This is a genomic window from Treponema saccharophilum DSM 2985 (assembly GCF_000255555.1).
Classification (GTDB): domain Bacteria; phylum Spirochaetota; class Spirochaetia; order Treponematales; family Treponemataceae; genus Treponema_D; species Treponema_D saccharophilum.
Genome location: NZ_AGRW01000031.1, coordinates 1 through 57,671 on the forward strand (window position 1 = coordinate 1; position 57,671 = coordinate 57,671).

Consider the following 57,671-nt stretch of genomic DNA (forward strand, 5'->3'; position numbering starts at 1 on the left):
TGCAAACCTTTTTCGCGTTCTGAGATTGAGTTCCCCGGAGCAAGCGTGCGACGGTGCGCGGGGGCGCGCACCTACCGTTACGGGATTGCGCTTGTTGTTTTTTCTGTGCGCGCGTTTTTTTCAACACGAAAAATCCCGTGTCGATGCTTTCGCTTGCGAACCTTTTTCGCGTTCTGAGTTTTAGTTTCTCGGAGCAAGCGTGCGACGGTGCACGCGCTTGCAAACATTCCCTCGTTCCGAGTTTGAGTTCCCCGAAACAAGCGTGCGACGGTGCGCGGGGCGCGCGCGCCTACCGTTGCGGGATTGCGCTTGTTGTTTTTTTCTGTGCGCGCGTTTTTTCAACACGAAAACCCCCGCGTCGGTAGGCCGCGGCGCACAGCGCCGCTGCCGGCGAGCGTTTGCTACAACCAGGCCGAACTGAGAACGCGCAAAAGACCAAGCAAACGCATGGACTAACACACGAATAAAAATTATAATCGGTCAATCGGATTGATTAGGCTTGTTCGGGAAGCTCTGTTTTCCGGGCGGGCGGCTTTGAAACGCGGGAATGAAAGGCGCTGGTTTGCGTTCTCGTTTCCGTCAGCCTGGGCGGCGTTGTTGCCGGACAGGCCTATGGAAAAAGGGACAGGACTTTTTCGGGTTCTGTCTTTTTTATTTTTGCTCTGACTGTTTTCAGCAGAGCCTTTATTTTATGGAAGCGGGGAAACGCGGCATTGCGGTTCCTTTGCGGCAATTCCCTTTTCGGGAATCACTATACGGCAATTTTTTTATCGGAGTTTTTCAAATGGCAAAGCAGACGAAGTACATCTTCATCACGGGAGGCGTCGTTTCCGGGCTTGGAAAGGGAATCGCGGCGGCATCAATCGGGCTGATTCTCAAAAGCAGGGGGCTTTCTGTCGTCAACCAGAAATTCGACCCGTACCTGAACATCGACCCGGGCACGATGAACCCAATCCAGCACGGCGAGGTTTTCGTCACGGATGACGGGGCGGAGACGGATTTGGATCTCGGGCACTACGAAAGATTCACCGACACGTCGCTGTCGCAGAGCTCGAACACGACGGCGGGACGCGTCTACATGACAGTCCTTCAGCGCGAGCGCGAGGGCGGATACAACGGCGGGACCGTCCAGGTCATCCCGAACGTGACCGAGGAAATTCTCAGGCGGATGCTTCTTTCCACCGAGGAGACGAACGCGGACGTAATCATCACGGAAATCGGCGGAACGATTGGCGACATCGAGTCGCTCCCGTTCATCGAGGCAATCAGGCAGATAAAATACAGGGTCGGCGAGGAGAACTGCTGCTACATTCATCTGACGCTCGTCCCGTACCTCAACAAGGCGAAGGACATCAAGACGAAGCCGACGCAGCATTCCGTGAAGGAGCTTCAGGAACTCGGAATCCAGCCGAACATTCTCATGCTCCGCTGCGACGAGACAATCGACAACGCGACCCGCGAGAAGCTCGCCCTCCTGTGCAACGTCGACAAGGACTGCGTCATTCAGAACACGACGGCGCGCTCGATTTATGCAGTTCCGCTCCAGCTCGAAAGCGAGCACATCGGCGATGCCGTCTGCAAGGTTCTCGGGCTCGAGACGCCTCCGACAGCGCTTTCCGAATGGTCGAAGATGGTGGACGTCTTCCACAACCCGAAGGACAAAGTGAAAATCGCGCTCGTCGGAAAATACGTCGCGCTCCATGACGCGTACCTTTCGGTCGTCGAGTCGCTCATCCACGGCGGAATCGCGAACGAGCTTGCGGTGGAAATCGACTGGGTCGACTCTGAGGAGCTTACGGACGACGAAACGGCAAGGAACAGGCTCAAGGACGCCGACGGAATAATCGTCCCCGGCGGATTCGGAACGCGCGGAATCGAGGGAATGATTCTGACTGCGAAATACTGCCGCGAGAACAACGTCCCGTATTTCGGAATCTGTCTCGGAATGCAGATTATCGTAATCGAATACGCGCGCGACGTTCTCGGCTGGAAGGACGCGCACTCGACGGAGATGGACAAGGAGACGAAGCATCCCGTCATCGACCTCATGCCCGACCAGAACGGAAAGATTCTCGGAGGAACGCTCCGCCTCGGAAAATTCGAGTGCGCGGTGAAAGACGGCACGAAGACGCTTGAGGCATACGGAACGAAAACTGTCTGGGAACGCCACCGCCACCGCTACGAGTTCAACAACGCATTCAGGAGCGACCTTGAGAACGCGGGTCTCGTCATTGCCGGCGTGAACCCGGAGCGCAATCTTGTCGAGGTTGTGGAAGTTCCGACGAACCCGTGGATGGTCGGCGGCCAGTTCCACCCGGAATTCAAGAGCCGCCCGAACAAGGCAGGACCTCTTTTCAGAGAATTTATAAAGGCCTCATACAAAAACAAAAAGTAGGCTGAATTTTTTAAGATTTTCAAAAACAGACCGAAAAAGCAAAATTCGGTCTGTTTTTTTTTGCGGAAGTTTATTTTTCAATATTGGAATCAGAGATAACTCCTATTCTGCTAAATATTTCTGCTGAATTTCCGTAATTTCCCTTGTATATCCTGATATTCACAATGCAAATCGTCACATTGCTTCTCGTAAGCATGAAATAATCTTATATCATTACATTCACCCATTTTGGATTCCAAACTCTCTATTTGCTCAGGAATTTCCTTCAATCGATTTTTTAATGCTGCTATTTGCTCTTGGGAATACTCAATTTTTACTTGTTTTTTAGGGAAAGAATCAGGTTTTCTATCTGTATTTTTTTTCTTAGGAATGCAATCATCAGAAAGTATTATGCTTTCCTTTTGCTTTTCAGAGGTTCTCAAAAAAGCTTGTGCTGGAAGGAAATCCCTTGGTTGCCACAATATTTTCTTTGATTTTTGAGTTTCAGTTTGATTTTTAAAATTACTTAAATCTGATTTTCGTCTTATTGAAGCAAGTTTATCTAAGTAGTTTGTCAAATCATTTTGAACATTACGATATTTCGTTGCGTCACTTTCAGGAACATTCTTTACCATCTGCAAAAAAGCTGTTCGCGCATTTGAGCATAATTTTGTATATAACTTTTGACCGAATGCTAAAACCCTATATAACCATTGCTCTCCAAATTCTTCATATTGCTGTTCTTCATCTTTTCTAATCTTTTCCACTTCAATCAATTGCTCCTCAGGCAGAAAATCGTATTCTTTTGTATTGACAATGCTTAAAGTTACTTTCCTGAGCTCTCCGGACAGGATTTTTATCTTGCCATAAAGCCTCGATTTGTTTATCACGCTCTCGTTTCTCAACAATTCTTCGATTTCCCCATACATTGGGAGACGATAGCCATTTTCGTCTATTTCTGAAACATCAAACACCAATTCATTATGGTCTATTTTCGGATTAAAAAATTCATAGCAAGGATTCAAGCCGTCCTGAATGCTTTTTTTATTGCATAAGTACATTGCTTCATAAAATGTAACAGCCTGCCTGACATTTAAATCAAGGAAAAATTCAGAGCCGTTATAAAGCTCCATTTTCTCACCATCTAAAATTTCATAACTTTCAATTCTTTCAGCAGCTTCTCTTATTTTGTTGTATTCATCTTCTGGTAAGTCTTTGAAAGAAGTAAAAGAAATTACATTTGATGTTTTCTCATCATTTTCTATTGGCGGATTTTCATCTGCGGTTGTTGCGACTGACTCTTGCGAAATATCCTTTTTGAAATATGAACAATCGCTTAAATCCTCTTCCTCCACACCATTGCAGTGAAGCAAATGCCAGAAATCTTCGACATCGACTTTTTCGTATACATCATGATAATTTCCTTTAACGGATATAGTAGGAATGTTTTCAAGCAATGATTTTTCAAGATTGAAATGTGACATACAAGAGCTTGCATCAAATTTATCCAATCCCGCAAACAAACGTTTCGGCGATAAACGATATTTCTCGGATATCGGCTCTTGAGTCAAAACTGAGATTATTTCATCAGAAGAAATTCCTTTTAAAATTTTTCCTACCTGCAGATAGAATTCATCTGTCTTCATTTTTGCAGCCTGTTCAAATAAGCCATTGAGATTGGACAGAGCTGTTTTTATTCTTCTTGATTGGGCATCCAAGTGAACCCAGGGGGTAATTGAAACTCCTGAATAATCATAATTTATTCTCGCATCTAATCTAGAAATACCAGCTTTGATATCAATCTTATTGAATTCTAATGGATGATAGCATAATTTGAATTTTTCCTGCTTATCAAGTTCAAAGACAAAAAGAACGTTAAATCTGACAGTTTTACGCAGGGCTCCTATCAGATTATTAAGCGAAACAGAATCCTCATCTTCATCTGTACTGTCGGAGCTGTCAAGAAATATAGATTCATTAGAAAATTTGACTAGAACAATTCGTAAATAATTTTCACTGTCCTTTGTTTCAACAGAACCATAATAATATATATCTAAAATGCCATACTTTTCTTTAGGACGCAGTTTTAAATTAAGTTTTCCCTCGTCCGCGAAAACCTTCTCATTATTACGCTTGAAAATACCATCCCATACTGATTTTTCTGATATCTTTAGCTTATTTACAGACAAAAATTTTTCAAACATCTTTTACCTCAATACAAAATACGAAACCAGTTCCAGTTTCTTTTGATTGTCTTCAGACATATTATTATCCAAGTCGGTGATTTTTCCATCTATAAAGTCAATCAGCATATCATCCTCTTCTTTTTCAATCAAAGACTCCTCTGCCCTTTTCAGGTATTCCTTTGCTTCGGTTAATGATTCAGAATAACTTTCGTTCACTTCATTATTTCCGTTGCAAGCCTCCCTGATTACGGAAAGCATCTGAACGGAATCCATGACTTTAGCTTCAGAGTCCGAAACATAAACAAAGTGGAACGGGAAAAAAGGATACTGCCGTCTTTTTTCTTCAATCTCATTCTCTGCTGCTCTTTCTTTTAATATGAAAATATCGCCTTTAGGGAAATTATCATTTTTTATAACCGTGCAAATTCCTTTCGGAAATGTTTCTATTGTATCAGGAGTTTTTTCGTTTCTGATTTTCGAAAGGTAATTTTTATACTCATTTTTAAAGCCCAAGCTGCTGAAATCGGTGATAGAAAAAGAATTGCTTGCTTCAAAATTGCCGTTTTTGATATTAGTGAATTCACGCAGCAGGACTTTTTCCTCGTCATCATCAAGAGCTGTCTGTTTTATATTCTTTTCAATTTGTTCTGCGCGGTAATCAAAATCATTGCCTGTTGAATCCGCAGAAAGAGGATTATCAAGGGCAGTTCCTGATAAATCCGTCGCAACCATTCTTCCTTCAACACGGCTTTTCAGCTGAATATACAAGTTCAAATCCTCGCAGGGCCAGAAGTTTACCATCTGAATTTCTTTGTTCACACTGCCGATTCGGTCGATTCGTCCGAACCTCTGGATTATTCTTGTCGGATTCCAGTGGATATCATAGTTTATGAGGAAATCGCAATCCTGAAGGTTCTGGCCTTCGCTGATACAATCAGTTGCAATAAGCAAATCTATTTCGCCCTGGATTTTTGGATATAGCTCATCCTTATGCTTGGATTTTGGCGAAAAACATGTAAGAATCTTATTGAAATCCATTTTTTCACCTGTCTGCAGGCTTGTTTCCTGATAAGTTCCTGTCACAAGTGCCGTTTCAATATTGAATTTTTCTTTCATAAAGCCTTTCAGCTTATTGTAAAGTTCATGGGCTGTATCAGAGTAGGCTGTAAAAATTATTATCTTTTTGTTGTTTCCGTTTTGCGGATTCGGACTATAAATCTTACTTTTTATTATTTTTTTGAGTTTTTTTATTTTTGCATCTGATACCAAAAAGCCATGTGCATAATCCCTAAGGCGAACAATAAATCTCAAATCAGTCTTCAATGCGTCATACCAGCGGTCCAAATCAAGATGCTCAAGCCGTATCTTGTATTTTTGATTTGTCAAAATGATATCGTCATCATCTTCTTCAAATATTTTGATGTCATCATTTATTTCGATAGTCTCTTCATTATGATTTTTTTTGAAGGCTTCTATTTTGCTGATTGCTTCCTGAGTTTTTTTCTCTATGTGCTCCAGGGTCTTGTCAAATGAATAAGCCGAACTTTCAAGTCTTTTCAATACATTCGAGCGAATGAGCTTTTTAAATTTTACCGGGTCGCTTTTGATACGGGAATTCGAGATGTCCTTTATAAACGAAGAATATTTTTCTGTATGTTCAGGTCTGATATAACTAGGAACAGAATAAACAGAAAGATTCCATTGCAAAAGCGTCATGGCGATTTTCTCATAAAGCTCGGACGCATTCATGCATTCGTCGTATTTTTCGATGGATACAGGCGGAAGCCTTTTTGGAAAATTCAATTGAGAATTACTGCCGTAGAATTTCTTTATATGGTCTCTTGAACGGGCAATCGAGATAGTTTCGAGGATTTTTATAAAAACTGGGTCCAGTACCTGAACAAGGCTTCTTGTTGTTTTTTCCTCATCAGGATTCTTCAGCCATTTTTCAAAATCCCTGTCAGCTTTATTGAAAACATTGCGGAGAGTTTTTCCTTTTGGCAGAATTGAAGAACAAATTCCATCCGTGCAGACAAGCTCCAGCTGATTTTTCATATCCGTAAATCTGTTGTTGACCGGAGTTGCCGAAAGCAGAAGGAGCTTTGACTTCACCTCACCTCTCACAACCTTTGACATCAAAAATGAATAACGGTTTTCAATGACGTGCTTGGTTTTGTCAGTTTTGAGTCCGGTTCGAAAATTATGAGATTCATCTATGACAACAAGTCCATAGGAATCCCAGTTGATATTCTCAAGATCCCTGTCGTCCCATGATTTTCCTTTACGTCCTAAATCCGTATGGAAAAGCAGGTCGTAATCAAATCTTTCTTTCAAGAAGTTATCTTTGTCTGCGTGCATAAATGCCCGCCAGTTGTTCTCAAGCTTTTTAGGACATAAGACAAGGACTCGGGTTCCTTCCAGAAGGTATTTTTTAATCACGCCAAGAGCAGTAAAAGTTTTTCCCAAACCAACGCTGTCAGAAAGAAAGCACACGCCAAGAGTTTCAAGGCGGTTGATGATGTCTTCTGCGGCGTGCTTCTGGAAATCGAACATCGCATTATAGATTTTTGAATTCTGAAAATTCTCGCTTACTGCATTTGCCGCCGTGTTTTTATCCACATCCTGATTGAACAGCTCTTTCAGCAAAAAATAATATGCGTCGTTCGGAGAAACAAACAGGCATTTCTTTAAGCCCTCAGCAATTTTTTCATTCACTTCAAGGGATTTACGGTCTTGCCATAATTCCGAGAATTCTTTCTTTATATCAGCATAATCTTCTTCGTCCGAGGAATATTTATGATTTCTGTCAGTGTAATTTTCGTCCGCAGAAAAACCAAAATTCTTTGCATTAAGAAAATCCTTTTTGAACTCATAAGCCCATTTTTTGGTGACGATAAAACATGAATCGATTCTTTCACATTTTTTTATTCTGATTTTTCTTTCTTTCAGAAGTTCGATAAGCTGCAATGCAATATTTGCAGATTCCAGTCTTTTGGAAGCAGGAATATCAAAATCTTCGTCAAAAAAGTCTTTTATGTTTTCATCGGAAATAAGAAGCTTTATTTCCTTTGCCTTCCCAATCTGTTCTTTTAATATATCAAATGCAAAAATTGAAAAAGATTCCGCCTGTATTAAAATACTGTCATCATCACAAATGCTTTCGCGCAAATCCTGAATAATCGAATGGTCGTCTGTGTTTTTTACTGAGCTCATATATTACAGAATACCATAGTTGATAACTTTATTTCAAAGCATAAATTCATCCTCCAAAACTGGGAGTTGAAACTAATACAAAAACCCGAACAGCCACAAAAAAGCCGGAAGACTACACTCTTCCAGCTCCAAAATGATTAGACAAATTCAAATTTCACAAGCCTGACGAAGCAGGAACTTCCCGTGGGCGAATCCAAATGTCGGCGTCGCATTCCTTGTTTATGCCGTTCACCTTCATCGTCGAAGTGTACTGCCAGAATTCGAAATCGTAAGGCAGCTGCGGAGAATCCTCATAGTCGGCGTACCAGAATTTGTAGTCGCGGAGCCTTCCCATGTCCAAAATGAAAGCCTCCCAAATGTGGTTGGCGTAAATCATCGGCTCGTATCCAGCCTCCCTTATCTTTTCGCAGAAGACGATTGTATTGTTGTTGAAGACACTTGGTTGAACATCGTCCGTGCGGGCGGTGTCCCAGCCAACACTCTCCGGGTCGTAGACAATCGGCAGGGTTATTTCGTAGTCCTTGATTTCATTGAGGACAAGCTCCGCCTCCTCAAGAGCCTCCTCCTCGTTTATGGCCTGAGAATAGACATACACACCAACGTCGAAGCCCGCCTCAATGGCATTCTTCACGTTCTCATGGAAATTCTCGTCGATTCCCGAGAAATTGACGATGAGAGAATGAATTGCCGGCTTGTTGATAGCGTCCAAACGCTTTGTCAATGAGGAAAAATCCATTTGACAGCTTCTATTCTGATAAACTGCCCGCCCGCCGCGAGGAAGTTCCACGCAAACGGGAGGGCAGTTTTTTAGGACGCGGGAAGCTAGACCTCGAACTGGTCTATCTGCGAGCCGATTTGGGTTATCGTCTCGCTGACCTTCGATGATATGTCGATAAGCTCGGAGCTGCTCTTGTCGATTTGCGCGGCTTTCTCGTCCATCGAATTGATGAAATCCTGCATTTTCGTCGAGCTTCTCTTCAGCCTGCTGACCTGCTCAAGGATTGAGTGGTTCCCGTTCGACATTTCCTTCGACGCGGAGTTGACCTCAACCGAGCTGTCGTTCATCGCGTGGAGGGCTTTGATTATCCGCGAAGAGCCCTGCTTCTGCTCTGACATCGCGTTCTGGATGAGCTGCACGAGCTCGTCGGTGCTCCTGATTCCGTTCGTGACGGCGGTGAACGCGGCGCTCGTCTGCTTCGAGGCGGAGACGACGTTCTCGATCGACATCCTGATGTGCCCGAGCTTCTCGCCTATCGTCTTCGACTGCAGCGACGAATTCTCGGAAAGCTTCCTGATTTCGTCGGCGACAACGCTGAACCCTTTTCCGGCATTTCCCGCGTGAGCCGCCTCGATTGCCGCGTTCATCGCGAGGAGGTTCGTCTGCCCCGCGATGTTCGCTATGACCTTGTTCGCCTCAAGAAGCAGCTTTGAGTCCGCCTCGATTTTCAGAATCATCTCGTTCACGTCGTTCTGCTTGTGGAATCCGTCCTGCGCGCTCAGCGAAAGTATGTTGAACGAGCTTACCATCTTCTCGACGGTGCTGTTCACGGAATCGATGCTGCCAATCATCTCCTCGACGGCACCCGTAGCCTGCGCCACGCCCTCCGCCTGCTCGGAAATCATCTTCTCAAGGGAATCGATGCTCGACGCGATTTGGTTCACGGTCGCCGAAGTGTCGTTTATGCCAACGGACTGCTCCTGAATCCCGGAAGTCGTCTCGATTATGCTGTTCTTGATGCTCTCGATTGCGTCCGCGGAATTTATCGTCGTGCGAGAGAGCGTATCGCCCGCATCGACGAGCGTCACCTGCGATTTTTTCAGCTCGGAGACAATCGACTGGAGCTTTTCCGTGAATTTGTTGAATCCCATGACAATCTCGCCGATTTCGTTGTTCGACGAGACGGAAATCCGCTTCGTGAGGTTCGCGTTTCCGGAGGCGATTTCGATAATCGTCTGCTCGACTTTCTTGAGCGGGCTCAGAAGGTTCACGAGGACGAATCCCGTAATCGACATGAGGACGAACGCAATCACGCCGAAGGAAATAATCATGATGTTCCGTATCGAATGTCCCGCAGAATAAATCTGGCTCTCGCCGATGTTGAACCCGAGGCTCCACGGCGTATTGTGGACGGGCGTATACGTCACGAATTCCTTTTTCTTCGTCATCGGATTCCGTATCCAGCCGGAGCCCGTCTTCCTTCCGACCATCTTCTCTGAAATCGCCTGCAAATCGGCGTTCTCAGAGGAAAGCCCTTTGAGGAAATTCCTTTTCATGGCGAACCCGTTCTCCGGGTACATAATAACCGTCCCGTCGCCGGCAAGCAGCCACGCGTTCCCCGTCTCGCCGAGCTGGATGTCGCTCACCATTTTCTGTATGGTGCTCAGCGGATAGACGCCCGCAAAAACGCCGAGCTTCTTCCCGTTCACGATTACGATATGCGCGACGTAGAAAATCGGCTTCTTTATGACGGCGTCCATCTTGGGGTTGCTGACGTACTCGTAGTTTCCCTCGTCGATGACCGCCTTGAAGAATTCCTCGTTCCTGCAGTCGGAGACGGTTCCGTCGTCGCGGTACGCCTTGCCGTCGGGCGTGCAGAAATACATGGCGTCGATGTTCGCGCTTTTCTTCTCGTTCCTCCCGCACATCCATTTTATGATTTTTTCCGTGTCGAGGCTCTGCACCACATCGGACTCGACGTAAAAGCGGATTTCGCGCAGGTACATGTTCAGGCGGTTAGTGAGCATCATCGAGTACGCCTGCGCGATTTCGCCGCAGTTCTCGCCGTAGCTCTCGCCCGTCGATTTGTTCGAGTAGCTCGTCACGAGGATAAGCTGGACGCTCGTAAGCACGAGGAACACGAGCGCGATTGTTATCGTAAGGACCGTAATAAGACTGATTTTTCTGCTGCGTTTCATAGTTCAAGCCCCTTATTTTCCGTTCGAATAGAAAGCGTCCAGCTGCCTCTGGAATTCCGCGATAATCTTCTCCATGCCCGCTTCCTTAAGCTCCGCCCTGAATTGCGCCACATACGCCTCCGGATCGGGGTCCTGGCCGTAGCAGATATTCCCCATGTACTGGCCGTATATGTCGGAAACGGCGTCAAGCTCCGAGCTGACCTTCGACAAATCCCATACAATCTGGCTGAACGGATAATCAATCTTGCATTTGTCGTACACCGCATTTATCTCGTCGAACACGTCCCATGCCGTCGCCGTGTCGCGCACCTCAAGGTCGTCGTTCCTCCCCCACCAGTAATTCGTGACGATTCCTTGCGAGCCGGGAACAGGCTCCCTGTATCCGGAAGAATTCCGCCTGAACTGGACGCCCTCGATTCCGTAATTGATGAGCTCGTAGCATTCCTTGTCGTTCCGCAGAAGGTCGTACACCATGAGCGCGCGCTCGGGATGCTTCGACGCGGCGGAAACTGCCATCGCGCCGTGCGTAATCGTCTGGTAGACGACGTTCTGCGATTCCTCGCCGAACCAGAAGAACCCGGAATCGGCGCCGGGGACCTGCTTCTTGAGCTTGTTGTAGACCTGCGTGTACCACGTCTGCGTGTGGTGCTGCTCGATTCCGGTAAGCCCCGCGCAGAATTCCTCGCGGTTGTCGTTGCTTCCGGTCATGTTGTTCGTCAGGATTTCCTCTTTCCAGAACCCGCGCAGGTTCCATTCGCGCATGAGCTTCGCGTAATCGACAAGCTCCCGTCCCTCCAAGAACGGGGAATAAATCTTCTTGAGGTTGCTTTTCCGCGTGCCGAACATGTTCGTCGACGTTATTCCGTCCGCGATTATGAAATCGGATTTCGAGCTTATATATCCCGTCGCCTGGAACGTGCTCGACGAGCCGTCGCTGTCCCACGGAATCACGCCCTTGTTTTCCTTGACGAACGAAAGATACTTGGTCAAATCCTCCCAGCTGTGAACGCCGTTCAGCCCCGCCTGCCGCGCCCAGTCGAGCCGGTACATGAAACCGTGGTTCGTCCACTGCGTGTAGTTGTCCTCCGGCATAAGGTAGATGCTTCCGTTCATGCGGCAGACATCCCAATGCTCCTTCGACACGGATTCCCACGTTTTGGGCGCGTACTTTTTGAGCATATCGTCGGAAAGCGGCATGAAATTCCCGAGGCTGGCGTTTTTCCACGCGTCGAGCCAGTCCGTCGCCGTTCCTATCAAATCGATGGAGCCGTCCTTTTCGGCAAGCTTGAGGTTGTAGTTCGTCTGGTAATTGTTCCAGGGAATATAGTAAATGACCAGCTCGGCGTTCACGAGTTTCGTAAGCCGCTCGTTCAGTTTCTCGAGCATTTCCGACGTTCCGCTGTCATGGGGTTTGTTTCCCGTCGTTAGGTAGGTGATTATGACGTGGTGGGAAGGAACATCTGTCTCATCAATGACTCTTTTTCCGGAACAGGAAAAAAGCAGAAGGGACGAAGCCGCCAAAATTGCTTTTACGAAAGCCCGTTTTCTCATAAAGAATGCTCCAAAGCGAAGTAATTGGGGTAAAATCAGCCTCGTTTTTTCAAAAACGAGACGAAATAATGCTAAGTCCAAATTTGAAGATTAGCAAGTTCTTATTTTTGAGTACGCCAGTCCGCAGAACCATGCTATAATTAGACTTAAATTTCACAATCACATGCTTACACAAGGAGACGCAAATGGGCATAAAAACCAGAATCGAGCTTGCACTGCTTGGGCTTATATTTCTTACAGCGTCAACGATAGCGACGTTCAGCTACCTGCAATCGAAATCAGAACTTACGAAAGCGGTCGAGGGCGGGAACCTCAACATGGCGCAGACCGTATCCGCGCGAATCCAGATGATTAACGGGCGCGAGTTCAAGATGCTCGAAACAATCGCGAAAGTCCCCGACATGCGCGACCCGGACATTGATTTGCACGACAAATGGGTGATTGCCCATGCGGTCGGCGAAGGGGACGACACCTATTACGGAATCGGCTGCTGGGACATCACGGGGAAAGGATACGGTTCTGCAGGAAAATACAATGATATGAGCAGCCGCGAATACCTTCAGATTTCGATGCAGGGAAAAAACGCCCTCATGGATCCAAACTGGTCCGCATCGAACGGCCATCTGTGCACGTTTTATGCCGTTCCATTCTATGATTGGTCCGGACGCCAGATAGGCGAAGTAAGCGCTGTCGTCGATGCGACAGCCCTGTGCCACACCGTCGCGAACATCACGGTCGGGAAAAGCTCGCATCCGTTCGTCATAAGCCGAAAAACAGGATTCTATGTCGCCCATCAGGACGAAAACTACGTCAAGGACACGGTCCACCTTTCCAATGGCGCTTCAGAGGGCTTCAAGCCCATCATCCAGAAAATACTTGCGGGCGAAAGCGATGCCGAAGTGTACTACGACGAAATCAAAAAAGAGAAATTCGCCATCGCCTACCAGCCGATTGACGGATGCGAATGGACGGCAGTGTGCCTCGCCCCCTACAGCGATTTCTACAGCGGGATTTCCGTCCTTCTCCGCGCGATGATAGGAATCTCAATCGTCGCGCTTATCGTCTCGTTCATAGTCGGCATGGTCGTCGTGAAACACTCGATAAAGCCGCTCAAGAACGTCAGCTCCGCAATCGGCGCCATCGCATCGGGGGACGCAGACCTGACGCGCAGGCTCAAATCGACGGCGAACGACGAAATAGGCGACGTCGTGAGGGGATTCAACAAATTCAGCGCGCACCTCCAGGAAATAATCGGCGACGTGAAGAATTCGAAGGACGATTTGGTCGTGACGGGCGACGACATGGCGAGCGTGTCGCAGGACACGGCAAGCTCAATCACGGAAATCATCGCGAACATCCAGAGCGTCCACCGCCAGATTGAGGACCAGAAAAGCAGCGTGGACCAGACGGCGGGCGCGGTTAACGAGATTGCGTCGAACATCGAGTCGCTCCAGAAGATGATTGAGAACCAGTCGAGCGGCGTCGCGCAGGCTTCGGCGGCAGTCGAGCAGATGATAGGGAACATCTCCTCGGTGAATTCGTCGATGGACAAGATGGCGACGTCGTTCGGCGAGCTGCGGACGGACTCGCGCTCGGGATTCGGGAAGCAGAAAATAGTGAACGACCGCGTGCGCGAGATTGAGAGCCAGTCGAAGATGCTCCAGGAGGCGAACGTCGCCATCGCGGCAATCGCCAGCCAGACGAACCTCCTCGCGATGAACGCCGCAATCGAGGCGGCGCATGCGGGCGAGGCGGGAAAGGGATTCGCCGTCGTCGCCGACGAAATACGGAAGCTCTCGGAAACGTCGTCAAACCAGTCGAAGACAATCGGGGCGCAGCTCAAGAACATCAAGAAATCAATCAACGACGTCGTCGTGGCCTCCACGGACGCAAGCTCGGCGTTCGACTCGGTCTCGAACAAGCTCGAGGAGACGGACGCGCTCGTCATGCAGATAAAAGCCGCGATGGAGGAGCAGAACGAAGGCTCGAAGCAGATTACCGAAACGCTCCACACGATGAACGACAGCACCGTCGAGGTCAGGAACGCGTCGACGGAAATGGAGAAGGGAAACAGGATGATTCTGGACGAGGTGCGGAACCTCCAGAACGCGACGATGGTAATGACGCAGAGCATGGAGGAGATGAAAATCGGCGCGCGGAAAATCAACGAGACGGGCGCGACGCTGAACACAATCTCGACAAAAGTGAACGAGTCAATCATCAAAATCGGGAAGCAGGTCGACCAGTTCAAGGTGTAGAGGTTCCGGAAAGGCGCATCCAAAAACGGATGCGTTTTTTTTGCCCCGCATTCTGCGGCAATAGCATTTGCGCATCAGAACGGCTAGAATGGGCGCATGAGCGGGAAAGGAAAATTGTTCAAGTACGAGACGCACCTGCACACGGCGGAGGCAAGCGCGTGCGCTGTCTCACGCGGGGCCGAGTACGTCCCCGTATACAAAAAACTCGGCTACGACGGGATTTTCGTGACCGACCATTTCTTCGGCGGGAACACGACGGTGCCGCGCGCGCTTGACTGGGAGGAACGAATCCGCCTCTACGCCAGGGGCTACGAGAACGCGCGGGCGGAGGCGGAGCGGCTGAACGGGGACGACGGCGGGAATTTCAAGGTCTTTTTCGGAATCGAGCAGACGTTTCAGGGCGACGACTACCTGATTTACGGGCTCTCGAAAGAATTCCTCATCGCGCATCCGGAAATCGAGGGAATGACGCACGCGGAATTGTTCCGCACTGTTGACGGCGCGGGCGGGCTGATGATTCAGGCGCACCCGTTCAGGCTGCGGCACTACAACGAGGCAATCCACCTCCATCCGCGGGAAGTCCACGGCGCGGAAGTGTACAACGCGGGGAACAGGGAAAGCGAGAACGCCCTTGCCGAATTCTACGCCGCCGAATACGGATTCATCGAGACGAGCGGCTCAGACATCCACTCGGCGGATTTCGCGGCGGAGGAAAAGACGGCGGGCAAAATGCGCGTGGGCGGGGTCGCGTTCGGAACGCCGGTCTTGAGCGGCGAGGATTTCATCGCGCGGGTAAAGAAACGCGAGCACGCGCTCATCAAATAACCGCGCCCGAAAAATCGAAGCCGGGCTTGGCATCGACGAATGATATTTTGCCGTTTGTGTGACAGAGCAAAAGATTGATGACAGAATGTCCCGTGCATGGACAGAAGCTGTTCTATCCATGCCTGTCTAAAAGGCGGCCCATAGAATCCGCTCTATCTAAGCGGGCTGCTCCACCCTAACTAGATTGAAAGCGCACTCTAGCTAGAGCATGCTCCACTCATAGTCGTGTATACGCTCCCCATTTCCGTGTATTGACGTACCGCGCTATGTGTTATACGGCACGTTTATAGCTAGTTCTCATACCGCAACACTACAGGTTAACGCCGGCCGGCACAGCAAGCCGCATTCCGGAACTTCACACGGACAAAGAAAAACAATTTGCGCGCGTCGTTTTTCGCTTTTATAATCGGCATTATGAAAAAAACGAACTGTTCCTCTCTTTCCAGCGCGCGTTTCTGCGCTCTCCTTGCATCTGCGTCCCTCCTCGCCTTTTTGACGGCCTCGTGCACGGAGGAGACGGGCGAATACATAAACGGCGAGACGCAGGAAAAATCATACGCCACGTTCACCGCGAACAAAAACGCGTGGAAAGAACCGCCCAACTACACGTTCTCCTATACATACAGCTTCGGCGACAGCGACGTGGGCGCGGAATTCCTGACGGTCGTCACCGACGGAACCGGCGCCTGCACCTCGAACTGCGCGGGCGACAGCAGAAAAGCCGATTTCCATTTCAGCTCGATACGCGCGCTCTACGATTATTTCGACGGCGTGTGGAAGAACTCGCTCTGCGCGGGAAAGAGAAGCGCCGGCGAATACGACTGCTGCTCCGCCGTGTACAAGGAAAAGGACGGTGTCCTGTACCCGCATTCACTATCGCGCGGAATCGGAACATCGGGCGCGGAAGGATACGGCGGCGACAGCTTTTTCATCAGGGACATCTCGTTCGAAAACCGCGCGACATTCCTTCGGAAAAAAGCCGGATGGAAGGATGAAACCGGCGCGCGCTCGTTCAGCTACTGGATTTCGTACGAAGAAGGAGACAGCTCGTCAGACACGGGGACGATAAAGGTCACGGCAAACGCGGACGGGACAATCTCATATGAGAAAGAGCGCCCCGACCGTTACGAGGAATTCAGCGGCACATTCGGCGGGAGCGGAATTTTTGAGGGAGGCGCGCTCTACCCTTCAATCGGCGCCGTCTACGACATGCTCGACAAGGCGTGGAAGGAAGAGGAACGGAAAACGGGCGAATTCGGAAACTACGCGGCAAGCGTTTTTCTGACGACGGAAGAAACGCCGTCAGGCTTCTGCCCAACATCGTTCGAGCTCAGAAGCTTCTTCACCGACGAATACCGCGGCTTTCCGAACGATGACGGCGGCAGCGGAAAGCCGAAAGCGGGAAAAGAATCCTCGGCGCACCTTTTTGTCGGCGTAAGGGCTGACTGACATTTCTCCGCCCGCGCACACGTTTCGATTTTTCTGTATAATAGGCGCGTCCGGCAAATTCGTTTCCGGAAGGCTCAATGCGGCAGAAAGAGAACGGAGCGGCACGGTATGCCGCCCGAAAAATGGAGAGAAATATGTCACGAGAGAAAATCGTCGTCCTCGACTTCGGTTCGCAGTACGCGCACCTCATCGCAAAAAGGTTCCGCGCGCTTGGCTATTATTCGGAGATTGCGCTTCCGTCGGCGGGTCTCGACGCGTTCGAGAACGCGAAGGGCGTCGTAATGTCGGGCGGTCCGTCGTCAGTCTACGAGGACGACGTTCCTGAATTCAACGAGAAAATCCTTTCGCTCCAGATTCCGATTCTCGGGCTCTGCTACGGACATCAGCTCATGGCGAAAAGCTACGGCGGAAAAGTCGGCAAGGCGGAAGTCGGGGAATTCGGCATCGCGCACCTGGAGAAAACCGGCGCGGGAAAAGAATCGCCGCTTTTCTCGGGGATTTCCGACACGACGCAGGTTTGGATGAGCCATCAGGACGGCGTCCTCTCGCTCGGGGACGGGTTCACGGTAATCGGAACGACGAAGGACTGTCCGTTCGCGGCGGTGGAGGATTCGAAGCGGAAACGCTATTCCCTCCAATGCCACTGCGAGGTCAAGGACACGCCGGAAGGGAACAGGATTTTCGAGAATTTCGCGGGAATCTGCGGGATGGAGAAAAACTGGGACGAGGATACCGTGCTTCAGGTAATCATCGAGAACATCAAGCGCGACGCGAATGACAAGAACGTGCTTCTGTTCCTCTCCGGCGGCGTCGATTCCACCGTCGCGTTCGCCCTCCTCAACAAGGCGCTCGGCCAGGAGCGCGTCCTCGGCCTCCACATCGACAACGGGTTCATGAGGAAGAACGAGTCGAAGAACGTCGAGAAAGCGTACAAGGCGCACGGGTTCAACAATTTCATCGTCGAGGACGCGTCGGAAAGCTTCCTTTCCGCGATAAAGGGGCTGACCGACCCGCAGAAAAAGCGGATGGCGGTGGGGGAGAATTTCATCGCGGTGAGGGACGCCGTCGTCAAGGCGCAGAACCTCGACGAGTCGAAGTGGATGCTCGCGCAGGGAACCCTTTATCCGGACATCATCGAGTCGGGCGGGACGAAGAATTCGAAAACGATAAAGACGCACCACAACCGCGTCGACGGAATCCAGAAGCTCATCGCCGCCGGAATGATAATCGAGCCGCTGAAGGATTTGTACAAGGACGAGGTCCGCTCGATAGGAAAGAAGCTCGGGCTTGAGGACGAGCTTGTCATGCGCCATCCGTTCCCCGGCCCGGGACTTTCCATAAACGTCCTCTGCTCGGACGGGATTTTCAGCGGAAAGGACGAGGAGGAGCTGAAGGCGGCGCAGGAGGAGCTGGACAAGGTTCCGATAACGCAATTCTGCGCGGACTGCACCTCATCGATGAAACGGAGCGTGCTTCCCGTTCGCTCTGTCGGCGTCCAGGGCGATTTCAGGACGTACCGGTTCCCGGCATGCCTCACGTTCGCGGAAAACGGCGGCGGATTCTACCACGTCCCGAAAGTGCGCGAAAAAGTCGAGGCAGCCTCAAGCGCGATAACGAACAGCGCGCGCTTCCTCAACAGGACTGTCATAACGATTTACAAGAATCCCGCCATAAAGGACGGCGACATGAAAATCCAGGAAGGATACTGCACGCGCGAAAGGCTCGACCAGCTGCGCGAAGTGGACAACATCGTTCTCACGGAGCTGCACGAGCGCGGGATGTACAACGACATCTTCCAGCACCTTACGATTGACCTTCCGTACGCCTCCGCAAAAGACCGCGCGAGCTTCGTCCTGCGCCCCGTCTGCTCGGAGGACGTCATGACGGCGCGGTTCGCGTGGTTCCCGCAGGACGTGCTCGAAAGCATCGCCAGGAAGATTGCCGCCCTCCCGTTCGTCGACGCGCTCTACTTCGACGCCACGAACAAGCCGCCGGCAACATTCGGGTGGGAATAAGGCGCCCGCATCAATTAACGCGCGTTATTCTTTGTTCTTTGGAGCGGGCGCACGAAGCCCCCTGCATTTTTTGCAGGGGGTGCGCCTTTTGGGGTGGGATGTGCGCACGCTTTGATTGACGCGCGTTAATCCCTGCTCTTGGGAGCGGGCGCACGAATCCCCCTGCTTTTTGCAGGGGGATTTTTCTGTATTGGCGCGGAGAAAAATGCGAATAAAAAAGGTATGAAGGATGATTCCATGTTATAATGCTTGACACTATTTGTTGCATAAGACACGGCAAAATGCGCATTCGGGTTGGGGAACCGGCCGGACGGGGCGCGTATCAAGGAGGAGCGCATGACGCAGGAAGAGAAAAGCAAGATTTTCGGAAAGAAGGTATTTTTCGTTACGCAGAGCCGCAAGCTGATAAATCTCATAAAAGACAGGCTTCTCACGCTCGAATACGAATTCTACATAATCGAGGACTACAAATTTCTCAAGAACATATTGTCCGAAAATCCTGATTCAATCTGCTTCATATCGCCGGATTTCCAGCTCAAGCGGGAAGGATGGCACAACCTCATAATATCGCTGAACAGCGACTCCGAGTACAGCTCGACAAAAATAGGCATAATCTCGGACGGGATGAGACAGAGCGAGCTCGACCAGTTCCAGGCGCGGCTTACGCTTGAGGCGGGGCTTATTCTGGTAGATGACGGGGATGACGAAGTCTTCCGGTTCATCATAAAGACGCTCGACAAATTCCAGGCAAAGGGAATGCGGCAGTACGTCCGCGCGAACTGCGGAAGCGACTCGTCGAGCGGGATTTTCTGGACGGAAGGAAACACGATGTACAAAATGCGCGTGCTCGACATCAGCTCGGTCGGAATCGCGATCGACATCCCGGAAAAATTCCACCATGTTTTCAACGGGAAGACGGGCATAGAGCACTGCACGCTCATCCTCAACAAAAAGGAATACCGCCTCGCGCTCGACATAAAGATGATAAAGCCCGGGCGGAACGGATACATCGGAATCGCAATGTTCCGCATGGGAATCCCCAAGAAACTGCTCGACACGATACGGGCGTACATCTCAAGCCAGCTGACGAACGACCTCTTCGAAATGATTGCAAAACGCCCGGCCGACCGCACCGACTACAACGAAATCGCGCTCTGACGGCTAGACGTCCCAATTCTGCTCGCACTGCTCCTTCCACACGCCGTCAATGAGAAGCTCGTGCGGAAGGAACCTTCCTTTATAGCTCATCGCCCTGCATTTCGATATGTAATACCCGAGATAATAAAAATCGTATCCGCTCGCGGCGCAGTACTCGATTTCCTTGAGGATCGAGTACGTCCCGAGCGAGCGCCTCATCATGTCGGCGGAGATGTCGTAGTAGAAGTAGCACGACGAAAGGGATGTCCGCCCCAAATCGATTATTCCGACGCCGACGAGCTTCCCGTCCAGCCGGTAATCGAAATTCACCGTCCCGGGGTAGAACGGCTTCTCGAACTTCTCGATTCCGTTCATGTCGAAAAGGACCTCAAGCGACTTGCTGCGGGAAAATGGCTCCGTCTTCTCGTGGCGCTCCATATACCGTGAAAAAAGGTCGGCCTTCTCCATCGTAATCATGTCCTCCGCGCCCGTGACGACGCGCATCTCAATGTCGGAATTCCGCCGCAAAAGATGGCGCTGGTTTTTCGAGAACGCGAATTTCCGGACGGGAATCCTAATCGGGACGCACTGCTTGCAGCCGGGGCAGACAGCGTTGTAGACGAATTTTCCCGAGCGGCGAAAACCGCCGGAAAGGAGGCTGTCGAAGAGAGAAGGCAGCCCGCCGGAGTATTTTTCGTCACCGTCCCCGCCTTCATCGGGAAGGGGAATGAAAAATTCAACAGAATTCCTGTCGTCAAAATAGCCGCACCTGCCCTCAAGCATACTGCCCTCAAACATGTTTCCGCTTCCGGAGAAATCATCTAAAGTCCGTTCTTCCATAGCAAAAAATTATATTCCCATACATCAGTTTTTCAAACAGCAAAAAAAAGGAACCCTGCCGCGCGCGGAGGATTCCCGAATTCCGCATCCCGAACGAGCGCCCGGGATGCCTCAAAGAAAAAAAATCAGAGATTTCCGGAAAGGAACGACGAGAGCGCCTCGCACGCCGCTTCCTCGTCCTCGCCCTCGACGGAAACGGAAAGGAGCGCGCCCTGCTTCGCGCCGAGCGACATGACGGAAATCATGCGCTTCGCGTCGACTTCCTTTCCGTTGCATCCGAGCGTAATCTTCGACGAAAATCCCTTCGCGACTTTAACGAGCTCGCCTGCGGGGCGGGCATGGATTCCGAGCGCGTCAGTTATTGTGTAATCGAACTTCTTCATGAACAAAATCCTCCAAACTCAAAAAAATATACGGAACGGCGCGAATGGAAACGGTTTCCCGGACGCGCCGGACAATCATGCGACTTTCTTCTTCAGGATGCCGAGCATGAGGCAGCTGGCAGCGGAACCGACAAGAAGCGCTATTATGTATGCGACGGGATTCCCGACGACGGGGAAGACGAACACGCCGCCGTGCGGTGCCATAAGCGTGCAGCCGAACAGCATGGAAAGGGCGCCCGCAACTGCGCTTCCGACGATACATGACGGAAGGACGTGCGCGGGGTCTGCGGCCGCATACGGAATCGCGCCCTCGGTGATGAACGCAAGCCCCATGATGAAGTTGACGGGACCCGCCTTGCGCTCCTCCGCCGTGAATTTGCTCTTGAACAGAATCGTAGCCGCCGCAATGGCAATCGGCGGGACCATTCCGCCAATCATTACCGCCGCCATGATGTTGTAGTGACCCTCCGCGAGCATTCCCGTCGCGAAGACGTAAGCAGCCTTGTTCACCGGGCCGCCCATATCGACAGCCATCATTCCGCCGAGGAGGAGGCCCAAGAGGACGGCGCTAGCTCCGCTAATGCGGTTAAGCCCCGCGTTGAGCCATCCGTTTATCGCGCCGACGACAGGCTCGACTATGAAATTCATCCCGAGACCGACGACGAGCATTCCGAGAAGCGGGTAAATCAGGACGGGCTTGAGGCCGTCGAGGCTCTTCGGAAGCGACGAGAAGAGCTTCTTGAAGCAGAGCACGGTGTATCCGGCGAAGAAACCGGCAACAAGCGCGCCGAGGAATCCCGACGTACCGTTCGCAGCCATGGCACCGCCGAGGAATCCGACAGCAAGGCCGGGGCGGTCGGCAATCGAGAACGCGATGAATCCCGCGAGGACGGGAAGCATGAAGCCGAACGCGACCCCGCCGACTTTTCCCTTGAGGAAGGCAGCGGCAGCCGTCATCGTGCCGAACGTCCCGTCAGGCGTGATTCCGTTCATCTTGCAGTAGATTCCGTCGATGAGGAACGCGAGCGCGATGAGGATTCCGCCGCCGACGACGAACGGGAGCATGTGGGAGACACCGGTCATGAGGTGCTTGTAGACCGTCCCGCCAGCGCTTTTCTTTTCCGCGCCGGAAGAAGAAACGTCGGACGCGGACGCGGAGAAGACGGGCGCGTCACCTTTTGCCGCACGCGAGACAAGCTCCGCGCTCCTGCTGATTCCGTCGGAGACGCGGCACTGTATGACCTTGCGCCCGTCGAACCTTCCCATCGGGACGTTGACGTCGACCGCGACGATTATCGCAGACGCGTGCGCGATTTCATCATCGGTAAGCTCGTTCTTCGTTCCAGAAGAGCCGCGCGTCTCGATTTTTATCGTCACGCCGGCAGCCGCGGCAGCCTTCTTGAGGTTCTCCTCCGCCATGTACGTGTGCGCGATTCCGGTCGGGCATGCCGTGACGGCAAGCACCTGCGGGAATCCGGATGATTTCTCCTGCGAAGCGTCCTTCTCGTCCTTCGCGGACTCAGCCTTGTCCACGACGGCGAGGAATTCCTCCACGGTTTTCGCCTTGAGGAGGTCCGCCGTAAAATTCTCGTCGAGAAGCAGCACCGAAAGCTTGCTCAGCACGTCAATATGGACGTTGTCCTTTGAATTCGGTGCGGCGATGAGGAATAGTATCCTGACAGGCTCTCCATCCGGGGCATCGTACTCGACACCGGCAGGAACGGTCATCGCGGCGAGAGCCGGAAATTTCACGCTGTCGCTCTTGCAGTGAGGAATGGCAACTCCCTCACCGACCGCAGTCGTGCTCTCCTCCTCGCGGACAAGCACGCCGCGCCGGTACGCCTCGACATCGGAAACTGCCCCGCTGTTCGCCATGAGCGCAACCATCTTGTTGATTGCGTCGTTCTTGTCCTTGGCTTCGCCATTGAGACAAATGCTCTTTGGATTGAGCAAATCTTTGATTCTCATAGTTCCTCCTTTCTCTTTCCCCACCATAAAGAGACGGCGCGCGCGAAGAAACGCAAGACGCGCCGTTTTTTTTAAATCAATCCGAAAGCCCGCCGTAGGACGAAATCATCGCGTCAACGTCGGATTTCGTCGCAAGCCATTCCTTAGACGCGCTCGCGCTTCCGGTGCACAGACCGGTGACGAGGGCATCCCTGTACGAAGACGATTTCGCGTAGCCGGCAATGAATCCCGCGACCATCGAATCGCCCGCGCCCACAGAATTGACGAGGCGGCACGCAGGCGCATCGCCCTGATAGACGTTTCCGTCCGCCGCAGCAAGAACGGCACCCTTCCCCGCCATCGACACGAGGACGTTCTGCGCGCCCATCTCGCGGAATTTCAGCGCGTAGGGAACGACATCGTCGCGCGACGAAAGCTCCACGCCGAAAATCTCCCCGAGCTCGTGGTTGTTCGGCTTGACGAGGAACGGCTTGTACTCGAGCGATTTCTTGAGGAGGTCGCCCGTCGCGTCAACGACGAACCGCACCCCGCGCCCCGAAAGGCGCGCCATCACGTCGCTGTAGAAGCTTTTCGGGAGCGACGCGGGAATGCTTCCCGCAAGGACGAGCGTGTCACCGTCGGAAAGCGCGCCGAGCCTGTCAAAAAGAGAGCCGACATCGGCCTCGGACAGCGCAGGCCCCTGCCCGTTTATCTCCGACTCCTCGTCAGAGCGGAGCTTCACGTTTATGCGGGAAAGCCCCGAGCCGACGCGGATGAAATCGCTGTCGACGCCCATGCGCGAAAGCATCGCCTCAATCTCCGAGCCGGTGAACCCCGCGACGAACCCGAGCGCGCGGTTCTCCACCCCGAGGTTTCTCAGGACGATAGAGACGTTGATTCCTTTTCCGCCGGGGTAGACGGTCTCATTCTTCGTCCTGTTGACGGTTCCCGTGCGGAACCCGTCCACATCGACAACATAATCCAACGACGGGTTTACCGTCACCGTGTAAATCATTCCGTTTCCTCCTTCCTTCTATTCTTTGACAACGTGAACGCCGTCAGAACCGACCTCGACGACATTTCCGCACGCGCGGTACGACGACATCTCCCCGGGGAGAGCGGACGTTATGACGGTGGCATCCGAAAAATCCGCGAACGTCACGCATGAAATGTTCGAGAATTTGCTCGCGTCCCCGAGAACGTACTTTTCCTGCGTCCTGTTCATCGACATCTGCTTGACGAGCGCCTCCCGCAAATCGGGCGTGCTGAACCCGCTCGTGCGGCTGATTCCGTTCGTCCCCCAAAAACCTTTCGTGAAGTGGTATCGGAACAGCGAAATCACCGCGTCCTCCCCCACAATCGCGTCGGTCGATGCCTTCATCTCACCACCGAGGACATACGTGAGGAACCCGCACTCGGAAAGCCTGCGCGCATGGGTGCATCCGTTCGTCACGAAAACGGCGCCTTTCGCCGTTATGAACGGAATCATCGCCTCCGTCGTCGTCCCCGCATCGAGATACACGAAATCGTCATCGCCGATGAGCGACGCGGCATACCGGGCAATTGCGGTCTTCTCCACGGAATTCAAGGCCTTGCGCTCGTTCACGAGGACATCGCGTCCGGAGAACACGACGTTCTTCGCCATCGCGCCGCCGTAAACCTTCTCCAGCCGCCCCTGCGACGAAAGCTCGCCGAGGTCGCGCCGTATGGTCGATTCCGAAGCGTCGAGAGCCTTCATGAGCATCTGCACCGTCATGCTCTTGTTCTCGTTCACGAGGCTTACAATCATGTTCTGACGTTCTTCCGATAACATAAAAGCAGTTTACGCTCACATTCTTTCAAAGTCAATCAAAAACTTTCATTTTTTTTAAAAAAACAGTCAAAGTCAGTTAAAAAAGTTTGACAACGTGTGTTTCGGAAGGCTAATATGGAAGGCATGAAAAGATACAACGGCAAAGCAATTTACAAAGGCATAGCGATAGGAACGATAAAGCTCATGGAGAAATCCAAGAACGACACGTCCCTACGGAAAATCGAGGACGCCGAGGCGGAAATCGCGCGGTACAACGAGGCGCGCGACGAGGCGGTAAGGCAGCTCCAGGACATCTACAAGAAGGCGGTCGAGGAAGTCGGCGCGGAGGCGGCGGCGATTTTCGACATGCAGTCGATGCTCATCGGGGACGACGATTTCACCGACAGCGTGTACTCGACGATTCGCGACAACATGGCGAACGCGGAGTACGCCGTCCACGAAAGCGGCGAGACGATAAGCAAGATTTTCTCTCAGATGGAAGACGAGTACATGAGGGCGCGCTCCGCCGACATCAAGGACATCGCAGACCGGATTGTCACCATACTCTGCTCGAACGGCTCCGGCAAGGAAAGCGCAGGCGCGGGCGGGAAAAGCATCCTCTGCGCCGACGACCTCACGCCGGCGGAGACGGTCGCGCTAGACAAATCGGCAGTCCTCGCGTTCGTCACGAAATACGGCTCGTCGCAGTCGCACACGGCGATTCTCGCGCGCACGATGAACATTCCCGCGCTCGCCGGAATCGCTGTCGACGCAGAATGGAACGGAAAGCTCGCGGTCGTCGACGGGTTCGCCGGGGAGCTTATTATCGAGCCTGACGCGGAGACGCTCGCGGAGAAGGAGAAGCTCATGAAGGCAAGCCTCGAAAAGCTCGCCATCCTCCAGCAGCTCAAGGGAAAGGAATCCGTGACGAGGGACGGAAGAAAAATCAACGTCTACGCGAACATCGGCTCCGTGGCAGACGCGGACGCGGCAATCGACAACGACGCGGAGGGAATCGGGCTTTTCAGGAGCGAATTCCTCTACCTCGGGCGCCACACCTATCCCACCGAGGAGGAGCAGTTCGTCGCCTACAAGAACGTCGCGCGGAAAATGAAGGGAAAGAAAGTCATCATCCGCACGCTCGACATCGGCGCGGACAAGCAGGCTGACTACTTCAACCTAGAGAAGGAGGACAACCCCGCGATGGGATTCCGCGCGATACGCATCTGCCTCGACCGCCCGGATTTGTTCCGCACGCAGCTCCGCGCAATCTACCGAGCCTCGGCGTTCGGCACAATCGCGATAATGTACCCGATGATAATCTCCGTTGACGAGGTGAGGAGAATCAAGAAGATTTCCGCCGACGTCTGCTACTCGCTCAACAAGGAGAACATCCCCTACGGCAACGTCGAGCAGGGAATCATGATAGAGACGCCGGCAGCCGTCATGATGAGCGAGGAGCTCGCGCAGGAAGTCGATTTCTTCTCAATCGGGACGAACGACCTCACGCAGTACACGCTCGCAATCGACAGGCAGAACGCGAAGCTCGAGCCGTTCTACGACGCGCACCATCCGGCAGTCCTCCGCGAGATAGAGATGACCGTGAAAAACGGGCACAAGCACGGATGCTGGGTCGGAATCTGCGGCGAGCTGGGCGGCGACATCGAGCTGACGGAGAAATTCGTCGAGATGGGCGTCGACGAGCTTTCCGTCTCCCCGTCGAGAATCCTCGCCATCCGCGACAAAATCCGCTCAATCTAAAATCGACCTGTCCGATAACTTTGTCGCTCAGGTCGACGAGCTCAAAAGCGCGCAAACAGCACGTTTTGAACATCGCATTTTAAGGCAACCTGCTCTGAAACTGAGGTTTCCGAACAGGTTCAATATAAACGGGACGGGGCGAATCCGAGTCCGGCTTCGCCCCGTCTTTCATCCACCGCCGTTCCCGCAGGGCGCCCCGAAAAATTATTATGGAAAGAACTCCGCCGTTTCATGTATAATCTATAATCTCAGAGGATTGTAAGAGGATATCAAAGGAGATACCGGACGAATGACGCAAAACGAGAACAAAGACGTGAACGGGAAGAAAGTTTTCTTCGTGACGCAGAACCAGCCCCTTATAAAAGCCATAAAAAGCCGCCTCCTTACGATGGAGTACGAGATGTACTTCATAAACGACTACAAGGTTCTCAAGAACCTTCTTTCCGAATTCCCCGACTCGATATGCTTCATAACGCCGGACTACCAGCTCTCGCACACAGGATGGAAAAACCTCATAAGGACGCTGAACGAGTCGCCTGAATTCAAGGGCGTGAAAGTCGGAATCGTCCACGCGACGCTCAAGCAGAACGAGATTGACCAGTTCAAGGGCGGGCTTGTCCTTGAGGCGGGGTTCGAAAGCATCGACGAGGAAAAGGAGGACGTACTCAAGCACATCGTCAGGACGCTCGACAAGCTCGACGCGAAGGGCATGAGGCAATACGTCCGCGCGAACTGCGAGGAGGACGACTCGAGCGAAATCTACTGGCTTGAGGGCGACAAGATGCACAAGCTCCGCATACTCGACATAAGCTCCGTCGGAATCGCGATAGAGCTTCCCGCACGAAATGTCGCCGCGCTCAGGGACAAGAACGAAATCAGGAACGCAAAAATCATACTGAACAGCAGGCAGATTCCCATCTCGCTCGACATAAAGATGATAAAGCCGATGAAGAACAGCTTCATCGCAATCGCCATGTTCAAGATGGACACAGGAAAAGCGGCGCTCGACTTAATCAGGACATACGTTTCCGACAGCCTTTTCCGCGACATATTCAACACGATACTGAACCGCCCCATCGACAGGACGGACTACGACTCGATGGTCTTCCAGGCCCCGCCGCCGCCCGAACCGGAAGCGAAGGCGCCCCCCGCCGCGGAGGACGCGTAGGAATAGAATAGATAAAGAAGGAAAGATGCTGAAAGCCGCGCGTATTTCACGGATGAAGGAAACACGCGCGGCTTTCTTTTTCGCGCGGGAGCATCACAGCTCGAATTTCTCCGCGGAACCGGCGCCGGAGACGACAACCCAGCGGATTTCGGCATCCTCGCGGGAAAGCGGCTCGATGTACTTCCTGTAGGCGGCCATGACGTCGGAAGGGGAAACCGCGCGCACCTGCGACGGGCGAAGGAGATACTCGGACGGGGACGAGCGGTACATCATGCTCGAAATTATGTTCGACGCAATCCCGCCCGCGCTCCTCGAATTCTCGAATATCGAGGTTATGTACTTGTTCTTGTACATGTCGAGCCGCGCCTTTATCTCCTTCTCGCTTTTCGGGAAAGCGGAAATTGCCTCGCGCACCATCCCGCCGAGCCCCTCCGCCTTCGTCGCCTTGTAGAGCGAAACCGCGCCCAAAAGGCGGCGCGCGCCGACGACGCCGCTCCCGACGGAATACACCGCGCCGTTCCTCTCGCGAACGACATCGAAAAGGCTGTCATCGAGGAACATGGTCGCGAGGACGTACGGAATGTAGTCGGGAGAATCGCGCTCCGGGCAGCGGAACATCCCCTCGATGTATCCCACCTCGCCGGCAGCCGCGCACGGAACGATTATGTTCCCGCCCTGAATTCCGACCTGCGGGATTTCGGGACGGACGTAGCCGCCGTTTTCTATAGAGCCGAAATATCCCTCGAGTTTTCCGGCAAGGTCATCAATCTCCCCGTCGGAAAGGTTCCCGACGACGACGATGCTCATCCTCGACGAGTCGAGAAGCTTCCTGTGATGGCTCTTCACGTCGTCGAGCTTGAGCCGGGAGACGGACTCGTCGTTGACGGAAACGGTGGACGAATACGGATGCCCGGCAAAGATTCCCTCAGAAACCGCGATTCCGAGCGCACCCTCGGGGCTTGCCTTCCTCGACTGGAGGGAATCCGCCGCGAGGGTCAGCGCCTGCGCGAAATCCTTCCCGGAAAAAAGCGGGTTCAGAATTCCGTCGGCGAGTATGTCGAGCGCGTCGGAGAGGTCGCGGTGGATGCATGTGAGCGAGACCGACGAGAAATCCTTCCCGCTCGACGACGTGACCGCGAAGCTCCTGTCGTAGCACATTTTCTGAATCTGCTGGTACGGGTATTTCGAGCTTCCGTGGACCATGAGGTCAACGGTAAGCTCCTCGACGCCCGACAGCGAGCGGGGAACGAGCGGGACGCCGCCCTCAAAGACGACGCGGACGACATCAATCCGGCTCCCGGCGTTCTTCTTCACGACGACGGGAATGCCGTTGCCCAAGACGCGCTCGGAAAAATCACCAACATTCCGCTCATAGAACGAATTCCCCAGCGGCTTCGTCGTGCCGCACGAAACGAACGCGAGGCACGAAAGAGCCGCCGCGACAAAAAACAACCTGCATCTCATATTCATTTCCCCTCGGAATTCCACCAGAACGCATTTTCTGCCGTCACGACCTCGAAGCCGCCGTCACGGAAGTCCTTCTCGTACCGCGCAAAGACGGAGGGGCTTACGGAGACGAACAGCACGCCGTTCTTTCCCGCGATGTACGAGGAGACGAACGAGCGTATATCGTCCTCCGTGACGCTCCTCATGCAGCTGTCGTAGCCGAAGAAATAATCGGCGCCGCAGCTCGCGAAACTGCCCGAAATACCCGAAAGCACGCCCTCCGCGCTCTCGAATTCGTAGACACGCGAGTCGGAAAGGCGCCTCTCAACGACATCAATTCCCGAAGTGAACCCTGACGACGGCTCCTGCATCGCGCCGACGGCATCGACGGTCACAGCGCGAAGGAATTCATCAGCCTTCTCAGCCGGATTCCCCTCGTTCTTCATGTATGCCGAAAACGAAATTCTCCCGCTCGCACGCGCCGTAAGATAGCCCGCACCGACGTAATCGGAATCGGCAATCGAAAGCTTCTCGTTCGACACCATCATGCGCTTGAAAAGTCCGTCCGGGCTTCTGGCAATCTCCGACCAGACGTCAGCGGCGTATGTATCCCCGGCATCGCACTGGCCGTCGGGACCGCGGAGCATGTACTGTGCAAGAACGAAAGAATCCGACGTAGTCTCGTTCGGGTAGACAAGCTTGACGACGGAATCCGACACGTTTTTCGGCGGGACGACGACGCCGGCCTGCGCGCGCGGCGAGCGTTTCCAGCTGCCGAAAATTTCTTCCGCGAAACGGAAAATCTCCTCGTGGGAGACATCCCCGCCGACAAAAACAGCCGAATTCTCCGGGACGTAGAATTCCTCCTGGATTTCCCTCATCTGCGCGACGGTCGCGTTCTCGACTGCATGCGGATTCCCGCCCGAATCGACCCGCCACGGGCACGACGGGAAAAGTTTGCTGCTCACGGCGGCATACGCTATTTCCGCGGGCGAAGTGTAATCCCCCCTTATCTCCGAAAGGACGACGCCTTTCTCCCGCTCAAGCTCGCCCTCGTCCATGTTCGGGCTGCGCACGGCAAGCGACCAGAATTCCATGCCGTCGCGCACCTTGTCGGACGGAACGGTGAAATAGTAGTTCACGCGGTCCACGCCGGTGGAGCCGTTCCATTCCCCGACCCCGAGCGAATTCATCGCCGCCATGAACGACTTCTGGTCCTTGTAGCGAGAATTTCCCTTGAACATCATGTGCTCGTAAAGATGGAACAACCCCGCGTTCTCCGGCACCTGCGAGACGCCGCCTGCCCTGACGGCAATCTCGACGTATGCGAGCGGGGCGGAATCGTTCTCCATGACGAAGACCTCAAGCCCGTTCGGCAGGGTCTTCCTGAACAGCCCGTCGATGCCCGTGCCCGATGAGGCGGCAGCCCCCGCGAGCGACAGCGCAAAAACGGCCGCGACTGCGAAAAAACCTTTTTTTGTCATGACGTCGATTCTAGAGGATTGCGGATTTTTTTCAAGGCTGAATGCGGGGGAAGCCCGCACGGCGGCGCCGTCACACGGTGAATTCGTTTATCTGGGATTCGATCGCGCCGATAGCGTTTTTCATCTGCTCGGCAATCGACTTCAACGATTTTCCGGTCTCGCTGATTTTGACGGCGCTCGCGCCCATCTCGCCCATGCAAACGTTCACCGAATCGGAAGAATCCTTGAGCTTGCGCACCTCGTCGAGAATCACCTTGTTGCCGTCGCCCATCTCTATCGAAGAATTTTTCACGTTCCGCGTGATGTCGTTCATTTTGTGGAGGGCCTCGATAATCATCTGCGAGCCTTCGTGCTGCTCCTCCATTGCGGATTTTATCTGGCGGACGAATCCGTCGGTGTCTCGGATTTTTGAGGAAACAGCGTTGAACGAGTCGCTAGACTCGACGGAGACGGAGACGACCTGCTCGATTGCGGTCCGGATACCCATAAGCTGCTCCCCGATTGTCCGCGACTGCTCGCTCGACGTCTCGGAAAGCTTCCTGATTTCGTCCGCGACGACGCTGAACCCCTTTCCCGCCTCGCCCGCATGTGCCGCCTCTATCGCGGCGTTCATCGCAAGGAGGTTCGTCTGCTCGGCAATCGCCGATATCGCCGCGTTCGCCTCCTGCAAAAGCTTCGACTGCGCCTCAATCTGCGTTATCCGCTCGTTGACGGTCTGCTGCTTCATCGTTCCCGCCTGCGCGTCGCCCTGCAGGACGTCGAACGAATCCGCCATTTTCTCGACGGTCGCGTTGACGGCAGAGATGCTGCCAATCATCTCCTCGACGGCGCTGCTCGCCTGCGTCACGCTTCCTGACTGCCCGATTATCATCGTCTCAAGCGCCTGAATGCTGTCCGCAATCCTGCTGACGGCTTCGGAAGTCTCGTTCACTCCGTCCGCCTGGTTCCCAATCTGAGCGTTCACGCTCTGTATGTTGCCGAGAATCTGCCCGATTGCGTCCGACGTCTCCGCAGTCCCGCCCTGGAGGCGCTCGCCCGCATCGGAAAGCAGCTCCTTAGACTTCTTCAGTTCGATGACAATCTGCTGCATTTTTTCGGCGAACGAATTGAAGCCACGCGCGATTTCGCCGATTTCGTTCTTGAAGTTGAATTCCAGCCGCTTCGTCAAATCCGCGTGCCCGCCGGAAATCTGCGTAAGCGCCTTCGCGACGCGCTTGAGCTGGGCGGTGATTCCGAACGAGACGACGAGCGACAGCACAATCGACACCACAAGCGCAAGCACGGAATCGGTGAGGATGATGCCGACGCTGCGGCTGATTTCCGCGTAGATTTCCGAGCGGGAGCCGAACGTGACGATTTTCCAGCCGCAGAGATTCGACATCTTCCGCGCGGCGAAATACCTTTTCCCATCCGAGAGGTTTATATACGGCTCGTCCGCCGGTATTTTCGAATCCAGCTCGGAAAACCCGTGCTCGGAATAGAAATTTTCCGACGCGACTTTCTTCACGTCGTCGTTCGTGACGTAAACGCCTTTCGAGTCAATCATGTACGACCGGGCGTTTTCCGTAAGGCGGACGTTCCCGACCATCGCGACGACTTTGTCGAGCTTCAGGTCGATTCCGACGACGCCGGCGAATTCCCCGTACCTGTTCCTGAACGACTTGGAAAGCGTGACGACGATTCCCTTCGACTGCTCGTCGACATAGGGATCGGAAAACACGATTGTCCCGAGGGAATTCTTCGCGTTCTTAAACCACGAGCGCGAGCTCTCGTCGAAATCGGACGGCGGAATCCAATGGTTGTCCGTGAAGGTGAACCCGCCCCGGCATGTCGGGACGGAGCTTGAGACATAGAGCATGGAGCAGTCGGAATTTCCGGCGACCTGCGCGGCAAGGAAATTCTCGACCGTATTCCTGTCGTACTCGTCGAGGCTCTGCATGTACGAGGCGACGACCTCAATCGTTTTCTGCGCCGTCAAAAGGAAGTTGTCGATATGGCCGTTCACATTCTCGACCTGAAGCTTTGAGATTTCCTCGATTTTGTCCTGAATCGTCTTCCGGTGCGAAATGATTGTGGAAAAAGCAAGGACCAAGACTACGCCGAACGTCAACGCCGTGTGACTTACAATAAGCTGGTGCCGAATTCTCATGTTTTCTCCGAAACTTTTTTTATGCAAAGAAACCATTATGGATGGCAGCGCAGGAAGCATGCCAGTACCAACCAAAAAAATATGCCGTTCCGGACGCATTCCGAAAAACCGGCAAAAACCGCGGTTCAGGACGCATCAGTCCCCGTTTCCGAACAAGTCTATTATAAGCCCTAATCAGCATATTTTCGGGCACCGCCGCATTTTTTCGAGGAAATTCATAAAAAAATGCGGAAAAACATGAAATTTCTTGTAACGGGCACTATATATATGTGTTTAGGTTTTTGATTGCAAGAGTTTTTCTTATCAATCACTGCAGTTTTTCACAGATGACCGACTCTTTTACAGGAGCATCTGTTTTCTGCATCCTCCTCTCCTTTGGGGCGGCGGCGTTCGTCGAATGCCGCCGCCTTTTTTTGTGCGGGCATAAAAAATGCGGCGGAAAGACCGCCGCACCATGATTCTGCCCGACGAGGGAAGATGTCAGCCGAGCTGGTTCATCGCCGAGACGACAGCCTCGATTCCGGCGCGACCGACGTTCGATGATTTCCCGACGCCCCAGAATTTCTCCCCGCTGCCCGTCTCAATCTGCACGTACGCAACCGCGCCCGCGCCGCTTCCCTGCCCCACCGAATGCTCGTGGAACGCCGTGATGTTGAACACGGGAAACACGACGCCGGAAACCGCCGACACGAACGAGTCGAGGGGGCCGTTTCCCCTGCCGCCGAACGCGACGTTCTCGCCGTCGACGCGTATGACGCCGCGGCACGAGACATGCTCCGCCGAGCCGCTCTCGCTGTTCGCGTCGAGCTGCGTCGAGGCGATGTCGACAATCTCGAAACGCGCCCGATTCCGAATCCATTTCTCCTCGAAGAACGAGAGAATCTCCTCGCCCTTGAGCTCGCGCTGCGCCTTGTCGGACTCCGCCTTGATGAGGTTCCCCACCGCCGGCTGCATCGCCTTGGGAATGCTGTACCCGTAATTGTGCTCGAGGATGAACGACGCGCCGCCCTTCCCGCTCTGGCTGTTTATCCTGATTATGCCCTCGTACTGCCTGCCGATGTCGTGCGGGTCGATGAGGATGTACGGGACATCCCAGACCGCGTCCGCCGGCATCGACGCGCGCGCCGCAAGCCCCTTCGCGATGGCGTCTTGATGCCCGCCGGAAAGCGCCGTGTACGCAAGCCCGCCGGCATACGGCGTCCGCGGGGGAATGTCCATCTTCGTGTATTCCTGGTACGCGTCGGCGACGGAGGGAAGGTCGGAGAAGTCGAGCTCGGGGTCGACGCCCTCGCTGAACATGTTGAGCGCGACGGTCACGATGTCGAGGTTCCCCGTCCGCTCGCCGTTGCCGAAAAGGCAGCCCTCGACCCGGTCCGCGCCCGCGAGAAGCCCGAGCTCGCACGAGGCGACGCCCGTCCCGCGGTCGTTGTGGCAGTGCGTCGAGATGATGACGCTCTCGCGGTTCGCAACCTTGGACGCGAAATACTCGATTCTGTCCGCGTAGACGTTCGGCGTGTAGCATTCGACGGTGGAAGGAAGGTTGTAGATAATCTTCCGCTCGGGCGAGATTCCCCACTCGCGCCCGACGGCGTCGCAAATCTCAATCGCGTAGTCAATCTCCGTCATGGAGAACGACTCCGGCGAATATTCGAGGCGGATTCGTTTTCTCTCGTCCTCGCTCAAGGACTTCATGCACTCCTTGATGCACCTCACGCCCTCGACGGCAATCTGCACAATCTCATCCTTCGTCTTCCCGAACGTGTACTTGCGCTGCGCCGGGGAGGTCGAGTTGTAGATGTGGAAGATGACGCTCGGCGCGCCCTTTATCGCCTCCATCGTGCGCCGGATGAGATGCTCGCGCGCCTGGCAGAGAACCTGAATCGTGACATCGGAGGGAATGTGGTTCTCCTCGATAAGCCTCCGGCAGAAATCGAATTCCGTGTCGGATGCGGAGGGAAAGCAGATTTCGATTTCCTTGAACCCGATTTTCACCAGAAGGTCGAAGAACTTGAGCTTCGTCTCGATTCCCATCGGGTCGATAAGCGCCTGGTTCCCGTCCCTCAAATCGACGGAACACCATATCGGCGCCTTCGTAATCCGCTTTGACGGCCACTGACGCCCCACAATCGGCGCCCCCTCGAACGGCTTGTATTTCGATGCGTTCATACAGATTCTCCTTTTTTGAATGCGAAAATAAAAAAGACCCGCCGCCGGAGGCAACAGGTCTTAATTTCTCAACGATTATGAATTGGAAAGCAGTGCCCGAGCCTTTCAGCCGATTTTGAGGAATTCGAGCTCTGATAGTAGCAATGCAAAACGATTCATGCGCAGCATGATAGACCATAAGGGCATTTTGTTCAATTGTCGGAGGCGGGGCTTTTTCCAGACGAAGAAGCCGCGGGCATCGTCACAGTCAGGACATGACGCCCCGGAGAATCATCACCGGAGCCCGCCGAATATCACCGTGAGCCGCGCGTCGAATTCGGCGGTGCGCCTCTTCATGTCGGCGAGGAATTCGTTGTCCTCGAGCGTGCCGAGGACGGCGCGCATCTCCTCGTCGTTCCTGAACGTGATTTTCCGGAAGAAGCACTCGTAGTCCTTCCGGCGCGACGCGTACGCGGAAGAGCACATCTCGTCGCTCACTGCGGTCACGTCGGCGGCTATGTCGTCGAAGACGGACGCGTCGAATTCGAGGAACGGGCGCGAGTAGAGGAATTCGAGGAGGTAAATCGCGTAGGCGACCTTGTACGTCAGGTATTTCGCCTCGCACTTGTCGTAGAACGCGTGGACAGCCTCCCACGAGTCGATTTCGCGCGACTTGACAAGGGAGAACAGCTCGCCGAGCTTCTCGCGCGGAACCACCTGCCCGCCGACGTTCACCCATTCAGTGTAGAGCGGGAATTCGGCGATGCGCTCAATCTCGCGCCAGTTCAAGGACGGGATGCGGCGGGCGGCGCAGTAGTCAATGAGCACGGAGACGGCGAAATACTTGACGATTTTGCGGTATTCCTTGTACGCCTTCACCGGCTTGAGTATGTTCGCCCCGAATTTTCTCTGGCAGTCCATATCCTGCAGGACGAACGACGCGGACGGGTTCTTGTGGAGGAAGTCCTTCGCGACCTGGAGCCGCCCGTCCTCGGTAATCGCGCCCGACGCCGCCCCGTCCCCGCGCGAGACGAGGTAGCGGGACGTCAGCTCTATTATGCGGCTTATCGACGAGACGACCTCCTGAATCGTGTCGGGAGCGAGCGGGTTCGTCTCGATGTGCTGCACCTTCACGAGCCGTCCATCGCGCTTCAGGAATTTCTGCCCGTTGCGCGCAATCGCGTACATGTTGTAGAGGAACCAGTACGCGGGGATTACCGAAACGGGCTTGTTCGAGCCGTTCGACGCGACGAGGGAGAACGGGTACGGTATGTTCAGCTCGTTCTGGTAGCTTCCCTTCGACACGAGGACGAACGAGGCGAAGCGCGAGTTGTGCTTGAAGTCGGAGCAGAGCCCCGGCCAGAAGCCGCGCCCGGCAAAAAGCTCCCCGTCAGGCGAGCGCGAGTTGTGGTTCGAGCCGACCGTCGCCCCGGAGGCGATGTTCGACTGCCCGCAGACCGTGGAGGCGATGAGGAACGACGAGTTGTGGTGCTGCTCGTGGAACGGGAAAATCAGGTTGTTCAGAATCTCGCAGCACGAGACCGTGGAATTGTCTCCGAGGACGGAATTCAGGAGGCGCGCGCCGTACTTGAGCTGGCAGTTCCGCCCGATGACGAAGCGCACCGCGACCGCCTGGTAGAAAATACGGGCGCGGTAGCCGACGATGCCGTTCACCAGCTCGACGCCCTCGCCCACCTGGCTCGGCTCGTCCTCGCTCGACAGTATCGTTATGTTCTTCAGCTTGAACGCGCCCTTTATGTACGCGTTCTCCCCGACCTTGACGTCCTTGAGGAGCGTGGTGTTCTTTATGACGGTGTTCGATCCGACGAAGCCCTTCGTGTCGGCGGTGCGCAGGAACATGTCCTCCGTCATCTCCTTGAAGCGCGCCATCAGCGCGGAATCCTCCCGGTAGCGCGACCAGATGAACGCGTCGGCGGGAATCATCGACTCGAAGGGAAGGACGGCGCGCGCGTCGTTCTCGTTGCCGACGCCTATCCAGATTCTGTTCGACTCCGGCTCGCCCTCCTTGAGGATTCCGTTGCCGAATTTGGAGTGGTTCGTGCAGCTCATCTCCTGTATGTTGAAGAGGATTACCTTGTCGTCGATTATGTAGTTCGAGAAGTAGGCGACGTTCCGCACGCACACGTCCGAGCCGAGCACGACGTTCTCCACGTTCGAGCCGTAGAGCCCCGCGCAGAGGCACAGGTCGTGGTAGCGGAGGTTCACGCGCCGGAGCACGCCGAGCACGAGATACCCGCGTATCTCGTTGTTCCGCACGAGCGAGCAGTCGAAGCCGCGCTCGTCGACCCATACGTTCATCCATGTATCGTCGGAATTGGTGTTCGTCGCGCTCAGTATATCTATCTCATCGGGAGTCAGGTGCCTTTTTCCGGAAAGGAGCCTCGCGTCGAGCGGCGGAAGCTGGCCTGACTGCAAATCAGTCGAAATCGTTATCATACTGTTCTAGTTTCGGAACATTGCGCGCGTTTGTTGAAAAAACGGAAGGCGGAAAATGCGCGTTCTGCTACAATGTCGCGCGATGAGAAAATTTGTTTTGGCTATAGTTGCCGCCGTCGCGGCGGAGATGTCCGCGGCGGCGTTCGGGGCGGACGACATACGGTTCATGACGTTCGAGAACGGGATGAGGATGTACCTCATAGAGGACACGTCGAGCGCGCTCGTCAGGATGGAGGCGAGGGTCGACGCGGGATACAGCGCGCAGACGGAGAAGGACGCGGGATATTTCCAGCTTTACGCACGGCTTAAGGGCGCGGAAATCACAGCGGACGGCGTCTCCGTGTCGGCGACGTGCGCGCCGGGGGACGCGGAGCGGACGATGAAGGAGCTTTCCTCCGTGCTCGAGCCGCTCTCGCTCACCGACAGGAAGCTCCGCGCGGAAATCGGCAAGGAAAGGGCATCCCTCGCAGAGTACGCGGAGGACGGCGCGGGGTTCATCAACGCCGCGATAGAGGCGAGAGTCTTCAGGTCGTCCCCATGGAAGCACGAGTCGAGCGCGGACGCGGCGGTCTTCACGCGGAACTCCCTTTCAGAATCGCGCTCGGTACTCGACGGAATCGCGCGGGACTTCTACGTGCCGGAGCGCACGGTGCTGTTCGTGAGCGGGAACATAACGGCGGCGAGCGCGGAGACGTTCGCCAGGAGGAGCTTCGGCAGGTTCAGGAACGGGGAAAGGAGAGAGGAAACCTCCCCGCTCGAAAAAAAGGCTGCGGAAACGAAGGACGACGGCGCGCGGCTGTTCGTCCTCGCGGACGACGAATTCTCGTCAGACATGACGCAGCTCGTCATCCAGCACGCGGGAATCCCGCAGACGGAATGCGACATGGCGGCGGTGACGCTCGAGGACCCGTTCACGAGCTTGCTGAAGGCGGAGCTTGTCGCGAACGAGAAGCTCGGGATACGCGGCGGGGAATACGTGAACGCGTCGTCGGTGCAGCGTCGCGGCTCGTCGCGGCTCGTCATCCAGGCGCTTCTCGAATCGGTTCCGGGCACGACTCCGCCCGAGCAGGTCGCGGAGATGCTCAGGCTTTGCGGGAGGAAGGACGCGTATTTCTCCGCCGAGGCGCTCGAATATCAGGTCAGGCAGTACACGTCGTCGTTCGTCACGATGTGCGACTCGTCCTCCGAGCTCATGGGGACGCTCGCCGACTGGGACTCGCTCATGAAGGACGGGATGCCGGAGCAGACGCTTTTCAGGAGGCTTTCGTCGCTGGAATCGCTCGCGGCGGAAAAACTGGCGGAGACGATTTCGTCGTCGAAGCCGTTCGTCTTCGCCATCGTCGGCACGAAATCACTCGCGAAGAACAGGAAGGCGTTCGAGAAGATGGGGTTCCGCGTCGTGACGAAAAAGGACGGCGCGTGGTTCAGGCAGGCTTTCTACCGGAAGCTCGCGGCGTCGCTGTCGAAATCGAAAAAATCGGACGCGAACGAGATGCGCGAGGAAGGCGGAATCGGGCAGCCGGAGGAGGAGACGTTCCTCTCCGCAAGGCGGTTCGTCGAGCAGAACACGCGCGACTTCAGGACGTTCACGCTGCCGAACGGGATTCCCGTCGTCGTGAAGAAGACGGGGACGAACACGGCGTGCCTGTCGCTGACGATATTCGGCGGCGAGCTGATGTTCGCGCATGATGCCCCGGGGCTTGCGTCCGTCCTTGCCGACGCGATTGCCGTGAACATGAGGAACGCGCTCGACGACCTCCATTACGGCGGACGGACGCGGGGAATCTACGGGGTCGGGGCGCGCACGGAGACGACGCATTCCGTCATCACGGTGACGTTCTCCGCGGAGGATTTCGCGCAGACGGTCTCGGCGGTCGCGGAGGCGCTCATCTACGGCGACATCCCGCCCGCCCTCGCCGACGGGGTGAGCTACGACGAGCGGACGCAGTGGCGGCTCAAGACGGGAACGTCCGTCTTCCAGATGACGTGCAGGGCGATGGGAATCCTCTACAAGGGAAGCGACATCCCCCTGCTCTTCGACGACAGGACGGACAGGCCGCGGAAGCTTTCCTACACGGAGATTATGGAAAACTATCCGGCGATGCTCGACTCTTCGCGCTATTCGATTGTAATCGCGGGCGATTTTTCCGTCGACGAAACGTTCGCGCGCACCATCGACAGCGCGTTCGGCGCGCTCGGCACGAACGCCCAGACGGCGTGGAAGGGCACGCGGATAGGCGCGCCGGCCGCGGTCGAGAAGGCGGAGCGGATGCAGCTGCGGCACCTTTTCTTGACGGACGTGAGCGCGGACAAGGCGGGGCCGAAACCCGCGGTGCTGATTCCGACGACGAAATTCCTCGACCCGGTGCTCTTCATCATCCCCACCCCGGACATGAAATCGGGGGAGCGCGCGCTTTTCGACGCGGTGCTCGCGGAAATATCGTCCCGGATGGAGGCAAAGGCGGCGAGGAGCGAGCCGACGACGAAGGTCGTCTCGTCCGGGGCGGAATTCGACATGCCGTTCGCGCGGATAACGGCGCTGAACGCGAAAAGCGCCGGCGCAATCGACAAGGCATACCGGGAATCCGTGGAGGAGCTGAAGGCGGAGCTCGCGAAGATTGTCAACGACGAGACGGAGATAACGAAAATAATGGAGGAGACGGAAAACGGCACCGAGGAACGCACGAGCGTGCGGATAATCGACTACGAGAAGAACGCGCTCCTGTCGAAAATCGAGAACGGCTGGATTGTGGCGAACCTCGCGGAAAGCGGGACCGCCCGCGGGACTGCCGAGCTCGTGCAGAAGGGCGCGCTGCTCGGAAAACCGAACATGTACCTCGAGCAGTACGAGGCGGTCGACGAGGCGACAGCAGCCGACTACATCCTCGTCATCACGAAATTCATACCGGGGATACCGCCCGTCAGAATCTACTCGCGGGACTCATGAAGGCGCGGGAAAATCAGAAGAAAACGCCAGAGACCGGAACATCGAGCGGGGACGAGGGAACGCTCTCCACGACCTGGCACGGAAGGCACAGCCCGACGGCGCGCGCCGCCGGGATTTTTTCGGCAAGGGCGGAAAGATACCTGTCGTAGAATCCCTTTCCGTGCCCGCACCTCGTCCCGTCCCTCCCGAACGCGACACCGGGCACGACGACGAGGACGTTTTTGCCGGACAAGCCGGCGAAGCTGAGAACAGGAAGTCCGTCCACCGGCTCGCATATCCCGAACGCCCCGGAAGACAGCTGCGCCGAAAGAGGAACCGTCGGCGACACGACCCGGAATTCCATAATCCCCTCCCCGACGACCTTGGGAAGCGCGAGCGTTTTCCCTGAAGAAAGCGCCGTCTCGTTCAGAACGTCCGTGCGGATTTCGAGAGGGCCGCCCACAAAAGAAAGGACGATATCGGCGGAGGCGAATTCGCGCGACGAGACGAGGCGGCGGCATATCCCCGCGGAAACGGCATCAGCATCATTTTCAGAGACGAAAACCGACACGGCGCGGCGCATCTCCTTTCTCAGCGCGCGCTTGCCATCGGAAAAAGAATCGGCAGGAACCATCGAACACCTCCGCACATGAAAAAAGCCACCCGATTTCTCGGATGGCTTTGAGCGACCCCTGCTGGGCTTGAACCAGCGACACACGGATTAACAGTCCGTTGCTCTACCGACTGAGCTAAGGGATCAAAGAACGCGATGTGCGGGGCTCGAACCCGCGATCTCCGGCGTGACAGGCCAGCGCGATAACCAGCTTCGCTAACACCGCATCAATGAGTGATGGAAAAGAATATATACTAAGCGTTTTTTTTTGTCAACAGCCCGAACGATTTTTTTTCAAAAAAAACGAAAAAAATCGTTCGGGCAGAGAGCGACAAAACGAAGCGGATGCGGGACGCCGTTGAAAATAGTAATTTTTTGGAAAATAATATCGAGAATTATAGAATAAGATTACGCTCTGTCAGAACTTTTTGCAGGCAGAGCCTAAGATTATTCCCAAAAACGGGGAAACCAAGCACCAACTCCACTTTCCAGCACGTTGGCGTTCGTTCACAACAAGGAGACTCCATGTCAAGCAAAAAATCAGTAACAAAACTGCTGTGTCTTACACTGGCGGGCGGAATCGTCGTTTATTCCGCAATCCTATTCTTGATAATAAACGTGCGCCTCAGCACGGGGCTCAGCGATTTTTTCCAGGAGGAAGTCGAGGCGCAGGCAATCGTCGCGAGCGAGGAGATGGACTACACGCTCACGACGACGACGCAAACGCAGAAATGGGTCGTCTCGATGATGCAGGAATCGTATCCCGAAAGCGGCTTCTCGAAGGAGACGATTGAGCAGGTCATCGACAGCGCGCAGGAATTCTTCGAGATTGAGAGCATCGCGTTTTTCGACGTGAACGGAAAGCAGGTTTCGGACGTGAAATACGGGACGACGGAGAGGAGCGACATCGTCTCGGGCGCGCTCGCCGGAAGGAATTTCTCCGATTTCGCGAAGGTTGGCGGCGACATATACGCGATGACGGCGGCTCCCCTCATCAACGACGGGAAGATTTTCGGCGCGGTCGTCCTGAGCGCGTGCGCGACCGGGGATGAGCTCGTCGATACGATGAAAACGTACACGATGAGCGAATTCACGATTTTCGACGGGACACGGCGCGCGTACACGAGCCTTCCGGGGATGGGCGGGACGACGATAGAAAACGACGCCCCGATAAAAAACGCCATGGCGGGAAAATCGACGTTCATGACGACGACCATCAACGGGACGACATACATCGCAAATTATTTCCCGTTCGCCAACAAAAGCGGCGAATTCATGACGACGTTCTTCATCGCGAAGAAGCTCGACTCGGCGAAGCTTGTGGCGAACAGGATATTCGCGCCGCTCGTGCTCGCGGTGCTCGTGACGACGTTCTTCCTCCTCTCGGGCATCATCGCGCTCATATACATGAAGATTACCCGCCCGCTCACGATAGTGAACAAAGCCGTGGCGAACCTTTCCTCCGGCGACGCGAACCTCACGCAGAAGATTCCCGTCAAGGGGAACGACGAATTCTCCGAGCTCGGGAACGGCGTCAACAAATTCATCAGCCTGTTGCGGAAAATCGTCTCGGAGCTGAAGGACGCGGAGAAGAACCTGTCCGGCGTGAACGACACACTCGGTACGAGCGCGCACGGCTCGGCGGCGGCGACGGCACAGATTCTCGCGAACATCGAATCGGTGCGGAAACAGTCGGAGAACCAGGCGTCGGCGGTGGACAACACGTCGAGCGTCCTCGAATCGTCCGCGGAAACGGTCGAATCGCTCGGGCTCCTCATCGAAAGCCAGACGCAGAGCATAACGGAAAGCTCCGCCGCTATCGAGGAGATGCTCGGGAACATCTCCGCAGTCACGTCGTCGGTCGGGAAAATGGGCGGAAGCTTCAGGACGCTTGGGGCGACGGTGAACGACGGGCAGGGAAAACTGACCGACGTGGACAGGAAGGTCAAGCAGATTTCCGAGCAGTCCAAAATGCTGATTCAGGCGACCGCGGTCATCACGCAGATTGCGGGCGAGACGAACCTTCTGGCGATGAACGCGGCAATTGAGGCGGCGCACGCGGGGGCGGCCGGAAAAGGATTCAGCGTCGTCGCGGAGGAAATCAGGAAGCTCGCGGAGAATTCAGGAGCGCAGTCGAAGAACATCGCGTCGGAGCTGAAAAGCATCTCGTCATCGATACAGGACGTCGTGAACCTGTCGCAGGATTCCCAGACCGCATTCGGCGCAATCGTCACGCAGCTCGAATCGACCGACATGATAATGCGGGAAATCGAGAACGCGATGGACGAGCAGCAGACGGCATCGAAGCTCGTGTTCGAGTCGCTCGGCGAGATAAAATCGCAGTCGCTGAACGTAACGGACAAGGCGCGGCAGATGAACGAGGGAATAAACAACGTCGCGCACGACATGAGCATGGTCTCGCAGATTTCCTCGACGATTCTCGGCAGCATGGACGAGATGGCGGCGGGAATGCAGGAAATCGGCTCGGCGACGCAGACAGTATCGGACCTCGCGCGTGAATCGGTCGAAAGCGTGGCAAAGATGAGGGACAAGCTGGACCAGTTCACGGTCTGACACGTGAAAGCCGTCCGGAACTTGCGGTTGCAAAGGTCTTCGGGCGGCTTTATTATTATGCCCCGTCTGAAAAACGGTTGATGCAGGTTCTGGGCGGCGTTACGAACGGTATGCCACCACGACGTCTGCGCGAATTTTATTTCAGCAAACTTTTCATAGCATCTCCATAAATAAAAAGAAAGGAACAGATGGAAAAAAAATCTTTCAATCCGATAACGGAGGGAAAAATCTGGAAATCCCTCCTCGCGTTCTTCTTCCCGATTCTGATAGGCACTATTTTCCAGCAGCTCTACAACACAATAGACGCCGTGATAATCGGAAAATTCGAGGGAAAGGAGGCGCTTGCCGCGGTCGGAGGCGGAACGGCAGTCTACCTTACGGTGATAATCGGCTTCTTCGTCGGGATAACGTCGGGAGCCGGGGTAGTGATATCGCATCTGTACGGCGCGAGGAACGACAGGGCGACCTCGGAGGCAGTCCACACGTCGCTCGCGCTCGCGCTTGCAGGCGGGTTCGCGATGACGGCGGGAGGATTCGCGGCGAGCGGGCTCGTGCTCGGGGCGATGAACACGCCCGAGAGCATAACGGGGCTTTCGATGGATTATCTCGAAATATATTTCATCAGCATGGTCCCGATGTTCGTATACAACATGGCGTCGGGGATAATGCGCGCGGCAGGCGACTCGAAAACGCCGCTGTGGATTCTCATCGCGGCGGTCTTCACGAACATCGCGCTAGACCTGCTCTTCGTCGTGCTGTTCGGCTGGGGCGTCAAGGGCGTCGCGTGGGCGACAGTCGCGAGCCAGGCGGAATCGATGCTCGTCTCCCTGCTCTTCCTCAAAAGGAGGAGCGACAGCCTCTCGTTCAGGATACGGAAGCTCGGATTCTCTCCGCAGCTTCTGATGAAAATGCTGAGAATCGGCTTTCCCGCGGGAATACAATCGACGTTCTACGGCGTCTCGAACCTGATAATCCAGTCGGCGATAAATTCGTTCGGGACGACGACAATCGCGTCATGGGCGGCGTTCTCGAAAATCGACGCCGTCTTCTGGACAATCGTCAACGCGATGGGAATAGCCGTCACGACGTTCGCCGGGCAGAATTTCGGCGCGGGGAAATTCCACAGGGTAAAATCGTGCATGGCGGAATCATTGTCGATGACGCTCGCGTTCACGCTCATATCGGCGGCATTTTTCATCGCGACGGCAAAGCAGTGCTACGCACTCTTCACGAACGACGCGAGCGTCATCGCGGAGGGTGTCTCGATGCTCCGCTTCCTCGCGCCAACGTGGTTCACCTACATCTCGATTGAAATTCTCTCGGGAATCATCAGAGGCGCGGGCGACTCGTTCAAGCCGATGGTCATATCGCTTTTCGGAATCTGCTTCCTGCGCGTCGCGTGGCTTTTCGTGGTCGTCCCGCGCGTCCACACCGTCAACACCGTGCTGACGAGCTACCCGCTGACGTGGTGCGTGACGAGCGCGGCGTTCTGGCTGTACTGGTTCTCCGGGAAATGGATTCACCGATTCCACGGAATCGCGCAGAAAAGCGCGCTGAATTAAGGAAAAGAGAAAATGCAACCGAAATTGTTCAGCCTCATCGACAAGGCGGCGTTCGACTTCGACCTTTTCGGGGACGGGCGGAAAATCCTCGTCGGCGCGTCAGGCGGAAAGGACTCCACGCTGCTCCTCGAATACCTTTCGAACAGGATGAAGCGGCGCGGCACGAACTTCACGGTGGAGGCGGCCTACGTCAAAACCGATTTCGCGCCGGAATTCAACGGGGAGCTTCTCTCGCTTGTCGAGTCGTGGGGAATAAAAGTCGCGACGATTCCCGTGGACACGCTCGCGCGCGTGAAGGAAGGACGCAAAATGAACTGCTGGTGGTGCTCGACGCAGCGGCGCAAGGAACTTCTCGATTACGCCATAAAAAACGGGTTCGACACGCTCGCGCTCGGCCATCACCTCGACGACATCCTCGAGACGTTCCTCATGAACATGATGGAGAAAGGCGAAATCAGCACGATGACGCCGAATTTCCGCTACGAGAAATACCCGCTCTCGATAATCCGCCCCCTCGCCTACTGCCCCGTCGGGATGATTTCGGAGCGCGCGGAGGAGATGGGCTGGCGGCGGATGACATGCACCTGCACGTACCAGGACAACTCGGGAAGGAAGGACGCAAGACGGCGGCTTGAGCTTCTCACCGGCGGGAGCTTCGACGAGAAGATGCGCATGATGGAGGCGCTCAGGAAGGACGGGAAGCTCTGACGTTTTTCCGTTTTTTTTCATCAAAAACATTTTTCCGCTTGCATAAAAATGAGCGATGGTGTATATTCTTTATCACGCCACGCACGATGGCGGAACAAAACAAGATCCCTTAGCTCAGTCGGTAGAGCAACGGACTGTTAATCCGTGTGTCGCTGGTTCAAGCCCAGCAGGGGTCGAAAAAATCCATCCGAGAAATCGGATGGATTTTTTGTAAAAATACCCCATTACAAAAAGTAAGCTCCTCCTTTATTTTTCAGAACGCAATCACGCAAAATCCACAAAAAGCATCTTCATGACGGGAATCGTGGCATCGGAATCCTCGTCCGGGCGCATCCGTTCCAAAACAGCCCGCAAAATGGTACACTTCAAAACGCATTTCCACAAAAACGAGGTTCACAGAAAATGGCATATCCATTCCAAAACATCGAGCCGAAATGGCAGAAATATTGGGCGGACAACAAGACGTTCCGCGCGGTCGAAGACGAATCGGTACCGAAGGAGAAAAGACGATACATCCTCGACATGTTCCCCTATCCGTCAGGAGCGGGGCTCCACGTCGGGCATCCCGAAGGGTACACGGCGACGGACATCTACTCGCGCTTTCTCCGCATGAACGGATACAATGTCCTCCATCCGATGGGCTACGACGCGTTCGGCCTTCCCGCTGAGAACTACGCGATAAAAACGGGAACGCATCCCGCCGAGACTACGTTCAAGAACATCGCGCACTTCACCGAGCAGATAAAGGCGCTCGGATTCAGCTACGACTGGGACCGCGAGATAAAAACGTGCACGCCCGACTACTACAAATGGACGCAGTGGATTTTCCTCCAGCTTTACAAGAAAGGGCTCGCCTACGAGGCAGAGACGCCGATCAACTGGTGCCCGTCGTGCATGACGGGACTGGCGAACGAGGAAGTCAAGGAAGGGCACTGCGACAGATGCGGCGCGCAGGTCACGCACAAGGTAATCAGGCAGTGGATTCTCAAAATCACCGCATACGCGGACAGGCTCATCGAGGATTTGGACGGGCTTGACTGGCCGGAATCGGTGAAAGCGATGCAGCGGAACTGGATTGGACGGAGCGAGGGCGCCGAGGTCGATTTCGCGATTGCGGACAAGGACGGAAAGGCGACGGGCGACAAGCTCACGGTCTACACGACAAGGTGCGACACACTGTTCGGCGCGACATACATGGTCGTCTCCCCCGAGCATCCTTTAATCGAAAAGCTCACCACGGCGGAGCAGAAGGCGGCGGTCGAGAAATACCGCGAGGACGCCGCGAAGAAGAGCGACCTTGAGAGGACGGACCTTGCGAAGACGAAGACGGGCGTGTTCTCGGGAAGCTACGCGATAAACCCGGTGAACGGAAAAGCGATTCCGATTTGGGTCGCCGACTACGTCCTCATCTCCTACGGCACGGGCGCAATCATGGCGGTTCCGGCGCACGACACGAGAGACTGGGAATTCGCAAAGAAATTCAACCTTCCGATAATCGAAGTCCTCAAGAGCGAGGTTGACGTCCAGAAAGAGGCGTGGACGGCTGACGGAATCCACGTGAATTCGGAATTCCTCGACGGGCTGAACAAAAAGGACGCAATTGCGAAAATGCTCGAATTCCTCGAGGAGCGCAAAATCGGAAAGAAGGCGGTGAACTACAAGCTCCGCGACTGGGTTTTCTCGCGCCAGAGATATTGGGGCGAGCCGATTCCGCTCGTGCACTGCCCGTGCTGCGGAACGGTTCCCGTCCCAGAGGAGCAGCTTCCGCTCGAGCTTCCCGCGGTCAAGTCATACCAGCCGACGGGAACGGGAGAATCCCCGCTTGCCGGAATCGAATCATGGGTCAACTGCAAATGCCCGAAATGCGGCGGAGACGCACGGCGCGAGACGAACACGATGCCGCAGTGGGCGGGAAGCTGCTGGTACTATCTCCGCTACATCGACCCCTCCAACGAGCTTTCGTTCTGCGACAGCAAAAAGGAAAGCTACTGGATGCCGGTCGATTTGTACGTCGGAGGAGCCGAGCACGCCGTCCTCCATCTTCTCTACGCGCGGTTCTGGCACAAAGTCCTCTACGACTGCGGCGTCGTCTCAACGAAGGAGCCGTTCCAGCGCCTCATCAACCAGGGAATGATTACGTCGTTCGCATACCAGAGGAAAACGAAGTCGCTCGTCGCGGTCGATGCCGTCACCGAGAAGGACGGGAAATTCTTCGCGAACGACGACGGGGAGGAGCTTGAGCGCGTCGTCGCAAAAATGTCGAAGTCGCTCAAGAACGTCGTGAACCCGGACGAGATGATTAAGACTTACGGCGCCGATTCCGTCCGCATGTACGAGATGTTCATGGGGCCGCTCACCGTCTCAAAGCCGTGGAACACGCAGGGACTTATTGGCGTGAACCGCTTCCTCGACAAAATCTGGAATCTTTCGGAAAGGCCGATGAGCGACATCGACATAACGGGCAAGCTCGACAAGGACTTGGCATCGCTCAGGAAGACATACGCCAAGACGGTGAAGAAAGTCACCGAAGACACGGCGAACCTCGACTTCAACGTCGCGATTTCGCAGATGATGATTTTCATCAACGAGGCGTCGAAATTCGATTCGATTCCGAAAGCGATGTGGGAAGGATTCGTCCTCCTGCTCTCCCCCTACGCGCCGCACCTCGGCGAGGAGCTGTGGCAGAAGCTGGGGCACGACACGTCGCTCGCGTACGAGAAGTACCCGGTCTTCAGCGAGGACTACTGCAAGGACGACACGAAGGAATTCCCCGTCATGATAAACGGAAAGCTCCGCGCCAAATTCGAGGCGGCAGCCGACACCGACAGCGCGACGCTTGAGGCGATGGCGAAGGAGACCGACGGATTCAAAAAATTCACCGACGGAAAGACGGTCGCAAAAATCATCGTCGTTCCCGGAAAACTCGTGAACGTGGTCGTGAAGTAAAGCACGCGCGAAAATGAAAAAAAACCGCAGGCAACATCCTGCGGTTTTTTTTGCGATGACAGGAAAACGATTGGACGCTGGCACGAAAAGTATGATGAAATAGAAATCGTGACTTTGCGGAAAGAGTGTTCGTCGCCCGCCATCAAAGGGGCATAGTCGCCCCATCCGCCAAGCCAATACAAGTTCGTTCCGAACACGCCCTTGTAGCGGGGAACATCGTCGAGAATCTCGCGGTTTTTCTGCATCTGCCCCGGCGTGAGTTTGCTGAACGCAGCCGCATCCGGGTCAAAGGTGAATCCCTGGACGACGATTTTCCGTTCCTGCTCAAGAACGATTATTTCAAACAGAAATCCAATCTCAACCGGTGTTTCGGCATTCACTTCCTGCACTTTCGTTCGGAGCCTGTCCGTTCTGTTCGGTACGACCGTAAGATGAGCAGTGTATGGTGTTACGAAAGGGCTTGTCAGGCAAAGTTCATTCCGACTAATCGCTTTTTCCTTACGCTAACCGGCAAGACGGCGCTATCATTCACGACATGGAAAGGACACGCACTTATTACATAAAACTCGCGGGGATGATTGCGCTTTTCGGGAACCTCGCGTTGTGCGCCGTAAAGCTCTCGCTCGCGTCGATGTCGGGGAGCCTTGCGGTGATGGGCGACGGAATAGACTCAGCGACGGACTCGCTGATAGCTCTCGTCACGATTCTCATAAGCCGGATAATATCGCGGCCGAGCGACAAGGAGCATCCGTGGGGGCACGGACGGGCGGAGACGGTCGCGACGATGATTCTGAGCTTCGTGATTTTCTTTGCGGGGGCGCAGCTTCTCCTCTCGTCGGCGGGAAAGCTGCTTCATTTCCGGGAAATCGAGCCGCCGGAATCGGACGCGCTTGCGATAATCGCGGCGTCAATATCGATTGCGGGAAAATCGCTTTTGACGGCAAGCCAGTTCGAGCTGGGGAAGAAAAGCCAGAGCCCGATGGTGATGGCGAACGCGAAGAACATGAAGTCGGACATACTGATGTCGGCGGCCGTCCTTGCCGGTCTCGTTCTGTCGAAGGTTTTCGCGCTGCCCGTGCTCGACCCGGTGGCGGCGCTTCTCATCAGCGTCTGCGTCATAAAGAGCGCGGCGGAAATTTTCCTCGAAACGAACAGGGAGCTGATGGACGGAAACACCGACGACGAGCTTTACCGGTCGCTTTTCCGCGCGGCGATGGAAGTCGCGGGCGTGTCAAACCCGCACCGTGCGAGGATAAGGAAGATTTCGTCGCATTACGACATCGATTTGGACATTGAGGTTGACGCTGGGATGACGGTGCACGAGGCGCACGAGATTGCCGAACAGGTCGAGGACGCAATAAAGGCGGCGATTCCGGACGTCTACGACATAATGGTCCACGTCGAGCCTGCGGGGCACGCGAGCCACCATCCGGCGGAGCAGTTCGGAATTTCGATGGATTCAGTCGGCGGCGGAAAAGACGCCCACGCGATTTAGCTTGCGGCCTTCCACGCGGAGACGAATTCAATCATCAGCGGAACGGAGCCGCCGAACCATTTGTCGCAGAACGCGCACGCCTCCTTTCCGATAAAGCGGAAGCGCGCGCCGTTCTCGAACGGCAGTTTCGCCCACCCGAACGACGGCGCGTTTTCCGAAAGCCAGACGAACCCGTCGCAGAAATCGGCGGCGCATCCTCCGTCGTCACAGGCACCCGCGACGACGAGCGAAACCCCGTCATCCTTCGCCTTTTTTCCCATTTCCCTGAGCGACTTTTCGGCAGCCTTCCGAAGGAGAATCCCGTCAGAGGAAACGCCGTACTCGTCACGCGCGGAAAGCGGAATCAAATCGGCGTTTTTTTCCGATGAGGAAAGAAAGTTCCGCGAGCCGGAAGAGACGACGCGGTGGATGTCGTTTATCATCTCGGACGGGCTTCCGTCGGGAACGGAGTCCCGGCATTCCGCGCTGACGGCGGAGAAGACGCGGGATAGCTTCATGAATTCGGGGTTGATTCTGCGCGCCGAGCGCACCGGGGTTTTCCCGCACGAAAGCAGAGCGGCGCACAAAGCGAACAGCGCAAGAAACGCGGCAGGGCGGAATCTCATCAGCCTATTTCCGTGACGGAGTGGATGAACGAGAACACGCTGTAAAAGCCCGTATCCTCGATTGCGACGCGCGCGGCCGGAGACGGGTTCATCAGGTAGAATTTCGTGCCGTACTCCTCCCCGTCGTTGAATCCCGCCATGATGATTCCGATTCCCGTCGAGTCAATCGAAGTCACCTGCGACAAATCGACGACGACGTTCGTCACCTGGATGTTGGCGTACACCTTTTCCTGGAATTCGGAAGCCGTATATGAATTGAGGCTGCCCGAAAGCTCGTACATGACGTAGTTCGAGCCGTTCTTCTCTTTTATCGAAAGCTGCTCCATAAAATGCTCCTTGTGTGCTACCGCAGCAGGCGGATGACGAGGACGCTCACGTCGTCCTCAAGCTCCGTCGTGACGAATTCGACGAGGTTTCCGTAGGTGATTTCGGCGATGTTCTGCGACGGCGTCATCGTGTTCTCCATAAGAGTCTTCTGCACGCGGTCCTTCCCGAACTGCTCCCCGCGCATCGAATGGGAATCGACAAGCCCGTCGGTGCACGTCATAAGCACGTCGCCCGGATTGAGCTTGATTTTCTTCACCTTGATGTACGGCGAGATGTCCTTGACGAAGCCGAGGACGTGCCCCTCGCCCTGCACCTCGATTACGTTGTTGTACGCGCGGGTGTAGAGGAACATCGCGGGAACGCCGCAGTTTATGTAGTACATTGTGTTGTCCGCGAAATCGATGAGCCCGAAAACGCCCTCCATGAACGTTCCCTTCGGAAGGTTGAAGCGGATAAATTTGTTCACCTTCTCGACGAGCGCCTTGAAATCCGTCGAGTCGGCGATGTACGTGCGGATAATCGACTTTACGATGACCATGCTCATCGACGCGCTTATTCCCTTTCCGCTCAGGTCGCCCATGACGAACATGTGCTTGTCCTCGCTCACCTTGATGAAGTCGATGAACTCGCCGCCGATGTTGTGCGCGTGAATCATAAGATGCCCGATATCGTATTTCTTGTTCTTTATCGGGTCCATGTTGCGCTGGATGGACTCGATAATCTGCTCGGACATGTGGATTTCGCGGTTGACGGTTCCGACAATCTCCTGGTTTCCGATGTTCTTCATGTAATAGCCGAAAACGAAGAAATAGGAATAGAGCTTCGAGAAAATCTCGTAATCGTAATCGGTGTAGATGTTGCCGCCCGACTTCGCGCCCAGGAGAATCGCGCCGAGGATGTGACGCCCCTCGTTCAGGATGATGAGCGCGTCTGTTTTCGTACGCCTGAAGAATTCAAGGAGCTCCTTCTTTATGGAAAGGAAGTGGTAGCCGTTCTCGACGGAGCTTTTGAGGACAATCGGCGCGTTCATGTTGAGCAGCGTGTCGAAAAGGATGTCCTTGACGTTGTAGACGAGCGGCTTCTCGCCCTCGGGGTCGTAGACGGAAGAAATCTCGTCGTTTCCCATGTCGATAAGGCAACGGAAGGATGCCATGCCGATGTTCTTCGAGAACACGTCGTTCATCTGCTTCATGATTGCGGACGGATCGTCGCTGTAGTCCATCGCGGCGAGGTCCTCCTCGAACTGCGCGGCGTACTGGTTCGAGCGGAAACCGCCGTGCGTGCGGAACAGCTTCCCCAGCTCGTACGACGCGGAAAGTGCGCCCGCTATAACGACAGACAGCGCGAGCGTGAATTTCACGGGCGACGTCGAGTGAATCTTCCAGAGCAGCGCGAACATAAGCCCGACGAAAAGCGACGGGACAACATAGCAGACGAGAAGCTTGAGGAAAACGCCGACGAGATAATACCAGTCGTAAAGGAAGTTCTGCACCGCCGCCATGACGATGAACGCCTGCGCGAAAACGAACCCGCAGAGAACAATAGAAGAGAAAAGCGGGACGCGCTCGGATGCGGAGAGGACGAGCTTCATGCAAATCCACGAGAGGACAAGCGCGCCCGCCGTTATGATAGTTTTCTGGTGGTCAAGGCGGCTCGTCCTGTTCTCGGAACGGAGAAGCATTATTATTATCGAAAGCCCCGGAAGGCAGAACGTCATGAAAAGCTCGTAGAAATTGTACCAGCTGTACGGAAAATAGTTCGTCAGCACCCCCGTGAACATCGATTTCGCGTCGATGCGGAGACCGAGGAACGACGTTATGTTGACGGCGTAAATCTTAGCGAACACGACCCACACGCAGAACGCGACGCCAATCCAGAAGCCGACCTTCGCGCCCGCCGGCCTGTCGAACGACGGGAAGAATATGCAATACTCGCAGAAATGGAGCGCGTATATTCCCATGCACAGGTACATGCACTTTCCCATAAACGTCGTCATTCTCTCCGGCGCCATCGAAAGCGACGATATGACGGCGACACCCATCGCGACGCACGCGAACGCAAGCCATGAATTCATGACGACGATAGGATTGTTTATCGCCTTGTTCTCGATTTTCCTATCGACGAAATACGAAAGCCACATCAAAAGCCCGGCAAGAACGAAATTAAGAACACCGTAGACCATTTTCAAGATTCTCCTTACGCCTTTGTCTGCCCGATTTTTGCCGCGAGCATCGTCACATCGTCGTGAAGGCGCGTGTCCCCGTTGTACGAGATGACGAGGTTCGCGATATCGTCAATAAATTCCTGCGGAGATTTTCCCGCGCCCGCCTTTATCGTGTCGGTATAGAGCTGCGTGTCGCCGAGCTCCACCTTGTCCTTGTTCATGACCTCGGAAACGCCGTCCGACGCCATCAGAATCATGTCGCCGGAAAAAAGCCGCTGCTCCGCCACCTGGATGTCGTCGTCGAGCGGGATAATTCCGACAATCGAGCAGTTCGACGACAGGGGCTTTATCCTGTACCCGTCCGGTGATTTCGTTATGATAATCGGGTCGCTCATCGACGCGTTTATGTACCTGATGCGCATCCGTTCCGTGTCGATGATGCCCATGAAGAGGACCGTATACTTGTCGAGGAGGTGCATGCTTTTTATCGACGCATCGATTGCCCTGAGCGTCCCGACCAAATCCTCCTTGTTCTCGCGGATTTTGACCGTGTTCATGACGAGCCCCATGATGAGCGCCGCCGCCATTCCCTTTCCGGAAACGTCTCCGAGCATGACGAACGTCTTCGTCTCGTCAATCGGAAGAACCGTGTAATAGTCGCCCGAGACGTTTATGAGCGGGCGGAAGTACGCCGCGAACGACACGCGCTCAACCTCGGGAAGTTTCTGGGGGAGGAACGAGCGCTGGGTATCGGCAAGCTGCGACCATTCGCGGGTGAGGTCGGAGATTTCGGAAAGGCTTTCGATGATGCGGGAACGGTTCTGGAAACGGACGAATTCCTCGTACAGCTTCGGGTAAATCTCGTCGTCGAAAAGATAAAGGTAGCTGCACATCACGTAGAAATGCTCGCAGTTGCTCACGAGGAAGAACCCGCGCGCGTGCCTCGAGTTCGAGATGAGGCCTCCGTCCTCCGTGAAGAAATAGATTCCGTCGGGCCAGTTGAGCTGGTAGTTCTCAATCATCCGCTCCATGAATTCGCTGCGGTTCTGGTTGAATTCGCCGGACGTTATCCTGTTCGGGCTGTTGTAGAGCGTGTAGTTCGCCGCGCGCTCGATGTAGTAGACGGAGCAGTCCGCCCTCTTCTCGAGGATTTCCCCGATTATCTTGTAGAAATCCGCCGGGGAATAGCAGAAGCGGAGCTTGTTGATGAATTCGGTGAAGTATGCCGTCCCGCCGCTTTCCATGACGCGCTTGTGAACCTTGAGCTTGAAGTTGTCATAGATTGACACGCTCGCGAACGTCAGTATGGCGAACAGAATCGCGGTGACGAAAACGGGAAAAACGATTGAATGAGTCCTGTAATCGTTGATTTTCGTCTGCGGCGCCACGGAGACCGCGATGATGAAGAAAATGATTGCGGCAACGAGGTTTATCGCAATCAATGCAATTCGTCTTCGACTTTTATACATACAAACTCCACAATTTTTTTATCCCGCCGTCGAAATCGTAAAAGGCGGCATTTTATTTATCGGCACAAAGCTCAGAATTCGTCGTCGCGCGGGGCCGCATCCTTGCGGAAATCTTTCGCGCGCGCCCTGTTCATGCTCCGCGGGCGGCTCTTCTTCTCCACGGACTCGCTCACGCGCACCTTGCGCCCGTCGATGTCCGTCCCGTCGACGGCGGAAATAGCGCGGGCGGCTTCCTCGTCGTCGTCCATCTCCACGAACGCGAACCCGCGCGACATCCCCGTGAATTTGTCCACGAGGACAGAAACGGACGATACGCTCCCGAAACCGGAGAAAATGCCGCGCAAGCGCTCCTCTCCGGTCGCAAAATTCAGGTTGCCCACGTATATTTTCTTCATTTTTTTCTTTCCTTCCTTATTTTCATCCTGGCTGATGCAGGCGTTTTTCAGATGAGTTTTTTTCATTATAATCGAAAAATATGATTAAAGCACAGATTTTAGACGGAGAACTCCAGAAACACCTGGATTCAATCCACAAGGACGAGATGACGATGTTCGTCATGGCAGACGGGCAGTTCCGCGGGGCGTTCCTCAACGGCACGCGCCTCGTGAACCAGATGAGGGCGAACCAGAAAACGGGAATACTCGAGACGATGGTTCTCGGGCAGGCTGTTCTCTGCGGGGCGCTGCTCATCCCGACGATGAAAGGACGCGAGCACCTGACGTTCCGCTACGACACGATGGGCCCCGCGGCGGGATTCAGCGTCGAGGCGGACTCCACGGGATACGTCAGGGGGTTCCTCCTCCAGAACAGGATTCCCGTCGAAAAGCCGCTCGAAAACTGGGATTTGACGCCGTTCCTCGGAGACGGAACCGTCACGATATCGAGAATCGGCGAGGGAATGAGGCAGCCGCAAGTCGGCACCGTCGAGATTCAGTACAGGAACATCGCGAAAGATTTGGCATGGTATTTCCAGCAGTCCGAGCAGACGAAGACGGCGTTCAACACGAGCATACAGTTCGACAAAGAAGGGCGCGTCATCGGCGCGGGCGGCATGTTCCTCCAGTACGTCCCGAACGCCGGCGGAAAGTCGAAGATTTCCGCGCAGACCGCAAATTCCGGCGCGGAGACGAAGGATTCAGATGCGGACGACCTCATCAGGCGCGCGGAGAACGCGTTCAAGGCGATGCCGTCGATAGGGAAATGGTTCGCCGACGGCGGGGACATGGAGGACGCGATTTACGGGCTGTTCCGGGAATTCAACCCCGTCGCCGTCCTCAACCGCGACATTGTTTTCGACTGCCCCTGCTCACTCGAAAATTACGTGGAGCACGTAAAGCATCTCCCGAAAAAGGAGCTTGACGACATCATCGCCAACGACCCCGAGCCGATTGAAATCGTATGCCACAACTGCGGCTCGGTCTACAAAATAACGAAAGACATGCTCCGCTAGCGGGTTGCCGGAATCAAAATCAAAATGAAAGAAAAAGAAAACATGCGCGACAATCCGATTGTCGCCTACGAAAAACGCGTAATATCTTCAATAGAAGAATACAAAGTTGTCGCGGTGCTTTCGCTTATCGCGTTCCCGCTCGGGGCTGTCGTCGCCTTCATCGAGGTCGTTTTCGGGCGCGGGCTGATGGCTGTCACGGGAGCGAGGCTCGAAAATCCCGCGGGATGGACGGCGTTTCTTCCGCTCGCCGGCGTCTTCATCGCGCTGATTTACAAGGAATTCGGAAAGGGAACGGAGCGCGGCATGGCGCTCGTCTTCGATGCCGCCGAGGGAAAATGCTCAATCCCGCTCAGGCTCGCGCCGCTCGTCATAATCGCAAGCTGGATGACGCACCTGTGCGGAGGAAGCGCGGGGCGCGAGGGCGTCGCGGTTCAGATTGGGGCGACGCTCGCGGACCAGGCGGGAAGCAGGCTTTCGAGGAACAAGCTGTTCGAGAATTCCCGCGACACGTTCGTCATCTGCGGAATCGCCGCCGGCTTTGCGGGGCTGTTCCAGACGCCGTTCGCCGCGATATTCTTCTCGCTTGAGGTTCTCGTCTGCGGCGAGCTGAAATACAAATCGCTTTTCCCCGCGACAATCGCGGCATTCACCTCTTATTTCGTCGCGAAAGCATGCGGGCTGAGCGGGGAGCACGTCGCAATCCACGCGCCGGAATTCACGCTCGACCTTTTGTGGAAGCTCGCCGTGCTCGGCCCGGTTTTCGGCGCGGTCGGGGCGTTCTTCGCTTCGACGCTGCGGAGGACGAAAAAATTCCTTCCGGTTCTCATCCCCAATCCCATAATCCGCACGGGGCTGTTCGGGCTTATCCTCGGAATACTGTTCATCGCGCTCCATTACGGGCGGTACTCGGGCTTCGGGACGGAGATAACGCACGCGGCTCTTACGGGCGGAAAAATCTACGCGTACGATTGGATTCTCAAGCTCGTTCTGACTATACTCACGTTGTCGGCGGGTTTCATGGGCGGGGAGCTGACGCCTCTCTTCACGATTGGCTCAAGCCTCGGCGCCGTCGTCGCGGGTTTTCTCGGGCTTCCCCCGGAATTCGCGGCGGCGCTCGGATATTCGGCGATTTTCGGAAGCGCGACGAACACGTTCCTCGCGCCTATTCTCATCGGGACGGAATGCTTCGGCGCGGAGAACCTTCCGGCGCTCGTAATCGTCTGCTCGGTCGCGTTCTTCGCGAACTTCAACAAGTCGATATACGGAAGTCAGAAGAAGCTCGGCATCTGACGCTCCCGCCGTTTTCAAACTGATTTTTTTTCAAAAGGAGGCTAAT

At 54.8% G+C, this 57,671-nt stretch carries 37 protein-coding genes and 3 tRNA genes; 17 read left to right on the forward strand and 23 right to left on the reverse strand.

All coding sequences use genetic code 11. The features are described from left to right. The first annotated feature begins 784 nt into the window (after nucleotides 1–784). The gene (locus tag TRESADRAFT_RS01920) at nucleotides 785–2,395 is read left to right on the forward strand and encodes a CTP synthase (protein ID WP_002702342.1); all 1,611 of its coding nucleotides are present in this window, start codon (nucleotides 785–787) and stop codon (nucleotides 2,393–2,395) included. A gap of 110 nt (nucleotides 2,396–2,505) precedes the next feature. Here TRESADRAFT_RS01920 and TRESADRAFT_RS01925 read toward each other — a convergent pair whose 3' ends face one another. The 5 genes from TRESADRAFT_RS01925 to TRESADRAFT_RS01945 all read right to left on the reverse strand — a co-directional run bounded on the left by TRESADRAFT_RS01925 (nucleotide 2,506) and on the right by TRESADRAFT_RS01945 (nucleotide 12,240). Further along, the gene (locus tag TRESADRAFT_RS01925; RefSeq protein WP_002702344.1) at nucleotides 2,506–4,578 is read right to left on the reverse strand and encodes a hypothetical protein; all 2,073 of its coding nucleotides are present in this window, start codon (nucleotides 4,576–4,578) and stop codon (nucleotides 2,506–2,508) included. Nucleotides 4,579–4,581: 3 nt separating this feature from the next. Beyond that, nucleotides 4,582–7,773 carry a helicase-related protein gene (locus tag TRESADRAFT_RS01930; protein ID WP_002702346.1) on the reverse strand — a complete coding sequence of 1,064 codons (3,192 nt, stop codon included), beginning with the start codon at nucleotides 7,771–7,773 and terminating at the stop codon, nucleotides 4,582–4,584. A 154-nt stretch (nucleotides 7,774–7,927) separates the two neighbouring features. Next, entirely contained in the window at nucleotides 7,928–8,509 is a 582-nt protein-coding gene (locus TRESADRAFT_RS01935; RefSeq protein WP_002702348.1) for a GH25 family lysozyme, read from the reverse strand. A gap of 86 nt (nucleotides 8,510–8,595) precedes the next feature. Then, complete coding sequence (locus TRESADRAFT_RS01940) at nucleotides 8,596–10,689, reverse strand: methyl-accepting chemotaxis protein (protein ID WP_002702350.1); 2,094 nt, start codon at nucleotides 10,687–10,689, stop codon at nucleotides 8,596–8,598. Between the two features lie 12 nt (nucleotides 10,690–10,701). Beyond that, the gene (locus TRESADRAFT_RS01945; RefSeq protein WP_002702352.1) at nucleotides 10,702–12,240 is read right to left on the reverse strand and encodes an ABC transporter substrate-binding protein; all 1,539 of its coding nucleotides are present in this window, start codon (nucleotides 12,238–12,240) and stop codon (nucleotides 10,702–10,704) included. Nucleotides 12,241–12,425: 185 nt separating this feature from the next. Here TRESADRAFT_RS01945 and TRESADRAFT_RS01950 point away from each other — a divergent pair, with 185 nt between their 5' ends. From TRESADRAFT_RS01950 to TRESADRAFT_RS01970, 5 genes are all read left to right on the forward strand, one after another. Next, the gene (locus TRESADRAFT_RS01950; RefSeq protein ID WP_002702354.1) at nucleotides 12,426–14,498 is read left to right on the forward strand and encodes a methyl-accepting chemotaxis protein; all 2,073 of its coding nucleotides are present in this window, start codon (nucleotides 12,426–12,428) and stop codon (nucleotides 14,496–14,498) included. Nucleotides 14,499–14,594: 96 nt separating this feature from the next. Further along, nucleotides 14,595–15,323 (forward strand): PHP domain-containing protein, encoded by a 729-nt coding sequence (locus tag TRESADRAFT_RS01955; RefSeq protein WP_002702357.1) that lies wholly within the window; start codon nucleotides 14,595–14,597, stop codon nucleotides 15,321–15,323. Nucleotides 15,324–15,737: 414 nt separating this feature from the next. After that, nucleotides 15,738–16,772, forward strand: coding sequence for a hypothetical protein (locus TRESADRAFT_RS01960; RefSeq protein WP_002702359.1), 1,035 nt, complete (start codon nucleotides 15,738–15,740; stop codon nucleotides 16,770–16,772). Between the two features lie 134 nt (nucleotides 16,773–16,906). Then, the gene (guaA, locus tag TRESADRAFT_RS01965; protein ID WP_002702361.1) at nucleotides 16,907–18,787 is read left to right on the forward strand and encodes a glutamine-hydrolyzing GMP synthase; all 1,881 of its coding nucleotides are present in this window, start codon (nucleotides 16,907–16,909) and stop codon (nucleotides 18,785–18,787) included. A gap of 336 nt (nucleotides 18,788–19,123) precedes the next feature. Beyond that, complete coding sequence (locus TRESADRAFT_RS01970) at nucleotides 19,124–19,945, forward strand: hypothetical protein (protein WP_002702363.1); 822 nt, start codon at nucleotides 19,124–19,126, stop codon at nucleotides 19,943–19,945. Nucleotides 19,946–19,948: 3 nt separating this feature from the next. Here TRESADRAFT_RS01970 and TRESADRAFT_RS01975 read toward each other — a convergent pair whose 3' ends face one another. From TRESADRAFT_RS01975 to TRESADRAFT_RS01995, 5 genes are all read right to left on the reverse strand, one after another. Then, nucleotides 19,949–20,764 carry an arginyltransferase gene (locus TRESADRAFT_RS01975; RefSeq protein ID WP_081478457.1) on the reverse strand — a complete coding sequence of 272 codons (816 nt, stop codon included), beginning with the start codon at nucleotides 20,762–20,764 and terminating at the stop codon, nucleotides 19,949–19,951. A gap of 125 nt (nucleotides 20,765–20,889) precedes the next feature. After that, nucleotides 20,890–21,147 carry an HPr family phosphocarrier protein gene (locus tag TRESADRAFT_RS01980; RefSeq protein WP_002702366.1) on the reverse strand — a complete coding sequence of 86 codons (258 nt, stop codon included), beginning with the start codon at nucleotides 21,145–21,147 and terminating at the stop codon, nucleotides 20,890–20,892. A gap of 75 nt (nucleotides 21,148–21,222) precedes the next feature. Then, a complete protein-coding gene (locus tag TRESADRAFT_RS01985; RefSeq protein WP_002702368.1) occupies nucleotides 21,223–23,115 on the reverse strand; it encodes a PTS fructose transporter subunit IIABC in 1,893 nt (630 codons plus the stop codon). 76 nt (nucleotides 23,116–23,191) lie between these two features. Next, the gene (gene pfkB, locus TRESADRAFT_RS01990) at nucleotides 23,192–24,109 is read right to left on the reverse strand and encodes a 1-phosphofructokinase (RefSeq protein ID WP_002702370.1); all 918 of its coding nucleotides are present in this window, start codon (nucleotides 24,107–24,109) and stop codon (nucleotides 23,192–23,194) included. 18 nt (nucleotides 24,110–24,127) lie between these two features. Beyond that, nucleotides 24,128–24,907 carry a DeoR/GlpR family DNA-binding transcription regulator gene (locus TRESADRAFT_RS01995; protein ID WP_040842141.1) on the reverse strand — a complete coding sequence of 260 codons (780 nt, stop codon included), beginning with the start codon at nucleotides 24,905–24,907 and terminating at the stop codon, nucleotides 24,128–24,130. A gap of 123 nt (nucleotides 24,908–25,030) precedes the next feature. On the opposite strand from TRESADRAFT_RS01995, the gene ptsP reads away from it, so the two are divergent. Both ptsP and TRESADRAFT_RS02005 read left to right on the forward strand, forming a co-directional pair. Further along, nucleotides 25,031–26,647, forward strand: a complete 1,617-nt coding sequence (ptsP, locus tag TRESADRAFT_RS02000) for a phosphoenolpyruvate--protein phosphotransferase (RefSeq protein WP_040842146.1) — start codon at nucleotides 25,031–25,033, stop codon at nucleotides 26,645–26,647. Nucleotides 26,648–26,936: 289 nt separating this feature from the next. Then, the gene (locus TRESADRAFT_RS02005; RefSeq protein ID WP_002702376.1) at nucleotides 26,937–27,815 is read left to right on the forward strand and encodes a hypothetical protein; all 879 of its coding nucleotides are present in this window, start codon (nucleotides 26,937–26,939) and stop codon (nucleotides 27,813–27,815) included. A gap of 93 nt (nucleotides 27,816–27,908) precedes the next feature. On the opposite strand, the gene TRESADRAFT_RS02010 is transcribed toward TRESADRAFT_RS02005, so the two are convergent. The 5 genes from TRESADRAFT_RS02010 to TRESADRAFT_RS02030 all read right to left on the reverse strand — a co-directional run bounded on the left by TRESADRAFT_RS02010 (nucleotide 27,909) and on the right by TRESADRAFT_RS02030 (nucleotide 37,496). Beyond that, nucleotides 27,909–29,279 carry a M16 family metallopeptidase gene (locus TRESADRAFT_RS02010; protein ID WP_002702378.1) on the reverse strand — a complete coding sequence of 457 codons (1,371 nt, stop codon included), beginning with the start codon at nucleotides 29,277–29,279 and terminating at the stop codon, nucleotides 27,909–27,911. Between the two features lie 2 nt (nucleotides 29,280–29,281). Beyond that, complete coding sequence (locus TRESADRAFT_RS02015; RefSeq protein WP_002702380.1) at nucleotides 29,282–30,745, reverse strand: M16 family metallopeptidase; 1,464 nt, start codon at nucleotides 30,743–30,745, stop codon at nucleotides 29,282–29,284. Nucleotides 30,746–30,815: 70 nt separating this feature from the next. Beyond that, nucleotides 30,816–32,894 carry a methyl-accepting chemotaxis protein gene (locus tag TRESADRAFT_RS14830; RefSeq protein ID WP_002702382.1) on the reverse strand — a complete coding sequence of 693 codons (2,079 nt, stop codon included), beginning with the start codon at nucleotides 32,892–32,894 and terminating at the stop codon, nucleotides 30,816–30,818. 480 nt (nucleotides 32,895–33,374) lie between these two features. Further along, nucleotides 33,375–35,060, reverse strand: coding sequence for a 2-isopropylmalate synthase (gene leuA / locus TRESADRAFT_RS02025; RefSeq protein WP_002702384.1), 1,686 nt, complete (start codon nucleotides 35,058–35,060; stop codon nucleotides 33,375–33,377). 273 nt (nucleotides 35,061–35,333) lie between these two features. Continuing rightward, entirely contained in the window at nucleotides 35,334–37,496 is a 2,163-nt protein-coding gene (locus TRESADRAFT_RS02030; RefSeq protein ID WP_002702386.1) for a DUF4954 family protein, read from the reverse strand. 82 nt (nucleotides 37,497–37,578) lie between these two features. Here TRESADRAFT_RS02030 and TRESADRAFT_RS02035 point away from each other — a divergent pair, with 82 nt between their 5' ends. Next, on the forward strand, nucleotides 37,579–40,443 hold the full coding sequence (locus TRESADRAFT_RS02035) for a M16 family metallopeptidase (RefSeq protein ID WP_040842142.1): 2,865 nt from the start codon (nucleotides 37,579–37,581) through the stop codon (nucleotides 40,441–40,443). Nucleotides 40,444–40,456: 13 nt separating this feature from the next. Here TRESADRAFT_RS02035 and TRESADRAFT_RS14835 read toward each other — a convergent pair whose 3' ends face one another. From TRESADRAFT_RS14835 to TRESADRAFT_RS02050, 3 genes are all read right to left on the reverse strand, one after another. Next, nucleotides 40,457–41,056 carry a 5-formyltetrahydrofolate cyclo-ligase gene (locus tag TRESADRAFT_RS14835; protein WP_002702389.1) on the reverse strand — a complete coding sequence of 200 codons (600 nt, stop codon included), beginning with the start codon at nucleotides 41,054–41,056 and terminating at the stop codon, nucleotides 40,457–40,459. A gap of 52 nt (nucleotides 41,057–41,108) precedes the next feature. Beyond that, nucleotides 41,109–41,181, reverse strand: a tRNA-Asn gene (locus tag TRESADRAFT_RS02045). Between the two features lie 6 nt (nucleotides 41,182–41,187). Continuing rightward, nucleotides 41,188–41,261: transfer RNA gene (locus tag TRESADRAFT_RS02050), tRNA-Asp, on the reverse strand. Between the two features lie 299 nt (nucleotides 41,262–41,560). Here TRESADRAFT_RS02050 and TRESADRAFT_RS02055 point away from each other — a divergent pair. The 6 genes from TRESADRAFT_RS02055 (at nucleotide 41,561) to TRESADRAFT_RS02085 (ending at nucleotide 50,320) form a co-directional block, all read left to right on the forward strand. Then, nucleotides 41,561–43,609 carry a methyl-accepting chemotaxis protein gene (locus TRESADRAFT_RS02055; protein ID WP_004266587.1) on the forward strand — a complete coding sequence of 683 codons (2,049 nt, stop codon included), beginning with the start codon at nucleotides 41,561–41,563 and terminating at the stop codon, nucleotides 43,607–43,609. A 188-nt stretch (nucleotides 43,610–43,797) separates the two neighbouring features. After that, a complete protein-coding gene (locus TRESADRAFT_RS02060) occupies nucleotides 43,798–45,171 on the forward strand; it encodes an MATE family efflux transporter (RefSeq protein WP_004266589.1) in 1,374 nt (457 codons plus the stop codon). 12 nt (nucleotides 45,172–45,183) lie between these two features. Beyond that, nucleotides 45,184–45,879: a tRNA 2-thiocytidine biosynthesis TtcA family protein gene (locus TRESADRAFT_RS02065; RefSeq protein ID WP_004266590.1), complete on the forward strand. Its 696-nt coding sequence runs from the start codon at nucleotides 45,184–45,186 to the stop codon at nucleotides 45,877–45,879. Between the two features lie 103 nt (nucleotides 45,880–45,982). Beyond that, a tRNA-Asn gene (locus tag TRESADRAFT_RS02070) sits at nucleotides 45,983–46,055 on the forward strand. A 226-nt stretch (nucleotides 46,056–46,281) separates the two neighbouring features. Continuing rightward, nucleotides 46,282–48,825, forward strand: a complete 2,544-nt coding sequence (gene leuS / locus TRESADRAFT_RS02075) for a leucine--tRNA ligase (RefSeq protein ID WP_004266591.1) — start codon at nucleotides 46,282–46,284, stop codon at nucleotides 48,823–48,825. A gap of 535 nt (nucleotides 48,826–49,360) precedes the next feature. Further along, complete coding sequence (locus tag TRESADRAFT_RS02085) at nucleotides 49,361–50,320, forward strand: cation diffusion facilitator family transporter (RefSeq protein ID WP_004266592.1); 960 nt, start codon at nucleotides 49,361–49,363, stop codon at nucleotides 50,318–50,320. On the opposite strand, the gene TRESADRAFT_RS02090 is transcribed toward TRESADRAFT_RS02085, so the two are convergent. From TRESADRAFT_RS02090 to TRESADRAFT_RS02110, 5 genes are all read right to left on the reverse strand, one after another. After that, a complete protein-coding gene (locus TRESADRAFT_RS02090) occupies nucleotides 50,317–50,925 on the reverse strand; it encodes a hypothetical protein (RefSeq protein WP_004266593.1) in 609 nt (202 codons plus the stop codon). The genes TRESADRAFT_RS02085 and TRESADRAFT_RS02090 overlap by 4 nt on opposite strands. After that, nucleotides 50,925–51,251 carry an STAS domain-containing protein gene (locus tag TRESADRAFT_RS02095; RefSeq protein ID WP_004266594.1) on the reverse strand — a complete coding sequence of 109 codons (327 nt, stop codon included), beginning with the start codon at nucleotides 51,249–51,251 and terminating at the stop codon, nucleotides 50,925–50,927. The genes TRESADRAFT_RS02090 and TRESADRAFT_RS02095 overlap by 1 nt, the downstream gene beginning before the upstream one ends. A gap of 17 nt (nucleotides 51,252–51,268) precedes the next feature. Continuing rightward, nucleotides 51,269–53,434: a PP2C family protein-serine/threonine phosphatase gene (locus TRESADRAFT_RS02100; RefSeq protein ID WP_004266595.1), complete on the reverse strand. Its 2,166-nt coding sequence runs from the start codon at nucleotides 53,432–53,434 to the stop codon at nucleotides 51,269–51,271. A 14-nt stretch (nucleotides 53,435–53,448) separates the two neighbouring features. Then, nucleotides 53,449–54,885: a PP2C family protein-serine/threonine phosphatase gene (locus TRESADRAFT_RS02105; protein ID WP_004266596.1), complete on the reverse strand. Its 1,437-nt coding sequence runs from the start codon at nucleotides 54,883–54,885 to the stop codon at nucleotides 53,449–53,451. A 71-nt stretch (nucleotides 54,886–54,956) separates the two neighbouring features. Further along, complete coding sequence (locus TRESADRAFT_RS02110; protein WP_040842149.1) at nucleotides 54,957–55,280, reverse strand: RNA recognition motif domain-containing protein; 324 nt, start codon at nucleotides 55,278–55,280, stop codon at nucleotides 54,957–54,959. Nucleotides 55,281–55,360: 80 nt separating this feature from the next. Between TRESADRAFT_RS02110 and TRESADRAFT_RS02115 the strand changes: the two genes are divergently transcribed. Both TRESADRAFT_RS02115 and TRESADRAFT_RS02120 read left to right on the forward strand, forming a co-directional pair. Continuing rightward, nucleotides 55,361–56,335, forward strand: a complete 975-nt coding sequence (locus TRESADRAFT_RS02115) for an Hsp33 family molecular chaperone HslO (RefSeq protein ID WP_004266598.1) — start codon at nucleotides 55,361–55,363, stop codon at nucleotides 56,333–56,335. A gap of 24 nt (nucleotides 56,336–56,359) precedes the next feature. Next, nucleotides 56,360–57,625 carry a chloride channel protein gene (locus TRESADRAFT_RS02120; RefSeq protein WP_004266599.1) on the forward strand — a complete coding sequence of 422 codons (1,266 nt, stop codon included), beginning with the start codon at nucleotides 56,360–56,362 and terminating at the stop codon, nucleotides 57,623–57,625. Nucleotides 57,626–57,671: the final 46 nt, after the last annotated feature.

What these genes read in the sequence shown, in the direction of transcription:
- TRESADRAFT_RS02015 (WP_002702380.1), bottom strand. Translation starts at nt 30,745, where the DNA reads ATGACAAAAAAAGGTTTTTTCGCAGTCGCGGCCGTTTTTGCGCTGTCG.
- TRESADRAFT_RS02105 (WP_004266596.1), bottom strand. Translation starts at nt 54,885, where the DNA reads ATGTATAAAAGTCGAAGACGAATTGCATTGATTGCGATAAACCTCGTT.
- leuA (WP_002702384.1), bottom strand. Translation starts at nt 35,060, where the DNA reads ATGAACGCATCGAAATACAAGCCGTTCGAGGGGGCGCCGATTGTGGGG.
- TRESADRAFT_RS01925 (WP_002702344.1), bottom strand. Translation starts at nt 4,578, where the DNA reads ATGTTTGAAAAATTTTTGTCTGTAAATAAGCTAAAGATATCAGAAAAA.
- TRESADRAFT_RS02035 (WP_040842142.1), top strand. Translation starts at nt 37,579, where the DNA reads ATGAGAAAATTTGTTTTGGCTATAGTTGCCGCCGTCGCGGCGGAGATG.
- TRESADRAFT_RS01955 (WP_002702357.1), top strand. Translation starts at nt 14,595, where the DNA reads ATGAGCGGGAAAGGAAAATTGTTCAAGTACGAGACGCACCTGCACACG.
- leuS (WP_004266591.1), top strand. Translation starts at nt 46,282, where the DNA reads ATGGCATATCCATTCCAAAACATCGAGCCGAAATGGCAGAAATATTGG.
- TRESADRAFT_RS02115 (WP_004266598.1), top strand. Translation starts at nt 55,361, where the DNA reads ATGATTAAAGCACAGATTTTAGACGGAGAACTCCAGAAACACCTGGAT.
- TRESADRAFT_RS02110 (WP_040842149.1), bottom strand. Translation starts at nt 55,280, where the DNA reads ATGAAGAAAATATACGTGGGCAACCTGAATTTTGCGACCGGAGAGGAG.
- TRESADRAFT_RS02100 (WP_004266595.1), bottom strand. Translation starts at nt 53,434, where the DNA reads ATGGTCTACGGTGTTCTTAATTTCGTTCTTGCCGGGCTTTTGATGTGG.
- TRESADRAFT_RS01920 (WP_002702342.1), top strand. Translation starts at nt 785, where the DNA reads ATGGCAAAGCAGACGAAGTACATCTTCATCACGGGAGGCGTCGTTTCC.
- TRESADRAFT_RS02005 (WP_002702376.1), top strand. Translation starts at nt 26,937, where the DNA reads ATGACGCAAAACGAGAACAAAGACGTGAACGGGAAGAAAGTTTTCTTC.
- TRESADRAFT_RS14835 (WP_002702389.1), bottom strand. Translation starts at nt 41,056, where the DNA reads ATGGTTCCTGCCGATTCTTTTTCCGATGGCAAGCGCGCGCTGAGAAAG.
- TRESADRAFT_RS02065 (WP_004266590.1), top strand. Translation starts at nt 45,184, where the DNA reads ATGCAACCGAAATTGTTCAGCCTCATCGACAAGGCGGCGTTCGACTTC.
- TRESADRAFT_RS14830 (WP_002702382.1), bottom strand. Translation starts at nt 32,894, where the DNA reads ATGAGAATTCGGCACCAGCTTATTGTAAGTCACACGGCGTTGACGTTC.
- TRESADRAFT_RS01930 (WP_002702346.1), bottom strand. Translation starts at nt 7,773, where the DNA reads ATGAGCTCAGTAAAAAACACAGACGACCATTCGATTATTCAGGATTTG.
- TRESADRAFT_RS02055 (WP_004266587.1), top strand. Translation starts at nt 41,561, where the DNA reads ATGTCAAGCAAAAAATCAGTAACAAAACTGCTGTGTCTTACACTGGCG.
- TRESADRAFT_RS01980 (WP_002702366.1), bottom strand. Translation starts at nt 21,147, where the DNA reads ATGAAGAAGTTCGATTACACAATAACTGACGCGCTCGGAATCCATGCC.
- TRESADRAFT_RS01975 (WP_081478457.1), bottom strand. Translation starts at nt 20,764, where the DNA reads ATGGAAGAACGGACTTTAGATGATTTCTCCGGAAGCGGAAACATGTTT.
- TRESADRAFT_RS01940 (WP_002702350.1), bottom strand. Translation starts at nt 10,689, where the DNA reads ATGAAACGCAGCAGAAAAATCAGTCTTATTACGGTCCTTACGATAACA.
- TRESADRAFT_RS02010 (WP_002702378.1), bottom strand. Translation starts at nt 29,279, where the DNA reads ATGAGATGCAGGTTGTTTTTTGTCGCGGCGGCTCTTTCGTGCCTCGCG.
- TRESADRAFT_RS01970 (WP_002702363.1), top strand. Translation starts at nt 19,124, where the DNA reads ATGACGCAGGAAGAGAAAAGCAAGATTTTCGGAAAGAAGGTATTTTTC.
- TRESADRAFT_RS02030 (WP_002702386.1), bottom strand. Translation starts at nt 37,496, where the DNA reads ATGATAACGATTTCGACTGATTTGCAGTCAGGCCAGCTTCCGCCGCTC.
- TRESADRAFT_RS01935 (WP_002702348.1), bottom strand. Translation starts at nt 8,509, where the DNA reads ATGGATTTTTCCTCATTGACAAAGCGTTTGGACGCTATCAACAAGCCG.
- TRESADRAFT_RS01945 (WP_002702352.1), bottom strand. Translation starts at nt 12,240, where the DNA reads ATGAGAAAACGGGCTTTCGTAAAAGCAATTTTGGCGGCTTCGTCCCTT.
- TRESADRAFT_RS02095 (WP_004266594.1), bottom strand. Translation starts at nt 51,251, where the DNA reads ATGGAGCAGCTTTCGATAAAAGAGAAGAACGGCTCGAACTACGTCATG.
- TRESADRAFT_RS01960 (WP_002702359.1), top strand. Translation starts at nt 15,738, where the DNA reads ATGAAAAAAACGAACTGTTCCTCTCTTTCCAGCGCGCGTTTCTGCGCT.
- TRESADRAFT_RS02060 (WP_004266589.1), top strand. Translation starts at nt 43,798, where the DNA reads ATGGAAAAAAAATCTTTCAATCCGATAACGGAGGGAAAAATCTGGAAA.
- TRESADRAFT_RS01950 (WP_002702354.1), top strand. Translation starts at nt 12,426, where the DNA reads ATGGGCATAAAAACCAGAATCGAGCTTGCACTGCTTGGGCTTATATTT.
- TRESADRAFT_RS01995 (WP_040842141.1), bottom strand. Translation starts at nt 24,907, where the DNA reads ATGTTATCGGAAGAACGTCAGAACATGATTGTAAGCCTCGTGAACGAG.
- TRESADRAFT_RS02090 (WP_004266593.1), bottom strand. Translation starts at nt 50,925, where the DNA reads ATGAGATTCCGCCCTGCCGCGTTTCTTGCGCTGTTCGCTTTGTGCGCC.
- guaA (WP_002702361.1), top strand. Translation starts at nt 16,907, where the DNA reads ATGTCACGAGAGAAAATCGTCGTCCTCGACTTCGGTTCGCAGTACGCG.
- pfkB (WP_002702370.1), bottom strand. Translation starts at nt 24,109, where the DNA reads ATGATTTACACGGTGACGGTAAACCCGTCGTTGGATTATGTTGTCGAT.
- TRESADRAFT_RS01985 (WP_002702368.1), bottom strand. Translation starts at nt 23,115, where the DNA reads ATGAGAATCAAAGATTTGCTCAATCCAAAGAGCATTTGTCTCAATGGC.
- ptsP (WP_040842146.1), top strand. Translation starts at nt 25,031, where the DNA reads ATGAAAAGATACAACGGCAAAGCAATTTACAAAGGCATAGCGATAGGA.
- TRESADRAFT_RS02120 (WP_004266599.1), top strand. Translation starts at nt 56,360, where the DNA reads ATGAAAGAAAAAGAAAACATGCGCGACAATCCGATTGTCGCCTACGAA.
- TRESADRAFT_RS02085 (WP_004266592.1), top strand. Translation starts at nt 49,361, where the DNA reads ATGGAAAGGACACGCACTTATTACATAAAACTCGCGGGGATGATTGCG.